Raw genomic sequence first — 57,014 nt, 5'->3', positions numbered from 1 at the left:
CATCCGTGAGTGATGGTTTGCTAAGATTAAAATAATTTAATGCATTGATTTAATGAAATAAATTGATGCCAAAGCATGTTTAAGAGAGAACTTCAATGCAAGACGTGTTACTGCAAGTGCAGAGTGTCAGTAAGAGTTACCATGATGGCGCCGTGACCACGCAAGTGTTGTCTAATGTCGATTTGCAGGTGTTCAAGGGCGAGCAGTTGGCGATTGTCGGCAGTTCAGGCTCAGGTAAGAGTACGCTGCTGCATATTATGGGGACTTTGGATGAGCCAACCGCGGGCAAAGTTTTGTTGCTAGGCGAAGATTTATACCAAGTGTCTAGTGCGCGTCAAGCGCAGATCCGCAATCAAGATCTCGGCTTTATCTATCAATTCCATCATTTATTGCCTGAATTCACTGCGCTAGAAAACGTCGCTATGCCGGCATTTATTCAAGGTAAAGATCGTAAACAAGCGCTCGCCGATGCCAAAACCTTATTGGAGCGGGTAGGGCTAGGCCATCGCATGACCCACATTCCCGCCGAACTATCGGGCGGCGAGCGTCAGCGTGTCGCTATCGCAAGGGCGTTGATTAATAAACCTAAGTTAGTGCTGGCCGATGAACCTACGGGTAATTTAGATGCTAACAGTGGCGATGCGGTTTATGAGTTGATCCGCGAGCTGGCCGATCAGTTAGGTACGGCGTTTGTGGTGGTGACCCATGATCATAAATTGGCTGCCCGTATGGACCGCCAACTGATGATGAAAAACGGTTACTTGCAATTAGCGGCGGAAACCCAAGTATGAAAGGACCGTTAGCCCTATCCATTGGTTGGCGTTTTTATCGCGCCCGCCAATCCAACAGTTTTATTAGTTTTATTTCCTTTGCATCGACTGCCGGTATCGCTTTAGGTGTGGCGGTATTGATCATAGTTCTGTCTGCAATGAATGGTTTTGAGCGCGAGCTAGAGCAAAGATTACTGGGTGTAGTGCCGCAGGCGGACATCGTCGGGGTGGACGAACCTATCGTCAATTGGCAGAGTGTTGCGCAAGGTGCACTACAAATTGAAGGTATTCGTGGTGCTGCCCCCTTTATTCGCATGCAAGGTTTAGTGCAGAAGCCTGGTGGTTTTCAAGGCTTAGCCGTGGTGGGTATTGATCCGAAAGAAGAAACGAAGGTTTCAACTTTGTCACAGTTTATGAGTGATGCAAGCTGGCAGAGTCTGAGCCAAGATGAGAATCATATCGTCCTTGGCGAGAGTTTATTGACTAAGTTGGGGCTTGAGGTGGGTGATACGCTGGCCTTATATGTGCAGGATATCGATCCCGACGCGGCAGGCAGTTTACGTGCGGCGAAGAGCCATCGTTTTGTGGTGTCAGGCACCTATCATCTGGGCGGCGAGCTTGAACTGACAACCGCTTATATTCCATTGCAATACGCGGCGCAGATCTTGAACATGAATAACGGTGTAACGGGTGTGCGTATTAGCGTCGATAAAGTGTTTGATGCACCAGTAAAAGTGCGCGAACTCGGTTATGCGCAAAAGCAGTCTGTGTATATCAGTGACTGGACCCGTACTCAAGGGCATTTATATCAAGATATTCAGTTAGTTCGCACTGTGATGTATTTGGTTCTAGTACTCGTGATTGGTGTTGCCTGCTTTAACATTGTCTCCACCTTAGTGATGGCGGTGCGGGATAAAGCGTCCGAAATTGCGATTTTGATGACCATGGGCCTGAGTCGTTTGGCTGTGATGGGGATTTTCATGGTGCAGGGTGCGTTAAACGGTCTGCTTGGCTGTGGTCTTGGCGGCATTATCGGCATTAGTGTGGCGCTGAATTTAAGTGCGATTGCGAGCTCAGTTGAGCAGTTACTCGGTATTCAACTGCTCTCGGCCGATGTTTACTTTGTCGATTTTTTACCGTCTGAATTGCATGTTTCGGATGCGGTACTGGTGATTGTGATGGCGTTTGTGATGAGTTTAATCGCGACTTTGTATCCCGCTTGGAAGGCGAGCCAAATTGCACCAGCACAAGCGTTAGCGGGTAGATAACTGGATAAGCGGCTGTTCGTCATGTTAGCCGATTTGGGCTGAAATCAGTGTAGATGTTTTCAGGACACTCCTTTCTTACCAATGACTATTGCTTAATTACTATACTATTTCTAAATACGATATTGTGGCGACTGAGGACTTGATGACTCGAGTACTTAAGGCTTTAGAATGAAACCACATAAACAAAAAGGCCAGTGGGCGCTCTTAAAGAGATTACCACTGGCCTTTTTTGTATCTGTTTTATGCGTTTATTTAAAGCTAAGCGTTAATCTCGATTAACGTTTTAAGCCTTCGTTCAATAATGGACGCATGATCTTCACTAATTCTGTGGTCACCTTAGGTGAGCCAGCAACGATGTTACCCGAAACCAAATAGTTATGGTTGCCAGTAAAATCAGTCACAGTACCGCCCGCTTCGCGGCAAATCAGATCGCCAGCAGCGATATCCCATGGCTTTAAGCCGATTTCAAAGAAACCGTCCAAACGACCCGCGGCAACATAGGCTAAATCTAATGCGGCAGAACCTGCGCGACGTAAGTCAGCACATTGGCCGAAGACTTCGCCGAAAATAGCCATGTAAGTTTCAGTGTGTTGACGCGCCTTGAATGGGAAGCCAGTACCAATCATAGTAGGTGCTAATTCATTCACGTTGGTAACACGCAGACGGAAATCATTGAGTTTGGCGCCTTTACCACGTACTGCGGTAAAGAGTTCTTCACGGACAGGATCGTAAACAACGGCAACTTCAGTCTTGCCTTTGTATTGCAGAGCGATAGAAACCGCGAAGTGGGGAATGCCTCTAACAAAGTTGTTAGTGCCATCCAGAGGGTCGACTATCCAAACATAGTCTTTATTCTCACCGCGGTTTTCGCCTTTCTCTTCACCCACGATAGTGTGATCAGGGTAAGATTTACGAATTTGGTAAGTAATTGTCGCTTCTGCTTCCTTGTCTACACTGGTAACAAAATCGTTGATACCTTTTGAACTGACTTCGATACGGTCAAGTTCAGTATAGGCGCGCATAATAGTTTGGCCGGCCGCGCGGGCAGCGCGTACAGCAATCGTCAGCATCGGATGCATTGCAATCCCCTGGATGTTAAAGAACGTTAAAATAGCGGGCGGTATTATACTCGATTTGATAGTTATATCAAATACCGATTTTCATATAAGCATTCGGCAATGGCTGTGATAATATTCGTCCCCAACGTTTTATGAATTAAATTAAGTTGTTTCATGCTAAGTAATATTCGAGTGGTTTTAGTGGGGACTTCGCACCCCGGCAATATTGGTTCTACTGCCAGAGCGATGAAGACTATGGGTCTGTCTACTCTGTATCTTGCAGAACCCCGGGTTGAGCCCGATGGTCATTCCATAGCATTAGCCGCGGGGGCATCGGATATTCTGAAACATCTTGTGAAAGTGGATTCACTTGCTGAAGCAATTGCCGATTGCAGTCTAGTGATTGCAACCAGCGCGCGCAGTCGCACCTTAGATTGGCCCATGTTAGAGCCAAGACAAGCTGGGGTGAAATTAGCGACCGAGGCACTTAAAGGCCCTGTTGCGATTGTGTTTGGCCGTGAAAACCATGGTTTAAGCAATGAAGAGCTGCAACAGTGCACTTATCATGTGGCTATCCCTGCAAATCCAGAGTACAGCTCGCTTAATCTGGCACAAGCCGTACAAATCATTTGTTATGAAACCCGCGTTGCCCATCTCGCGCAAAAAGACGTTGCCGAAGAAGAGCTGACTGAGTATCCCTTGGCTGCCGATCAGGAACGTTTTTTCGCACACCTTGAAACAACACTGTTATCCACTGGATTTATCATCAAGAACCATCCTGGACAAGTGATGATGAAACTTCGCCGCTTGTTTAGTCGTGCACGGATTGAGAGTCAGGAAATGAATATCCTCAGGGGTATTTTGACGTCAATTGAGAAAGTGGCGGGTTCTAAAGAAAAATAGCCAAACCTTAATAATTAACACTAATCGCGAAGGATAAACAATGGGCGTGATAGCTAGGCTAAAAGAAGATATTGAATCTATATATCACCGTGATCCTGCGGCGCGTAGCGCGTTTGAGATCTTGGTTAACTATCCAGGCATGCATGCCATTTGGTTGCATCGGATAAGCCATAAGCTATGGAAGCGCGATTGGCGCTTAACGGCACGTTGTTTATCGACGTTTTCCCGTTGGTTGACAGGGGTTGAAATCCATCCTGGGGCAACCATAGGTCATCGATTTTTTATCGACCACGGTATGGGCGTTGTGATTGGTGAAACGGCTGAGATTGGTGACGACTGCACTCTTTATCACGGTGTCACGCTTGGTGGAACCACCTGGCAGGCGGGGAAACGTCACCCGACGTTAGCCAATAACGTGGTGGTGGGCGCAGGGGCAAAAATCCTCGGTCCTATTACCATGCACGATGGTGCGCGTGTGGGTTCTAATTCTGTTGTGGTGAAAGATGTGCCCAAAGATACCACGGTTGTGGGGATTCCTGGGCGCGTGGTGGCAACACCGTCACCGCAATCGAAAGAGAAAACTGAACGTCGCAGCGCGATGGCAAAAAAATACGGCTTCGATGCGTACGCGGTATCACCGGATAATCCCGATCCGGTGGCCAATGCAATAGGGCAGATGCTCGATCACATGCATTTGATGGACTCGAAAGTTCAAGAGTTGTGTCAAGCCATTCAAGGGCTGGGTGGCAATGTCTGCACTGAAAAACTGCCAGAGCTTGATATGGGCGAGTTTAATGATGCAGAAAAAGCGGCGGCGGAAAAACGCCATAGTGCATTAGATGAGTTTGATCCGAGTATCTAAGTTTCAAGAAATGGTTCAACTTAGCGGTCTAACTTGCTTAAGGGCTGACCCTTACAAGGGTCTCATTTAGCGTTTTACTTTAGCTTATCCTGTTGTAAAGGCGCATATTGCGATCAAACCTGAGTTTGATCGCGCCATAGTACCAAGATCACTTTTATCCTGCGTTTATATCGTGCTAGATGTCGATTAATTGGCGCTTTAGCATTGAATCTTAGGCTAGAAAAAGGTTAAATACCCCACCAAGATGAAAGGGTATTGGTTATGTGCACACTCATATACTTGAGTGTTTTAGTAGGTTTAATACTTGACTGAATTACTCGGGTATGTTGAAATAATGCATACCTGTTCGGGAGCTATGGTAGTTATGAAACTTACATCAAAAGGTCGTTATGCAGTAACCGCTATGCTAGATGTGGCAATCCACTCAGCATCGGGACCAGTTCCCTTAGCGGATATCTCTGAAAGACAAGGGATTTCGCTTTCCTATCTGGAACAACTCTTCGCTAAGCTAAGAAAACACGGTTTAGTTGCCAGTGTACGTGGACCGGGCGGTGGTTATCGCTTAGGCCTAGAAGCCAATGATATTTCAGTCGGCATGGTTGTCCATGCTGTAGACGAGTCTGTCGATGCGACTCGTTGCCAAGGACTTGGCAATTGTCAGAGTGGAACTCGCTGCTTAACCCATTCACTTTGGGGCGATTTAAGCAAACAAATTTCCGATTTTTTAGATGGTATCAGTCTTGCCGGCTTGATGCAGAAGCGAGATGTGCAATTTATCTCACTTAAGCAAGACACTATGCAAAAGGAACAAAGAGTCAGTTTATAGCGGCACTTTGTTATATATAAAAATAATTTTTGTACGTTGTATGTAGCCTCCACCAGAGACTGCTCAGTACGGAGTGTGTTATGAAGCTTCCTATCTATTTAGATTATGCCGCCACCACGCCTGTTGATCCTAGAGTCGCGGAAAAGATGTTCCAATGCATGACAATGGACGGCATCTTTGGTAATCCGGCCTCACGTTCACACCGCTACGGCTGGCAAGCCGAAGAAGCGGTGGATATTGCTCGCAACCAAGTTGCCGAGTTAATTAACGCCGATCACCGCGAAATTGTGTTTACCTCTGGCGCGACGGAATCGAACAACTTAGCGATAAAAGGTGTTGCTCATTTCTATCACAAGAAAGGCAAGCACATCATCACCAGTAAGACTGAACATAAAGCGGTTCTCGATACTTGTCGCCAATTAGAGCGTGAAGGTTTCGAAGTGACTTATTTAGAGCCTGCGGCAAACGGCATCATTCCGATGGAACGTTTAGAAGCCGCGATGCGTGACGACACTATCCTTGTTAGCATTATGCACGTGAACAACGAAATCGGTGTTATCCACGATATCGATGCAATCGGTGAACTATGCCGTTCAAAGGGCATTATTTTCCACATGGATGCGGCACAAAGTGCAGGCAAAGTACCTATCGATGTGCAAGCCACTAAAGTGGATTTGATCTCGATTTCTGGTCACAAAATGTATGGTCCTAAAGGTATCGGCGCCTTATATGTTCGCCGTAAGCCTCGCATTCGCTTAGAAGCGCAAATGCACGGTGGTGGTCATGAGCGTGGTATGCGCAGCGGTACGTTACCAACGCATCAAATCGTAGGTTTAGGTGAAGCTGCTGCAATCGCAAAAGCGGAAATGGCCTCTGATGATGCTCGTATCGGTGCATTACGTGACAAATTATGGAATGGCATCAAGCATATTGAAGAAACCTATATCAATGGTGATGCGATTGACCGTGTTAGCGGTAGCCTCAACGTCAGCTTCAACTATGTTGAAGGCGAGTCGTTAATGATGGCACTGAAAGATTTAGCGGTTTCATCGGGTTCGGCTTGTACCTCAGCCAGCCTAGAGCCTAGCTACGTATTACGTGCGCTTGGCTTAAACGATGAAATGGCACATAGCTCGATTCGTTTCTCAATCGGCCGTTTCACAACCGAAGAAGAAATCGATCACGCTATCGAAGTTATTACTCAATCTATTGATAAATTAAGAGAAATGTCTCCTTTGTGGGAAATGTTTAAAGATGGGATCGACCTGAACCAAGTTCAGTGGGCACATCATTAATTCTGACCTTTACAATAGATAATTTTGGAGCAGTACCATGGCTTACAGTGAAAAAGTGATAGATCATTATGAGAATCCACGTAACGTTGGTTCTTTTGATAAAAACGATCCTTCGGTCGTGACCGGTATGGTAGGCGCGCCTGCTTGCGGTGACGTGATGAAACTTCAGTTGAAAATTGGTGCTGATGGCATCATTCAAGACGCTAAGTTCAAAACCTACGGTTGTGGTAGCGCGATTGCGTCTAGCTCACTGGTAACTGAGTGGGTTAAAGGCAAGACTATCGAACAAGCTGCGGCGATCAAAAACACGGATATCGCTGAAGAATTGGCATTGCCACCAGTGAAGATCCACTGTTCAATTTTGGCTGAAGATGCCATTAAAGCTGCTATCGACGAGTACAAATCGAAACAAGCTAAGTAACATCTGGAGTTAAGATGGCGATTACAATGACCCCAGCGGCAGCCGATCGTGTCAGATCTTTCTTAGTCAACCGAGGCAAAGGTGTAGGCCTGCGTCTCGGCTTAAGAACATCAGGCTGTTCTGGTATGGCTTATGTACTTGAGTTCGTTGATTCTTTAAATGATGACGATGAAGTGTTTGATATCGAAGATGTGAAAATCATCATAGATGCCAAGAGCCTTATCTATCTTCAAGGGATCGAGCTGGATTTTGTTAAAGAAGGGCTGAACGAAGGCTTCCAATTTAATAATCCTAACGCAAAAGGTGAGTGTGGTTGTGGTGAGAGTTTCACTGTTTAACCGCTAAAGTTGACGCATGAATTATTTCGAGCTGTTTAAATTTTCCCCTGCCTTCGATATTGATACCGCCTTACTTGCAGAACGCTATCGCGAACTGCAACGGGCGGTTCATCCCGATAAATTTGCCAATGATACTGAGCAGCAAAAATTGCTGTCGGTGCAGCGCACGGCGCAAGTCAATGATGGTTTTCAAACCTTAAAAGATCCCATTCGCCGCGCTGAGCATATGTTGTCGCTGCGTGGAATTGAATTAAGCCATGAAACCACGACAGTGAAAGATACTGGCTTCTTGATGCAGCAAATGGAATGGCGTGAGGCGTTAGAAGATATACGCGATAGTGCCGATCCTCAAGCGAGTATTGACGAGCTATATCAATCTTTTGCGCAGTACCGCGCGCAACTCACTCAGCAATTGACTCAACTGTTAACCAGTGAGCAGGCTGAAGACGCATTGTTAGCGGCGGATCAAGTTCGCAAACTCAAATTTATGGCAAAATTACACGACGAGTTGACCAGAGTCGAAGACGCTCTGTTAGATTGATTTTCCGTGTTTATGTTACTTTGCTGACTCAAGTACGCTTGAGTTGGCATTACTAAGTTGGATATATATGGCCCTTTTGCAGATAGCTGAGCCCGGTCAAAGTGCCGCGCCGCACCAACATAGACTTGCCGTTGGCATCGATTTAGGTACGACCAATTCTTTGGTGGCGGCCGTTCGAAGTGGAGAGACGGCAACCCTGCCGGACGAACTTGGACAGCATTCATTACCTTCTATCGTGCGTTATACCCAAGATTCAGTCGAAGTCGGCGCACTTGCGGCGTTGAGTTCGGCGCAGGATCCGCAAAACACGATCGTTTCGGTAAAGCGTTTTATGGGCCGCAGCCTAGCGGATATTAAAGCTGGCGAGCAATCATTGCCCTACGAGTTTGCCGAAAGCGAAAACGGTTTACCTTTATTTGTGACTCCCCAAGGCCAAGTGAATCCCGTGCAAGTGTCTGCGGAGATTTTACGTCCGCTGATCGCCCGCGCTGAAAAAACCTTAGGTGGCGAACTGCAAGGTGTGGTGATCACTGTGCCTGCGTATTTCGACGATGCTCAGCGCCAAGGCACAAAAGATGCCGCAGCTTTGCTGGGTGTTAAAGTGCTACGTTTGTTGAATGAACCGACGGCTGCTGCGATTGCCTATGGCTTAGATTCTAAGCAAGAGGGCGTGATTGCCATCTATGATTTAGGCGGCGGTACTTTCGATATTTCTATTTTGCGCTTGAATCGCGGTGTATTCGAAGTGTTAGCCACCGGTGGTGACTCAGCGCTTGGTGGCGATGATTTCGATCATTTACTCCAAGCACATATGCAACAAGTGTGGCAGCTTAGCGACATCGACTCACAATTAAGCCGTCAACTGTTGATTGAATCGCGTCGAGTCAAAGAAGCCTTAACGGATGCTGCAGAAACTGAAGCAAAAGTGATCCTTGCCGATGGGACTGAACTGACGCAAATCGTTACTAAAGCTGAATTTGATGCCATGATTACGGCATTGGTGAAAAAGACGATTGCCAGCTGTCGCCGTACCCTGCGTGATGCGGGCGTGACGACGGATGAAGTGCTTGAAACTGTGATGGTTGGCGGTTCAACGCGCGTGCCATTAGTGCGTGAACAGGTCGAAGCTTTCTTCGGTAAACCACCCCTGACGTCTATCGATCCCGATCGTGTTGTCGCCATTGGTGCGGCCATTCAAGCCGACATTTTAGTGGGTAACAAACCCGAATCGGATTTGTTATTGCTCGATGTGATCCCTTTGTCATTAGGCATAGAGACCATGGGCGGCTTAGTGGAAAAAGTGGTTTCGCGTAATACCACGATTCCGGTTGCACGGGCGCAGGAATTTACCACGTTTAAAGATGGTCAAACGGCCATGGCATTCCATGTGGTGCAAGGTGAGCGTGAGCTCGTTGCCGATTGCCGCTCACTGGCGCGTTTTACCTTAAAAGGTATTCCGCCGTTAGCCGCTGGCGCTGCGCATATTCGTGTGACTTTCCAAGTGGATGCCGATGGTTTACTTAGCGTGACGGCGATGGAGAAGTCCACCGGCGTGCAGTCTAGTATTCAAGTTAAGCCGTCTTTTGGTTTATCGGATACTGAAATTGCCACTATGCTGAAAGATTCGATGAAGTATGCCAAAGACGATATCGGTCGTCGTATGCTGGCCGAGCAGCAAGTGGAGGCGGCGAGGGTACTCGAGTCTTTACATGCCGCGTTAGCGAAGGATGGCGATTTGCTGAATGCCGATGAGCGTGCTCAGATCGATGCTACTATGGCCAATGTGGCGCAAGTTGCCGCGGGCGATGATGCCGATGCGATTAAGCTCGCGATTGAAAAACTGGATGAGCAAACCCAAGATTTTGCTGCCAGACGTATGGACAATTCTATTCGAGTGGCATTCAAAGGCCAGTCGATCGACAACATATAGGTGATGTAATGCCCCAATTAGTCTTTCTTCCCCATGCCGAGTTGTGCCCTGATGGCGCTGTGCTTGAGGCGAATGTTGGTGAGACCATTCTCGATGTTGCGCTGCGTAATGGCATCAATATCGAGCATGCCTGTGAAAAGTCCTGTGCTTGCACGACGTGCCACTGTATCGTGCGTGAAGGCTTTAATGATCTTGAGCCAAGTGATGAGCTAGAAGATGACATGTTAGACAAAGCATGGGGACTCGAGCCCGAAAGCCGTCTATCTTGTCAGGCTAAAGTGGTCGACACTGACATGGTGATTGAGATCCCTAAATACACGGTTAACATGGTTAGCGAAGGCAATTAATATTGCTTCGATAATGATTAAAACCAGTCCACGTGACTGGTTTTTTGCTTTTGGCGTTGAGCATTTGTGCAACTAATCTTGTCTATGCCTCTAGTTGTTTGATTTATCCTTGCGCAGGCGTATTATGCGCTCAAAATTAATGGTTGCCGGAGACCAAATGAGAATAGCGATTTTATCGCAAGGGCCAGAGTTATATTCAACGAAGCGACTCGTTGAAGCGGCTCAATTACGTGGTCATGAAGTACACGTAATCAATCCCCTTGAATGTTATATGAATATCAACATGCGGCAATCGAGTATCCACATTGGCGGGCGAGAGTTACCTGCATTTGATGCCGTGATCCCCCGTATTGGGGCGTCGATTACCTTTTATGGTTCGGCGGTGTTGCGCCAATTTGAGATGATGGGCGTCTATGCCTTAAATGATTCAGTTGGAATTTCCCGCTCACGGGACAAATTGCGTTCTATGCAGCTGATGTCACGCCGCGGTATTGGTTTGCCTATTACCGGTTTTGCCAATAAACCGAGTGATATTCCAGACTTAATTGATATGGTGGGTGGCGCGCCTCTGGTGATTAAATTACTCGAAGGCACTCAAGGCATTGGCGTGGTATTAGCCGAGACCCGCAAAGCGGCTGAGAGCGTGATTGAAGCCTTTATGGGCCTTAAAGCCAACATCATGGTGCAGGAATATATCAAAGAAGCCAACGGCGCAGACATTCGCTGTTTCGTGCTCGGTGATAAAGTGATTGCCGCCATGAAACGTCAAGCTATGCCCGGTGAGTTTCGCTCTAATTTGCACCGTGGTGGCACGGCGAGTTTAGTCAAACTGACTCCTGAAGAGCGCTCTGTAGCTATTCGTGCGGCGAAGACGATGGGATTGAATGTGGCAGGGGTTGATTTGTTACGCTCAAACCACGGTCCAGTGATCATGGAAGTGAACTCCTCACCAGGGCTTGAGGGGATTGAAGGCGCCACCACGAAAGATGTGGCGGGTGCTATTATTGATTTTGTTGAAAAAAATGCGATTAAAGTAAAAAAGGTGACGCAAGCACAGGGTTAGCACCCTTGGTGTCGAGTATTGACTACGGAATATCAACACTTGATTCACCTCCTTATGGGTAACGGCGTTAAGCACTAGCTTACCCATTCAAGCGAACCGAATAGGGGAAAACGATGACATTAACTTGGATAGATTCGTTAGATATTGCGTTGGAATTACTCGAAGCACACCCAGAGGTGAATCCCACTCAGCTGCATTTCACCCAACTGTATGAGTGGGTGTTAGCTTTGAATGATTTTGCAGATGATCCTAAGCATTGCAATGAAAAAATACTGGAAGCAATTCAGCAGTGTTGGATTGATGAAAAGTAGTGAGCACAGTTGTGGTACGGCTTTTTATGTGAGGCATCTTGTCCTTCAGAAGATTAACTAAGGTGATTTACCTCACGTATTTGCAGTGGCGCAGAGAATATTTGGCGAGAGTTTGATCACAGTCAAGTTCATTTCCAGTGGATATCGTAATTTGTTGTATATTGGTTAAGGCATTTATATGGCTTAACTTTATTATCGCAACTGCAAGGATGTTCACATGAAACTTTTGCTTGTATTGTTATGTATGCTTGTCCCTTCAATGGCTTGGGCTCATCCAGGTCATGGCGGTGTCGGTTTATTCCATCACTTGTTAGATCTTGCACCCGCAGTCATTTTAGTCGCTTTGATTGCATGGGCAGGTATTTGGGCAAAAAACAAAAAATAATCCCATTTTTTAATGAGTTAATGAACCCTGCTAAGGATTTATCCTCCTAGCGGGGTATTTTGTGTGATCAAACTGATTACGAATAAAGCGAATGTGCGCAATATCTCAGACTAATTTGCTATAAAGATAGGATTTAGCTTTTAAATTTCGTATAATCCGCGCGAATTTTTTAAACTTGCTGACAAAGGAAGCTAGTTATGGCGATCGAACGCACATTTTCTATTATCAAGCCAGATGCTGTTGCAAAAAACCACATCGGTGCTATCTACAATCGTTTTGAAACTGCTGGTCTTAAGATCGTTGCATCAAAAATGTTACACCTGACCAAAGAACAAGCTGAAGGTTTCTATGCTGAGCATAGCGAGCGCGGCTTCTTCGGTGCTCTGGTTGCATTCATGACTTCTGGTCCTATCATGGTCCAAGTATTAGAAGGCGAAAACGCTGTTTTAGCTCACCGTGAAATTTTAGGTGCAACTAACCCAGCTCAAGCAGCTCCTGGTACTATCCGTGCTGATTTCGCAGAAAGCATTGACGAAAACGCGGCTCACGGTTCAGATGCTGTTGAATCTGCTGCTCGTGAAATTGCTTACTTCTTCAGCGCTGAAGAATTGTGTCCACGCACTCGTTAATTCGATGCTAAGACTGAAAAGGAGCCTAGGCTCCTTTTTTATTGGCTGCAATTTAGCGAATATAGATTTCCGTGTTGCAATAACGCTAATACGTCTATACAAATCACACGTCAATTCAAAGTATTAAAATTAATAAGAGTTTGTTTTTGTTGGTCTTTTTAAATTTTGCACATTTTTTTAATTTTCTTGCTTGAAATTTTCTCTCCCGTCCTTATATCTATTTCAGGATCGCTCGATGAGGATCCTAGTGTGAATTCTGTGCCGTAAGGACAGAAGATTTAACTCGGCAGACTCTACAAGCGTTTTCATCATGAAAACCGTCCGCCAATTCTCCATATTGCTTAAGACAAGGATATGAATATGCGTAATTATGATCTAGCTCCCCTGTACCGTAGTGCCATTGGTTTTGACCGTTTAGCTCAGCTGGCAGAACATGCCGCCGCTAATAATGGCAATACTGGCTATCCCCCATATAACATTGAATTATTAGGCGAAAATCGCTATCGCATTACTATGGCCGTGGCCGGATTCTCAATGAATGAACTTGAGATCAGCAGTGAAGGTGAGAAATTACTGGTGAAAGGCAATAAAGCTGAAAGCCAAACCGAGCGTAAATACTTGTACCAAGGCATAGCGGAACGCGGTTTTGAGCGCACTTTCCAACTGGCAGACTATGTCACTGTGCTCGGCGCAAGTTTAGAAAATGGCTTACTCAATATTGATTTAGTGCGTGAAATCCCTGAAGCATTGAAACCACGCAAAATTGAGATCACTTCATCGCGCTTGCTAGACAGCCAGTCATAATTGACACTGTGGTAACCAGCTAAAAACAAGGGGAGCATAATGCTCCCCTTGATGTTTTTGTGTTCACGCAAAAATGTCCGCGAGATTTCCGTGAGAAAGCTACGCTTTCATGGCCTTTTCTCCGCGAGCCAAACCCACCACACCGGAGCGAGAGACTTCGACCAATTTAGTTACTTCACCTAGCGCATGGATAAACGCATCGAGTTTCTCTGATGTGCCGACCATTTGGATGGTATATAAATTGGCGGTGACATCGACAATTTGGCCGCGGAAAATGTCCGCCATCCGTTTAACTTCTTCCCTAAACTCGCCCTGGGCGCGGACCTTGATAAGGGCTAATTCCCGTTCAATATAAGCAGACTCGGTAATATTCGAAACTTTTAACACATCGATGAGTTTATGTAGCTGCTTCTCTATTTGTTCTAACACCATTTCGTCGGCAACGACCGTGATGTTAAGCCGCGACAGTGTGATATCGTCCGTTGGCGCCACCGTTAAACTTTCAATGTTATAACCGCGCTGTGAAAACAAACCGACCACACGAGACAAGGCGCCGGATTGGTTTTCTAATAATACAGATATAATTCGACGCATTAGCATTTCTCCGTCTTGGTCAGCCACATTTCATTCATCGCACCACCACGGATCAACATGGGGTACACGTGCTCAGTTTCATCCACCATAATGTCGATAAAGACCAGTCTGTCTTTCATCGCCAGCGCTTCTGCCATTTTTGACTCAAGTTCGGCGGGATCGCTGATCGTCATACCTACATGGCCATAGGCCTCGGCAATTTTGGCAAAATTGGGTACTGAATCCATATAGGAATGTGAGTGACGGCCAGAGTAAATCATGTCCTGCCATTGTTTAACCATACCAAGGAAACGATTGTTTAAGTTGATAATTTTAACCGGCGTATCATATTGCAGCGCGGTCGAAAGCTCTTGAATGTTCATCTGGATTGAACCATCTCCCGTGACACAGACAACCGTGGCATCAGGCATCGCCATTTTAACCCCCATCGCGGCGGGTAGGCCAAACCCCATGGTGCCTAGACCCCCTGAGTTGATCCAGCGGCGCGGCTTATCGAACGGATAGTACAAGGCGGCAAACATCTGGTGCTGGCCAACATCAGAGGCTACATATGCATCGCCATTGGTCAGCTTATACAAGGTTTCAATCACTTGCTGTGGTTTGATGCGACCACTGTTTTTGTCATAGGCCAGACAATCGCGGCCGCGCCATTGCTCAATATCATTCCACCAAGTGGCGATGGCATCGTTGTCATTGTGCTCGTTCGATTCATCTAACAGTGTCAACATGCTGTCTAAAATACTGTCGGCCGACCCTACGATGGGAATGTCGACGTGGATAGTTTTTGAAATAGACGAGGGATCGATATCTATGTGCAAAATGGTCGCGTTCGGGCAATATTTTTCCACATTATTCGTGGTTCTATCGTCGAAGCGCACACCAATACCGAAGATCAAATCGCAGTTATGCATAGTCATGTTGGCTTCGTAGCGACCGTGCATCCCTAGCATGCCTAGGCTGTTTTTGTGGGTACTTGGAAAAGCCCCGAGTCCCATGAGTGTGCTGACGACGGGAATATTCAGTCTCTCAGCTAATTGTAAAATTTGCTTATCACAACCTGAGATAATGGCGCCGCCACCGACATAGAGCACAGGCTTTTTAGCCGCTAATAGTGCCTGTAGTCCACGACGGATCTGTCCTTTATGCCCCGAGGTTGTCGGGTTGTATGAGCGCATTTTCACGCTTTCGGGATAAATATATTCGTGCAGCAGCGCTGGGTTTAAGCAATCTTTTGGCAGGTCGACGACCACAGGCCCAGGACGGCCGGTAGAGGCAATATAAAAGGCTTTTTTTATCGTTTCAGGGATTTGAGTGGGATCTTTAACTAAAAAGCTATGTTTGACCACTGGACGAGAGATACCGATCATATCGCATTCTTGGAAGGCGTCATTACCGATAAGGTTGCTCGGTACTTGACCAGATAATACGACGAGGGGAATAGAGTCCATGTAGGCGGTGGCAATACCGGTAATCGCGTTGGTGGCACCGGGTCCTGAAGTGACTAATACCACACCCACTTTACCCGTGGCACGGGCGTAGCCATCGGCCATGTGTACGGCGGCTTGTTCGTGGCGAACGAGTATGTGTTCAATACCTGGGATAACGTGCAGGGCATCGTAGATATCTAAAACTGAACCGCCAGGATAGCCGAAAATATGCTTTACGCCTTCATCAATCAAAGAACGCACTATCATGCTGGCGCCGGATAACATCTCCATGTGGAACTCCTATTGCATAGTACCGTTACGGTAAACAGTATTTTGTTACAGCGACGGTAATCGCTCTAAAAATTAAGCCTGAAGGGTAATTCAGACTCCGAAATGCTGAACTGACTTCGTAGAAGACAAGTGATTCATCCTTAGGATGCAGCAACTGTTGCAATGAACAGAATTTCATCATATTCAAAAAAAACAACATTTCAAGCCTTTTATGTAAAAAATAACCAACTTGAAACAATTTCACGTTTGAATGGCTGGATAGCTTGCTGGAATCGCCAAGTAATCTAGGCTGATTTATGGGCTTATCTTATATTTTTCAGATTGTTAGATTCTTAAAAAGCAAAAACGGCACTAAAAGTGCCGTTTTGGTGTGGGACGTTAGATAAGCAGATACTTAACTGTTGCGATTAAATATTACTTATTTTCTACATTAGTGAAAGCCAATGCGCTGTTTTCACGCGATCAAACATGTGTTGCCGATGTGGCATTGGTATCCATGGAACCTTAAAAATAGATCCTTAAACCGTCGGCTGTATTTGATGCTTTGGACGATTAAATTGGCAAATACCGACTAACACAATAGAGCCTAACATGAGGGCAGAGAAGGGCACTGCTGTGCCATCATAGAACACCGCTAATAACGGCCCCGCTAATGCGCCACAGCCAAATCTTAAGGTGCCAATAACCGCCGTTGCCGTTCCGGTTTCTTGTTTGAACTTCATCAGCACTATCGCATCGGCGTTGACCGACATCACCCCTAGGCTGCCCATTAAAGGAATAAGCATGATCACGGTAAAATGATAGCTCATATCCAGTAGGTTGACGGTTAATAAACCTGCTCCCGCAATAGCGCCAAAAAAGGTCGATACGTGCAACATACGCAGCGAACCATAGCGGCCGACAATGCGAGTATTAATGATATTGGCCAACATCAAGGCGCCAACGTTGGTGCTAAACAAGATGGCAAAATAGGATTTATCTAGCGCAAAGACTTCCATATAAACGAAGGGTGATGCGGTGAGATAACAGAAAAACGCAAAAGACGTTAACACGCCGCTGGCAATGTTTAACTTAACGCCAGGTCGGGAAAATACGGTCGCATAGGCACCAAGAAACGATTTTTGGCTGCGGGTATCCATATCTTTATCGCTGGGCATTTTTAGCGTAAACAGCACGAGTAATAACAGGGTTGCGGCATAGGCAGATTGAATGAAGAAGATTAAATGCCAATCACCGAGTTCTAAGATAACGCTGCCAATACTAGGGGCCAGTAATGGCGCTAACATCATGATTAAACTCACGTAAGACATACCTTTGGCGGTATTGTCGCCATAGACTTCTTTGATGTATCCCGGCACCACCACAGTCGCTGCTGCGCCGATAAAGGCCTGCAAAAAGCGTAGCCCAAGAAAGACTTCGACTTGACCAGCAAAACCAATCAGTAAACTGGTTAGCATAAAGCCACTCAGCCCCATTATCACCATAGGGCGACGGCCAATGCGGTCAGCTAAGGGGCCAAAACACAACATGCCCAGTGCATAACCTGCTAAGTAGATACTCAGGGACTGTTGCACTGTTGTGATATCGGTATGAAAACTAAGGGCCAATGTCGACATCGCAGGTAAGTACATGTCGATGGCTAATGGTGTGATCGCGACAATCGCCGCTAGCATGGGAATAAGCAGTGCTAAATTCGGTATACGTCTACCGTTATGGGCAGAAGGTTGTGATTGTGGGTCCACTGTTACCTCGGGTGGCGAAAGAATAGAAAGCGTATTTCTCAGGGTTATGCGGCGTGGTTTAAATTGTACTAGGACAATTCACTCTAATCCGTCCATTTTTAGCCAGCATCTTGCGCTAATTGGCAGTGTTTGGGGAAAAGTGAATTGTGCTTCGATCAATTTTCACGGTAAGGCATTAAGCAATAGCATAGTAAAGCGCTAGGACAAATAAACCAATCTTTGCGATGATTTCTTTACCGTATTTTACCGATTAAATTGTAACTAAGTAGCAAGTCTCGATAATCGAGGCATAACCTTGGCGGCTCGAGCCGTTATCCTCCAATATGCTTCATTCAAAAGTGTTAGTTGTCATCTGAGTGTCACTGCTTTGTCATCTAGGTGTCTTTTATGCTGACTAATTTAGTGGGCTTTAGCTTCACCTTACTAAAAATAAAATATTCAGGAATGACACGATGAAAACACAACGACTCCCGCTTGCAGCCGCCATTATGGCGAGCTTATTACTCGGTGCTTGCAGCGGTGATGATGGCGCTGCAGGTGATAAAGGCCACAACGGCTTAAATTCACTGGTTAAAGTGACCGCATTAACTATCGGTGATGCAAATTGTCCCGCCGGTGGTCAGCGAATCGATACCGGATTAGATGCCAACCATAATGGACAATTGGATGACAATGAAATTGCGGTCGCGCAAACCCAATATGTTTGCCAGCCACAAACTGCAAGCTTAAAAGCTGAGTTAATTGGTCGTCATCAGACTGGCGTTTATGGCTTAAGTGCCGCCGAAATCGTTGAATATCATAGTGCTTCAAACCGTATTTTTGTGGTCAATGCGATTAGCGGCAAAGTCGATATTATCGATGGCAGCTTATTAGCGACTGCATCAAACGCCACAGATCCTTTAGCATTGAATAATCTCGAAAAATTAGCAGAACTCGATGTTGCTAAGGATGTGGGTCAAACCTTTATGGGTAGCGTGAACAGCGTGAGTATTTCAGGCAACTTGTTAGCGGCTGCCATTGAGCGTGGTGACGCTGCAGGCAATGAAACCCAAGCCAATGGTTTTGTGGCTTTTTATCAGCTTAATGGCACAGATGCTCCGCAGTTTATCAGCGCCGTCGAAGTCGGTGCTTTACCCGATAATGTAGTGTTCACCCACGATGGTAAAACCTTACTCGTGGCCAATGAAGGCGAACCTAATCCTGCTTATACCTTAGATCCTGAAGGCAGTGTTGCGTTGATTGCTATTACTGACGATAAGCCCGCAGCTACTGCGACCATCATAAATTTTAGTGCGTTTAATCAGGGCGGTGCGCGTGCAACTGAAATCACCGCTGACATTAAAATTAATGGCCCAATGGCGAGTGTGGCGCAGGATTTAGAACCTGAATATATCGCCATTAGCCAAGATAACCGCCGTGCATTTGTCAGTTTACAAGAGAACAATGCTATTGCCGTGATTGATATCGCCAATGCGAAAGTCTCGAAGATTTTACCGCTAGGCCTCAAAGATTACGGGCTTGATGTGAATAAAATTGATGCGAGTGACAAAGATAATCTTGTTAACCAGCAAAGCTACACAGGGGTGTACGGCATGTATCAACCCGATACCCTTGCTAGCTACCGTTGGAATAATACTGACTTTATTGTGACTGCGAATGAAGGTGACTCCCGTGACTATGCGGCTTTTTCGGAAGAAGCCCGCGCAGGGGATTTAGTGCTCGACCCGAATCACCCACAATTTGCCGCCGCAAAAGATAAAACCCAATTAGCGCGTCTTAAGGTAACGACGAGTATGGGGGATGATGATAAGGATGGCGACTACGACAAAGTCGTGAGCTTTGGTGCTCGTTCATTCTCGATTTGGAATACTGATGGTCAGCAAGTGTTTGACAGTGGCAGTGATTTTGAGCGTATTACCGCCGCACTACTGGGGGATAAGTTCAACAATAACAACGAAGAAAATAAAGGTGATAGTCGCAGCGATGACAAGGGGCCAGAGCCAGAAGCTTTAGCCCTAGGCCAAATTGGTCAACGACTATATGCCTTTGTTGGTTTAGAACGTACCTCTGGCTTTATGATCTATGACGTGACTAATCCTTTCGATGTGCATTTTGTCGACTATGTTGTGAATCGTGATTTTGAAGCTGACTTCGTTGTCGATACCGCTACAGGTGCTGTCAAAGGTGATGCAACATTGGCGGGTGATTTGGGACCAGAAGGGATGAAATTTGTCAGTGCCGATAAAAGCCCTAATGGTAATCCTTTATTAATCATAGGCAATGAAGTTAGTGGCACCACGAGTGTTTACCAACTTAAGATTAAATAGTGGTGCACTAGTAAGTTATAGCTAATGGCTCACCGATAGTTCATCAAGCTTGTCAGTAACATCCGCGCCAGTAGCATGCATGCTACTGGCGCTTTTTTTATTCACTCTTCTACAAAATTCGCCATTTTGTGTGAATTAATTTCATCTGAAATGGCGCATAAAAATTGGCTGAGCTTAATGGTCTTTAAGCGCCTTTACACTACACCACGGAATAGGCATTTTGTACGAGGGAGTGAATCGTTGCCTCGATACACTCAATTGCATGCTGAAATTGAGTCTCGTTTTCGGCGCCACCAAGGCTCAAGCGGATAAAATTATCATGGCAATTAAAGTCATCACCATTACGGACTAATATGCCTTTTGCGGCCAGTGCGGTAACGAGATGATGGGCTTTGATATCTTCTGGCAGTTGTATCCAACCGTTTAACCCTCGCCAAGTTTGGGTTAATCCCAGCCGTTCGCCCATGGCGATACAGTGACGTTGGCGTTGACGTACGAGCGTATCTCGTTCTGCAGTGATATGACCTTTCTTTATCAACTGACAGGCTATTTCAATATTCAGCGGCGACACCATCCAGCATTGGCTATGGATAGCAAGTCGCACTTGGGCGATAAGGGGGTCAGGAACCAGAATAAAACCTTGCCTTAAGCCGCCAGAAAACAATTTTGACAGGCTGGAAATATAAATCACCCGTGGTATCGCCAGCTGTTTTGCTAATTGCCACAGGGGTGAATGCCATTCTTCAGGTAAACAATAATTCACGTCATCTTCAATGATATAGAATTGATATTGCTCTGATAATTCAAGGATTTTTTGCCGCTGTGATTCACTGTACTGAATGCAAGTGGGGTTTTGATTATTCAGTGTGAGATAGACTAATTTAGGGTTGTGGATCTGTAATAGGGCTTCAAAGCGCGGCAGATCTAATCCTTCGTGGATAAGGGGCACTCCAACGCTAGTGACACCAAGCTGTTTAGCACAAATTCTCACGCCTGGATAACTGTATTGCTCGTGTAACAGTACATCGCCTGTTGATAAAAATGCGCTCAAACAGGCAAAAATGGCTTGCTGGCCGCCATGGGTAAAGACCAGTTGCTCGGGCGTTTGCTGTATGCCGCGTTGGTTTAACCATTGGTGGAACACTTGTTGGTGTTGATCTAATGGACTGGCGCGATAACCGAGTAACTGACTCAATTTAGTGGGGTCTTTCGCTAATTGGCTGAGGCAATCGCTTAGGGTGCTGATTTGATCTGTGAGTGGCTGCTGACAGGTCGCCATATTCAATTGTACGTTACCCATTTCAGGTACAGGGGAGGCATTGACATAGGTGCCATCTCCCACACGCGCTTCGACGTAACCCCTTTGTTCCGCCAATGCATAGGCGCGGGTCACGGTGCCAATAGTGATGCCTAAGGCATCGGCTAAACGGCGCTGTGGTGGCAGTTTACTACCTTGGGTTAACACCTTCTGCAAAATGCCTTGTTCTATGGCACTGACTAAGCGCTGATATTTCGGGCCTGAAAAAGTCGTTAGGTCTGGTGTCCAGATTGTACCCATGACAATTAATCCATTGATCTCTAATATTCTCCGTATATTATTTATTGCATCTTTTTATGTCAACAAATGTATGCATGCAATTTAAGGCGAATATGAATACTGCACTGCTTTATGATCCACAATTATGGACTTTAATGGCCTCGACCGCGCTGTTTTGCGCGACTATGACAATGACTCCCGGACCGAACAATATTCTCTTAGCTAGCTCTGGAGCACATTTTGGTGTGCTGCGTACCGTGCCACATATTGCAGGGATCCGCTTGGGTTCGACCTCTTTACATCTTGCGGTATTATTCGGCCTCGGTACCTTGTTTGAAGCATTACCGGTCTTGCACCAAGTATTGAAATATTTCGCTTTAGCATATTTGCTGTATCTCGCGTACAAATTAGTGACGTCGCCAGTGCAGAGCACGCATTTGGATGATGGACGAAAACCTATGACGCTCATTGAAGCTGCATTATTTCAATGGATTAACCCTAAATCTTGGATGTCGACGATTACCCTGTGTAGCGCTTTTACATTAAGTGGCGATGGCTTTTGGTTGAGTGCGTTTCTTGGCGTATTAATGTTCAACATAGTGGGATTTCCTGCATCATTTACTTGGGTATTTGTCGGTGCAGCGATCAGTAAGAAACTCAATACCGATAGACGTAAGCGCCATTTTAATTGGTTTATGGGCAGCTTGCTCTTAGTGTCATTACCTATGATATTACGCTAGCTTGGCTTGAATTAAGTGCCTAACCCTATAAATATTCTGAGGAAGACACTCGCGTAATGATTGGCTTTATGCCATAACCAACATACTATTGATGGCTTTTTAGGTAATGACCTTTTAGCTGAACATTTTCAGTCTCAGTTATACTTGTTGCTTATCTTGATAGTGTGTATATGGAGGTTGCCGAGTGAAGTTCCCTAGTTTGATTTCGTTTATGCCGGGATTGGCGCAATTATTACAATATGAAAAGCAATGGCTTAGGGATGATGTGCGCGCAGGCTTATCCGTTGCCGCTGTGGCATTACCCGTAGCGATTGCTTATGCCCAGCTCACAGGTGTGAATGCTGCCGTTGGTTTGTATTCCTGCGTATTGCCTATGTTGGTATATGCTCTATTTGGCACCTCAAAACAATTAATCGTGGGTCCAGATGCGGCGACTTGTGCTGTTATCGCCGCGGTTGTCACGCCCCTAGCTGCAGGGGATAGCATGAAGCACTGGCAGTTAGTGATGACCATGACGGCCATGACAGGCTTTTGGTGCTTGATTGCGAGTCGTTTTAGGCTGGGGGTGCTCGCCGATTTTCTATCAAAACCGATTTTGATGGGGCTGCTTAATGGCGTTGCAATTACCATTATCGTGGGACAGTTTTCAAAAATCTTCGGTTTTACCTTCGATGAGCGTTATCTAATCGAACGCCTCAGCGGTGCGCCTTCTTACTTATCCAAAACCCATTGGCCGACATTGACTATGGGGATTGTGACGCTAGCGACTTATGCCTTAGTGAAACGGTTTCGTCCTCAATGGCCTGCTTCTATGTGCGCAATGGCGATGGCGGCTTTCCTTGTTTGGGTGTTTAACCTGACGAGCTTTGATATTAGCGTCGTCGGAGAAGTGACCTCAGGATTACCTTCATTCCAAGCGCCTGTATTTGATTTAGGTATCGCCCGTGAGCTTGTGGTACCAGCGCTTAACTTAGCCATGGTGAGCTTTGTGAGCATGATGTTGACGGCTCGAAGCTTTGCGGCAAAAAACGGTTACGATATAGATGCCGATAAAGAGTTCAGGGCGTTAGGTATAGCCAATATAGCGTCAGCCATATCTCAAGGTTTTGCGGTGAGCGGCGCGGATTCCCGCACTGCGGTTAATGATGCCAATGGTGGTAAGAGCCAGTTAGTGTCTATCATTGCGGCGGTATTGATTGGTGTTGTGGCGCTATTTTTCACTGCGCCTTTGAAGTTCATCCCCAGTGCCGCCTTAGGTGTGGTGCTGGTGATTGCCTCAATCTCGCTTATCGATTTAAAGTCACTGTGGAATCTACGAGTGCGGGATAGGTCTGCTTTTTTACTTGCCTGTATCACCTTGTTCTCTGTGTTGTTTATTGGGGTTATCCCTGGGATAACCTTGGCTGTATTACTGGGTTTATTCCAGTTCCTCGCTACTGTGATGCGGCCTACGGATCAAGTGCTTGGTTTAGATCATAAGGGCGTTATCCGTAGTGTCGATGAATCGGGTAAAGCTAAATCGGTTCCAGGAGTATTTATATATCGCTTTAATTCGCCGTTAACTTACTTTAATGCGACGTATTTTAAGCGCCGTTTGCTGGAAAAGTTTATTCGGGAATCTGAGCCTGTCGATTGCATCATTATTGATGCAGTGCCTTGTTTTACCCATTTGGATTTAAGTGTGATGGCCATGTTGGCTGATTTACATCAACTGCTTAAAAAACGTGGCGTTCGTTTAGTGCTTGCGGGACGTAAACGGCAGATGCTGAGTTGGTTTGAGCAAGCGGGCATGCAGACAGGGGAAGGTGGTATTTTGATCCGGCCAGATTTGTATCTCGCCCTTAAAATGAATCAAAGCTATAAACAAGCCTTGGCTGAAGGGCAAGCGCCTGTGATCCAAAAAGTTCCTGATGACTCGGTATTGTTGCACAGTCATTTGTAGTTAACTGTAATGCCTTGATTGATTAAACTGGGTCGTAAAAATAGCGCAGCTTAAGGTTGCGCTATTTTTTGTCTTAATTTGATAAGTAAATCAATGGTATGACTAGTTTTTTGAAGGTATTCAGTTTTACCGTTTAGTCTTTGAGAATTCTATCTAGGGGAATAAAACCGTGAAAGCCATAATAACCCATAGGGCCGAGTATCAGACTCAGTAGGCACCATAAGCACTTTTTGTTGGTGCTGAGATCCACTGTACTTTTGAAGGCCCGAAGGGCAAATAGACAATGCAATAGCACCAGGCCCCCAAGCATAATAACGATATTAATATCCATATTTTCCAACTGTCTTATCCTTGTATTCTATCATTCACGTCCTTGAGTCTTTAGGCGTGGTTACTTTTCTTGAGAAGATTGTCTAGCTACGATTAGCTAAATTAGTTACCTAGTGGCAAATACCTTACTCGAATATTTTACCGATGGCTATAACATAAAATAAAAATAATCTTTAAATCTTATTGGCTTACACGTCTCCTAACAAGCAAATTGGAGAATGGCTAGCGTCCCAGATCACATATTTTTCCATCGCACGAATAAATATGTCACTCGAAATAAGTCGATTTAGCCAAGCGGCGACTCGCGGAAAATCATCACTAAGTGCACGTTTAAGATCCACTGCGGCAAACTGGCGTACAAAAGGTACGATTGCGTAGTCGGCAAGGCGAGGTGTATCGGCGACTAAAAAGGGGTGTTGCCCTAAGCATGTTTCAAGTTGTAGGAGGAAATGACTCGCCTGCTGATAATAATAAGCTTGCGTTTGCTCAGGGTAACGGTCGGCATATTTATAGCGGTCAAGCCATGGTTTAAATTGCTGATCATTTTTCGCGATAAGCTGTGCCATTTTATCTTCAATTACAGGGCTTTGCTGACATAGCAGATCTAAGGGATCGGCTTGCGTGAGTGCCCAGCGCATGATCTCAAGACTTTCGGCAATCACCTCGCCGTTTGCTAGCACTAATACCGGCACAGTACCCTTAGGTGAGGCAGTTAGCATTTGTGGTGGTTTGGCTTTAAGGGCGATTTCACGGACTTCAACATTGCATTGGGCTAACAAGAGTCCTAAACGTGCTCGCATTGCATAGGGGCAACGGCGGAAGGTGTATAAGACGGCAAGAGTCATTCGGATTTCCTCTACTGTGCGGCGCCATGCGTGGAAGTTGATGCGACTAAAGCTGATGTCAGCGTGTCATGCTTATTGACGACGCGAGTATGCCAATGCAAATGTTGTGTGCCAATCATGCAATGTTTAAAGGGCGCAGATGGTAACGCTTTCATACTGGGATTTCTGCTTAAATTGCCATCATAGAATGATTTTTCTCACCACTGTGCGTAAAGAATTAAAGACCCTGTATTTTATCTGTGTTTATCTTGCTGTGACTCAGGTAGAATTCCGCGCTATTTTTGGGATCTGCAGCAAGGCTGCAGATGATTGATTTGTTTATGCACTGGAAATTAAGTTCCAGCTAGCAAAGAGGGTGTTATGGCTAAAGTTGTCGTATGTGCGTTATATAAATTCGTGTCGTTACCGCATTTTGAATCTATCCGAGCGCCATTGCTCGCTATGATGGAACAGGCTGAGATTAAAGGCACTCTGCTCCTCGCAAGTGAAGGGATCAATGGCACAGTTGCTGGCACTCAAGAAGCGATTGAAGCGTTATTAGTGTGGCTTAATAGCCAAAATGGCCTAGATAATATCGTTCACAAGTTATCATTTGACGATGAAATGCCGTTCTACCGCACTAAAGTCAAACTGAAAAACGAAATCGTGACTATGGGCGTTGAAGGTATTGACCCACTTAAAGTGGTTGGCACCTATGTGAAGCCTCAAGATTGGAATGCGCTGATTTCTGATCCGGACGTGATTTTAGTCGACACCCGTAACGACTATGAAGTGCAAATCGGCACTTTCAAAAATGCCGTTAATCCTGTGACTGAAACCTTCAGAGAATTCCCTGAATATGTGAAGCAGAATCTTGATCCTGCTAAACATAAGAAGGTCGCCATGTTCTGTACTGGCGGTATTCGCTGTGAGAAATCAACTGCTTATTTAAAAGAGCAAGGCTTTGACGAGGTGTATCATCTTGAAGGCGGTATTCTTAAATATCTCGAAGAAGTCAAAGCGGAAGAAAGTTTGTGGGAAGGCGAGTGCTTCGTATTCGATAACCGCGTTGCAGTGAACCATGACTTGAAGAAAGGCCAATACGATCAATGTAATGCTTGCCGTATGCCAATCACCGAAGCTGAAAAACAGAGCCCTGCCTATGTGCAAGGTGTCAGTTGCCCACATTGTATCGATAAAATTTCTGACGAGCAGCGTAAACGTTTCGTTGAGCGTGAACGTCAAGTGAATCTGGCTAAAGCCCGTAATGAAGCGCATATCGGTAGCGATGTAAATCAAGTGATTGAAGCGCGCCGTGAGAAAAAAGAAGCGCAGCGTCGACTCGCCGCCGAGAAAAATAACGCGAAAAAATCGCAAGCGCTTTAACTTTATATGTCATTAGATGAGTAGTGAGTTAGTCATGAGTTTGCACTGAGCTTGTTTCTCACTCAGGCAGTTTTCACATGGCTCTCACAGTGAATATGGCTTGCACTCTGGCCCGACTCGTTCGGGTCATTTTTTTATGCCGATTTTAGTTTTAGTGTGAATGTGCTTTAACTCATTTTTAAACCATTATTTATCATAGCGCTATGCCGAAAACCTTAAATTTATGATAACTTTCAGTCGCTAGTATTAAAAACGTTAGTATTAACAACGCTAGCATTTCAAAAAAGTCGAGTGCTATATACGAAGGGAGCGATTCAGTGCAAGTTAGGCAAAGCGCATGAGCATTTGGAAAGAGCTATACGATATTTTCGATAAGGAACGCAGTCGCTGGCAGCAATCGAGCGCCAGTAAGCAGGCGATTGCCTTTGAATTAAAAGCCAATTTGGGTTTTCTGGCCGATGCGTTAAGCAGCGGTTTATCGCAAAGCGCGATCGCCAGCGGTTTAGAATGCAGTATTTTTGAGGCAAAACTGAAAGAGGGCGCAGCACTCACTGCGTTAAATCGCCGTAAAGTGACACTGAAATTTATTGGTGAATTTGCCGAGTTTAATAAATATGTCGGTAAAGAGAACGACGCTTTAGTCGAGAATGCTTACGCTAGAATCAAATCGCTGCAGAAGTTAGTTGCGGCTGAGCCCAATAAAAATCATGATCTTAAGATTAAATCCCTGTTTCGCTTTTTAGTCTTTTTAGTGGCGCACCTTGAGGAGCAGCCATTGAGTCGCACATCAGCGAAAAAAGCCTAAGGCTGATGAGTGGCATTGACTAGCTTGTTATTTGAGAGACAAAAAAGGCGCCTGTGGCGCCTTTTCTATGTTTGCGAGCGTCATTGCTCAGTGTTTATAGCAAAGTCTTTAAAAGGCGTGTTCAAGAGCCATCTTTAGACTCACTTTTTAAAAGCCGCCATTGAGTTTAGCCCCTAGGTGGCTCAGTTTTACTTTGATCTGCTTTATTGGGTTCTGAGTCCGCAGAACCTGGCTTATTTGAAGCCGCATCGGCATCATTGTCTGCTGCCGAAGGCTTCGCAGTACTTGACTTTATCTGCTTATCTTTACCATGTTGACCGAACTGCGGCAGTTTGAACTTAGCACTGTACTTCAACGCAGCAAGATTGCTGGCGATGACACCGACGATCAAAATAATAATGATCCAGACTTCTAAGGTCGACATACTCAGCTCCTGTTTCGAATTGACTCGCGCACACCTAACGGGCGATTAATCAACCGCTAAACGTTGCTCACATTTACGAATGTCTTCTGGCGTATCAACTTCAATAGAATCAAAGGCGCTAATGGCGATTTTGATCTTATGGCCGTACTCTAATGCACGTAATTGCTCGAGTTTTTCCAGATCTTCTAGACGACCTAATGGTAGGGCGGCGAAGGCCTGTACGAATTTGCGTGTATAAGCATACACACCTAAGTGTTTATAAACGGGGTAATCTTGAGTATCGCGGCCAAAAGGAATACGCGAACGAGAGAAATATAAGGCGTAGTTGTTGTTATCGAACACCATCTTCACATGCATAGGATCGTCAAGCTCGGCTTTATTGACGATTTCAAAGCCTAAGGTGGCCATTTCAAACTCACCAGGGTGACGCTCGAAGAGGCTGATGACTTGCTCGATAGAGGTTGGGTCAATAAGAGGTTGATCGCCCTGTAGGTTGATCACTAAGTCGTCATCTTTTAGTCCCAGTTGGTTTATTGCATCATTGATACGATCTGTACCCGAGGCTGCATCTGGGCTGGTCATGACTACTTTGCCGCCAAAACCTTCAACGGCCGCTTTAATGCGATCATCATCGGTAGCGACGTAAATATTGGTGAGGCCTTTGGCTAACGACGCGCGTTCATACACGTGTTGGATCATTGGCTTGCCGTTAATCGGGGCTAAGGGTTTGCCCGGGAAGCGGCTTGAACCGTAACGAGCCGGGATTAACAGAGTCACATTCATCAAATTATCCTACTTTTATCAAAAATATACAGTGTAGATATACAATGCATATAGACAAAAGGGCTCACAATTGAGCCCTTTTAACATGTGTTAGAGCTTAGATACGACGGAACAGGGCAGTCAACATTTCATCTGTGACTTTCTCTTCCCAACCCGCGCCGTAAACGTTAGCCCATAGTGGACCCATGCTCTTAGTCACGGCAACCATTTTCGCTATCGTTTCGTCTGGCAGATCTTTACAGATGTTCTTCGGCAGCGTGATGTTATGTTTCTTCATCATCAGACGGAACTCTTCAACACCTTCTGGATAGAATTCTTCTAACACGTCAAAGGCGATACAGTTGCCGATACCATGGTGGTAACCCAGGATGTAAGACAGACCGTAAGATACCGCATGACAGGCACCCACTTGGCTATACGCTATGCTCATACCGCCCATGAAAGACGCCATCATTAGCTTGTCGTCTTTTTCTACGTGGCCGTCTAAGTACACTTGGCGACATAAATCCATGGCTTTTTCAGCGTAGGATTTAGAGAACTCGTTTAAGAAGGTACCTTGTAAAGATTCAACACAGTGGATATAGCAATCCATACCTGTGTAGAACCATTGGTCCGTTTCTACGCCTTCGATTAACTCAGAATCCATGATGATTTGATCGAATACTGTGTAATCTGAGTTCAGGCCTAGCTTACGTACTGGACCACATAATACTGCGGTGCGTGACGCTTCTGCACCAGTACCAGAAATCGTTGGGATACCAATGTGGTGTACCGCTGGGTTCTTGATTAAGTCCCAACCTTGATACATAGCAGAGCCACCTGGGTTGGTCAGCATCAGCGATACCGCTTTAGCTACGTCCATGGTTGAACCGCCACCTAAACCGACGACGCTCACTGGCAGTTTGCTATTGAAAGCTTGAACTTGTTCAGTCAGGGCATCGATTTGAATTGTGCTTGGCTCTTCATCAACGTTAACCCAAATTACCATGTCTTGTGCTTTAGCTGGAATGCGGCCCTCAAGGGCTTTGCCTTGATGCACGTCATCGACTAAAAACACCACGAAATCGTCGGCGGTTTTACGTTCAGCAGCTAACACTTCATCCAATTGGACGAATGAGCCACGGCCGAAGATCATTTTTTCAACTACTTTAAAATTCTTAAAACTCATTGCAACAAACTCCCGTAGAATTATTGGGCAAATGCTTTCTTGATGTTTTCGATACGCTCGGCGATCTGAGCATCGGTCCAAGACAACTTGATGAGCATAGAAATCGTGCGGCTCATAATGGCATCGGATTTAGGCACAGAAACTTGAGTATAGTCAGGTCTGTCGGCGATTAATGTGATTGGCAACGCAGCAGATGCCTTAAGCTCCTGAATGTGTTTCCAGTTTTTCAAATAATGCCAGTTGTTTACATACCAGTAGAAGCAACCATCAACGCCGTTTTCAGCCAGTTTTTTGCTGATTTCTTGCGTGCGCGCTTCGGTTGGCAACATAAAGGTTAAGAAGCCAGCCGAGTCGCCTTCGGGATCTGGGATCTGGCGGAAGGTGACTTCTGGAATAGCGGCCATTGCATCTTTAATGGTCTTTTTGTTTTTACGTTGAATATCGATAATGGTATCGAGTTTACGTAACTGCGCTAACCCTAAGGCGGCATTCATTTCCGAAATACGGAAGTTCAAGCCAATGATAGGGTGTGACTCTGCGCCGCGGTCTTTACCAATATGGTCATGGCCGTGATCTGAGAACATGTGCGCGTTGTTGTAGATTTCTGTGTTGTTAGTGATCACAGCGCCACCTTCACCACAGGTGATGGTTTTGACTGAATCGAATGAGTAACAACCCACATCACCGATAGTACCTAGGGCTTGGCCCTTGTAGCTACCACCGATGGCTTGGCAAGCATCTTCTAAAATCAGTAAGTTATGTTTTTTACAGACGGCTTTGATCTCGTCCATCTTCGCCATAGAACCGCACATGTGCACTAAGTTGATGGCTTTAGTGCGTGGGGTAATCGCGGCTTCGATACCTTCTGGAGATAAACACAATGTCTCATCGATTTCGGCAAAAATCGGAATAGCGCCTGCCATAAAAATCGCTTCAACTGAGGCTACAAAGGTAAAAGGTGGCACGATAACTTCATCGCCAGCACCAATGCCTGCAGCCATCATGGCCGTTTGCAGCGCAGCAGTACCGCTTGATAAAAGGTGAGCATGCTTCACGTTCATCTTCTCGCAAAGCAGTTGCTCCATATCGCGCGTCTTCCAGCGATCATTACGCATATGGTCGAAGTTGTAACGGAAGGTAAAACCGTTTTCCATAACGTCAGCGACTTCCTGCTTCTCTTCAGGACCAAATAATTCAAAACCGGGCATGGAAGGTATCTCCTTAGAATTTGTGGCGCATAGGTCGCCTGCAATTAACTGGCGGATTATAACTGGCGTAATAGACCCTTGCGATGTTTTATTGCTGAAAATTGTCATGGAAAAAGAAAAACCTGCACAGCGGCAGGTTTTATCTGAGCATTGATGACACTCAGCGGGGTGTTGAAAGCCGACATTCAGGCTGTTAGCGTGGATTAGCTAAACCATGTTCACGGTCAACCGTGACATCTAAATCTGTCAGTAAACCGTTATCAATGCCGTAAATCCAGCCGTGTACCGCCACTTCTTGGCCGCGATCCCAAGCTTCTTGCACTATGGTTGAACTGGTCACATTAGCAACCTGCTCAATCACGTTTAGCTCGCACAGGCGATCAAAACGTTTGGCTTCGTCCATCTGTTGTAATTCTTCCTGATAAATACGATAGATATCACGTAAATGCCCGAGCCAGTTATCGATGAGTCCTAAGCGTTGCTGACCCATGGCCGCGCGCACACCACCACAGCCGTAGTGACCCACCACCATAATATGCTTCACCTTGAGCACATCGACGGCGTATTGCAGTACAGATAAGCAGTTAAGATCGGTATGGATCACCATGTTGGCGATATTACGGTGAACAAAGACTTCACCGGGCATAAGATCAATGATTTGGTTTGAGGGTACGCGACTATCTGAGCAGCCAATCCACAGGTATTCAGGATGTTGCTGTTTCGCTAATTGTTCAAAAAAATCAGGATTTTCTTGGCGTATACGTCCGGCCCAGCGGCGGTTATTGTCGAATAAAGGTTTGAGTAGTTTCATTTTAACCTATTGTTTTATTGACATATAAAATGTCTTCTCATGCTCTAATTCATGCAAGCAGCACATTTTTAGCAAGAGTATACCAGCAAATTTGGCTCTGCTGGTCTATCCAATTAAGGTTTGAATCAGGATATTGAAAAATCGAGATTATTTTTTCTTAATAGTACTGCAAATGGATAAGCCCTCTCTGAGGGTTCAAGAACCATTTGATAATGTGCTTGTTGTTTATATCGCGCTAATGCTGAGTGGAAACCTTGTCCGCCACAGGTTAAGGCGGACAAGGATGATGCAGTATGGGTTAGAACTTACTGATCACTTTCACGCTGTCGTTTACTTCGCTGACGTCAACAAATCCGATCATATTGGGATTGGCGGCAATCAATGCGAGCATTTCAGCGCTGGAGTCGACGACTTTGGGCGGTTGACCTTGGCCTGAAAAGACCAGTTTTGACCAATAGGCTTTTAACTGACTCTCGGTTTTATTAAGGATCTGTTTAACAAAGGCATCACGTGCGGGCGTACCTTCAGGTTGATCGAGTGCGACGACAGTACCACCACTGGGGAAAGACTTGAGTTTGCCTAAATAGATCCGTGAAATATCCGCAGCGCTAATTTCTGACGTATTAGAAGGATGCACCACGACGGCAATTTCGGCTTGAACACAGGCACTGCCAAATAGAAGCGCACTGGCGACTAAGGTTTTTATCATCAACCGAGAACTTATTAATAGTTTCATGCTTAACTCCTTAAAAAACTAAGTCTATTGCCATACTCAGCAACTGTTCATCGGAGGACGGTTTGTCGTTACTGTAGTTGGTGTACTCTAGTTTCAGTGCGGCAGAAGGATGGAAATCCCAGCGGGTGCCTATGATGTAGTAGGCGCTGTCTTCCTGCTGTGCTTCAAGCGCCGCTTGTGTTCCAAAAACAAGCGGTGCGAGTGCAGCTTGGTTTGCCGGTGGCAGACCATTGTAAACAGGTAACATAGCGTCATAGGCATCGTATTGGGGCTCACCTTTATCAATACCGTAGGTTAAGTGGAAGGTGAAATCGTGATAGCGGATCCCGCCGGAAACAAAGGCTGAATCTTGAATATTAAAGCTACTGGGATCGACATCAATTCGTGTGTATTCGGCCAAAATAAACCATTTTTCAGCATCATATTTAACATTCGCGCCAATGAGTAACGCGCTGTCATTAATCGGTAAAAGATCATCAACTACTTGCTGAGTAAAGAGTCCGGTTTGAGAAATTGCATTGCCTAAGCCAAGCAGTGCGGGTAATTCGTAGGAGAAATCGGTGACTATGCCAATATTTAAACCGTACTCAAACCCTGAGGTTACAAAGTTAAAGTTCATTATGTGGCCCTCGGCGGAGAAGGGCGCAGGAGGCGTTGATGAACCGGTAGGTGAGTAGTCAGAAACTGAAGTGGTAATGTATTTATAGGTCAAACCTACTTCGGTATCTCCCCATAAATCGGCATAAACTAAGCCTACACCTTCACCTGAATTAAATGGCAGTGAATAAACTCCGCGGGGCGGAGTGATCCAATGATAGGCATAGCCTACATCAATATAATCGGAGTATTTATAGAGATTAAAACGTTGGCGACCTGCCATAAGCATAAGTTTGTCGCTGATGTCATAGGAGATATAAGCCCATTCGAATTCAGCGCTATAATCGTTACTGCCTCTGGATAGCACTTGTGCAGTAGCTCTTAAGCCACTACCAAGATCGGCGGTAAATTGTAAGGCAACTTTGGAATCATTATTAAAATCGAGTTCTTTATCGTAACCATAATAGCTTTTATCGTCACTTAGACTCGAGCCCGCGACAATAGAGGCAAATCCATTTATTTGAACATCGGCATAAAGAGACGGCATATAAAGTGTGCTGAATACGCAGAGGGCAACTGTACTTTTTCTCATGGCAGAATACCTTGTTGAGGGAATACAGTATAAAGGTAGTTGATAATTAGTAGATTTCACCTTTGTGCAACATTTTTTAAGCCGATTGGAACAAAAACAAGGTCTTTACTTGTAATAGAGGTTTAACAGGTGAGTTTAATGAAACGAGGCGTGCTCAATAACAGACTTTAATAAAGTAAAGCCTAATGTATTTATCCATAAAATAGGAATTAAGTATGGGTGAGCAATATTGATATAAGCACATTTTGGTAACATGTACTAAGTAGAAATACTCATCTTCAAGATGCGAGTTTTCGCACCTTGAAGTGTAGATTTAGCAATTGATTAATAATGTTTAGCCAGAAAATCGGCTAAATGTTGGTTAATAAATTCCGCTTGTTCGAGAGTTGATATGTGTCCTGCCGCAGGAATATGCACAAGTTGGCTGCCGTCAATGGCATCACTCATCAGGTAACTTTCCAATACGCTGCGGGCCTTATCTTCCACGCCAGCCATGATGAGGCAGGGTAGCGTCAATTGCTCGGCGTATTCCATGGTATCGCGACGACCAAAAATCATTCGTCCAAGTTTAACTATCGTGGGGATTTGCTCCGCTGTGATACTAGCAAGTGACTGTTCAAAGCCCGTAACCAGTTCGGGAGTGTTATTTGCGGCATCATTGGCGAAGAATAAAGGTGAAATTGCACTGATCAGCGGCGCAGGGATCGCCTTAGCGGCGGTAATCATATCCAGCATGCCATCATATTTCGCACGGGTGACTTCGGGTTCGAAGCCGATAAAACTGTTGAGCATAACGAGGGTTTTAACTCTTGTTGGTGCTTTCAGTACCAATTCTGCGCCCCACATAGCACCGACAGATTGTCCGACAACACTAAAGTGACTTATCTCAAGAGCATCTATTAGCTCAAGCATTTGATCGGCAATATCGAGTAGCGTTTTGCAGTTATTGGGCAGTAAATCTGACTGACCATGGCCCCAAAGTTCAGGCACTATGCAGCGATACTGGGCGCTTAAGGTGGCAATTTGAGGCGCCCACATAGCGCTATCCCATAAATAACTGTGCCCAAACAACAATACAGGGCCTGAGCCGACATCAAGGTAACTTAATTTTCGATCGGCAATAACAAGCTGCTGACGGTGTGAAGAAAAATCCATAAAACCTACTTTATCAAATATATCATTGTGTTAAACCGCATTTTGGCGCCCATTTTGACGATATAACGCTAGGCTTAACCTGTGTTGACTGATCTTTGCGAGTATTTCGTGATTAGGGCTGAGCGATACGCAGCACGTATTCATCTATTAGATTGTCTAATCGGGCGAGTACTGCATCTTTTAGCAACATATCACTGTTTTCTAACAGGATTGCCAGTTCGGCACGATCGAATTGTGGCAACAATAACTGTGCTACAGGGAAATAGCTGATATGCCAAGGCTCAGGACTTACCGCACTTTGTCCCTGCTGAAACGGGAAGTAAAAGCCAAAATCATGGGCATTTTCTACCAGCCAAGCATGCAATTTAGCGCAGGGACCATCCTGAACATATTCAGCTTCAACAAGGCGCAGGGTTTTAACATCAATTTGAGCCGCATCGAACACATCGAGATCGGTACCCCAATGGTGGCGTGAAGCGCCGGGCAACGCCGACCAGAGCAAAATCAAGTCAACTATGGCATCGTCACTTAAGCCCTGTATATTGACCGGTAACTCATTGGTATCCAATACCGCGCGTTTACCGCTAGCCTTGGCATTCCAAATTGCCAGTTGCCGTTCAAAGGGACGATGAGCCGAGCAAATAGCGAGTTTTATGCCCGCATCTTCGGCTTTTGCAGCCATAGACTTAAAGGCGATAGCTGTGTTCTCCTCTAACCCAAAGCTATGATAACCAAGGTGATATGGGCTTAAATAATCCACCAATTCAGGGGAGCTTAAGCCGTAAAGCTTTGCGGTTTCGGGACGGATCTTCAGATGTGCTAACACAGTAATTGTTCCAAAATGACTTCATAACACAGGGCTAACTGCTCAAGGTCGTCCACTTTAACGCATTCATTCACTTTATGAATGGTGGCGTTGACAGGGCCAAGCTCTAACACTTTGGCACCCGTTGGCGCGATAAAGCGACCGTCTGATGTGCCGCCTGTGGTTTGCGGATCGGTTTCATAACCTGTGACTTGACGGATCGCGATACGGGTTGCATCTAATAACGGGCCATCACCGGTTAAAAATGGTAGGCCATTGAAAATCCAGCTGATATCGTAATCTAGCTCATAGGCTTTCAATAGAGTTTCAACTCGCTCAATCAAGATTTCGGCGGTCACTTCGGTGGAGTAACGGAAGTTAAACATCACTTCCAGTGCACCAGGGATCACATTCGATGCGCCCGTGCCGCCATTAATATTGGCGATTTGGAAGCTGGTGGGGGGGAAAAACTCATTGCCATTATCCCAGTGCATCTGACTTAGCTCAGCTAAGAAAGGTGCGGCTTTGTGGATTGGATTATCGGCAAGGTGTGGATAGGCCACGTGGCCTTGAATGCCTTTCACGGTTAAGTTGCCGGTTAAACTGCCGCGGCGACCATTTTTGACCACATCACCCAGCTTTAGGGTTGATGAGGGTTCGCCGACTAATGCCCAGGTGATCTTCTCGTTGCGCGCTTCTAAGGTATCAATGACTCGCGTCGTGCCGTTGATGAATGGACCTTCTTCATCGCTGGTGATCAAAAAGGCAATCGAGCCATGATGATCGGGATGTTTAGCCACAAAGCGTTCGGTGGCAATGATCATAGCCGCCAGTGAGCCTTTCATGTCCGCTGCGCCGCGGCCATATAAGTAGCCATCAATGATGGTGGGCACAAAAGGCGGCGTGTGCCAGCGGCTCACATCGCCCGTTGGCACAACGTCTGTGTGGCCCGCAAAACAAAAAACGGGGCCTTCATTACCACGGCGAGCCCACATATTGGTGGTGTCTTCAAATACCATAGGTTCGATATTAAAACTGATGGCGCTGAGTCTTTCAGCCATTAAGGTTTGGCAGCCTTCATCAAGCGGTGTCACCGAAGGGCGGGCGATCAGCGCTTTTGTCAGTTCTGTAACGGGATAATTGTCGGCAAGCATCATACTGAGAATACTCTTTTATAGGCGGCTTCATCAAAACCAATCAGCACTTGTTCACCGACGACTAAGACGGGGCGTTTGATCAGTGTCGGTTGCGTCAGCATAAGTTGAATGGCTTTGGTTTGATCGATATCGGTTTTATCTGCGTCACTGAGCGCACGAAAGCTCGTGCTGCGCTTATTGAATACGGTTTCCCAGCCTGAGGTGTTACACCAGAATTCGAGGTCTTCTTGACGTAGGCCGTCATCTCTAAAATCATGGAAATGAACTGGAAGTTGATGATTTTCAATCCATTTACGTGCTTTACGCACTGTATCGCAATTCTTAATACCGTAGAGGGTCAAAATGATGCTCCAGTGTGGATGGACGCTTGGCTTGCAAGCATTGATTTTGCTGGCATTGTGGCATTGTGCGTCGCATGTCACAAGTGGGATGTGTTGCCGATATCTGGTGATTAATAAAACGTTAATTTTCTAGAGATAATAATCGCTGGTGACTTGCTTTGGTTTGACTTTTTAACACTTGTCTAACTTAAGTGCCTTGTATATATTGTTTTTTCATTAAAATCAGTTTGATTTAAGCATTGAAGTCAATGCGCTTTTAAAGGATTAAGATGCACAGCGATGTTTCATTGCAGCGATTTAAGCAATTTCCGCGCTTGATGTGGATATTTTTGTTTGGGTCTTTTATCACCCGTGGCAGTTATTACATGGTGTGGCCATTCTTAGCCGTTATTTTATATGAAAAATTTGCGCTAAGTGCCACTGAGGTCGGCATGGTCTTGTCCAGCGCCGCGATTATTTCGGTATTTACGAGCTTTGTTGGTAGCTCATTGTCCGACAGAATCGGTCGTCATAAGCTGATGTACCTGACGGGCATTCTCTATATCATCTCGTTTTCGTTATTGGCTGAAGCCAATTCTGTCGAGGGGTATGTGGTCGTGATGACCCTGTGCTCTATGGCCACTTCACTGTGGCGACCGCTGACATCCGCCGCTATGGGCGACATTATTGCCGATCCTAAGACACGCGAATTGGCGATGCAGTCGCTGTATTTTATCGTCAACTTTGGCTGCGCCGTTGGCCCTATGCTGGGGGTATGGCTTGGTCTTACGGGCAAGCAATCCAGTTTCTACCTTACTGCAGTGGCCTTTGCCGTGTTGTTGGCCTTGTTATATTGGGGATTTAACCATCAAACCCGTCAGGAACTTGCTATGGCGGCTGGCGCCTCATCGAGTGACAATTTAAGTGGCGATACGAGTAGCAGTGAAAGTGACTTTGTAAATGACATGACAAGTGATGGTGTTAATCGTGGTGTGAATGGCTTATCGACTGATGCAGAGGCGAGCACGAAAAAAGCGGCAGTCGTGAGCCGTAAGCAAATTATCGCCATTCTATTGCAAGATAAACTGCTGCAATGTTTAATTTTTGCCAATATTTTGTGTATGTTCATTTATGCCCAAATGGACAGTTCGTTGATCCAATATCTTACTCGCGCAGGTGCGCCTGATTTGCTGACGTTAATTTCTGGCATGATTTTCACCAATGCAATGGTGATTATCTCCACCCAATTTTTGCTATTGAAACTCATGGCCCGTTTTCCGCTCGTCAAACGGATTCAAATCGGATTGCTATTACTGATCAGCTCACAAATCTGGCTGGCGTTTAATCCACTGGATCTATTTTGGGGCTGGATTGGTGCGATTGTGGTGATGAGTGTCGCCGAGACTATTTTGTTCCCCACTATGAATGTGCATATCGACCGCTTAGCCCCTGATCATCTTCGCGGCGCCTACTTTGGGGCTGCTTCATTCTATGACTTAGGATTTGCGCTCGCGCCCCTTGGAGGTGGCATCATATTGGATCATTTTGGCGGTCAGTGGCTGTTTTTGACAGGCGCTTTACTCTCGGTATTGGTGATTTATCTGTACAGTATTTTAGATAAATTGCCGCGCCCCGATTTTGCCATGTTCAAAGTAGATTAGTTTACTAGAGTCATGTAGCCGTTATTCGCAGGGAACGTGATGCTTAGCGTGAGGACGGCCAAAATAGATTCTCTCAAGCCTGTGTATCGGTGCAGCTTGGCGAATTCAAATACCGTGTATAGGCTTGGTTTTCAAAACTTAAAAGGCTGGCTCATGATGGTGAGTCAGCCTTTTATTATTCAGAAAACAACCGATAAACGATTTATTCGAAATGGTTAAATTAGAGCTGTACCGTAAAGATCACGTCTTTGCCTGCGGTGACACTGCCTTGGGCTTTGTCGAGGTATTTGACATCTTCCATGTTCGCCAAAACGACAGGAGTGAGTAGGCTGTCGACTTGGTCTTTTAGATAATCAATATCGAATGACAGGATAGGATCGCCGACTTTCACTTCTTGACCTTCCTGGGCTAAACGTTTAAACCCTTTGCCTCTCAGCTCGACTGTACCTACACCAAAGTGAACAAATAGCTCTAAACCTTGGGGAGACTCAATACTGAATGCATGATTTGTCTCAAAAATTTTACCTATGGTGCCGTCGATAGGCGCCAGAATTAATTCGCCTTTGGGGGCGATAGCGATGCCATCACCGACAATCTTTTCAGCAAAAACCACGTCGGGGACTTTTTCAATGGCGACAATATCCCCGGAAACGGGGGCATATACCATGATACCGCCAGCTAATTGAGTCTGGCCCGATACCAAGCGCCTTATTCGGCTTAAAAATCCCATAATCTAGAGCCTCTTTTGCTTGTTTTTGTCATTGTTTTTGTTCTGTAATGCAGCATAACGAATAAATGTCTCTATTTATAGCTTGTTATACACTGCTGTAAGTTTGCAATTCTATCTTGTTGTAATGCTGTGTGAGCTAATGCCGAAAATTGTGTGATGCTGCCTTGGCAAATAGCTGCTTTCACTTCTAAGAGTGAGCTTAAGTTAACACTGAGTTCGTCCAACCCCATGCCGATTAACAGTGGCGCAATTTGCGGTGAACTGGCGAGTTCACCGCACAGAGAAACTTTAACATTAGCGGCCTTAGCTTGGGTTATTGTCATGTTAATTAAGGCTAAAATGGCAGGCGAAAGGGACGGATAGTCACGGGTAAGCTGCGGGTTTGTCCTATCGGCGGCCATTGCATATTGGGTCAAATCGTTGGTACCAATGCTGACAAAATCGAGTCTTGGCAGCATAGCGTTGAGGTTGAATACCGCAGCAGGTGTTTCGACAACGATACCGTAGCTAAGTTCGCCATAGCCTTTCTCTTCTTCTTCCAAGGCATCTTGGCACTGGGCAATGAGTGCAAACACCTCGTCCAATTCTTCGACTTGATTGACCATAGGGAACATCAAACGGATCGGGCCATGGTTAGCGGCACGCAGAATGGCCCTCAATTGGGTTTTAAATAATTCTGGGTGCGCCAAGGTGTAGCGAATGCCGCGAAGACCCAAGGCGGGATTATCTTCAATTTCTTGGCATAAACAGGGTAGTTCTTTGTCTGCACCTATATCTAAGGTGCGGATGGTAAAGGTTTTACCGCCTAGGGCGTGCAATGCATCGCAATATAAGCTGTATTGGGCTTTTTCATCGGGCAGGGTGGCGACGTTCATCAACATAAATTCGGTGCGAAACAAACCTATTCCATCGGCGCCGACATCGCTGACATGGGTGATGTCATTGAGATTACCCACGTTTGCCATGAGTCCCACAGTATGACCGTCTTGGGTTTGCGCTGGGACATCCTTGTAAGTTTGAAGTGCTGCGCGCCTTGCTTGTTCATGGTGAAAGGTGACTGTGAGTCTTGCCTGTTGGTCTGGATTGGGATTGACACAAAGTTCACCCGCGAGTGCATCGAGCACTAAGGGCGTGCCGTTGGGAATAGAGTCTGCGTCGAACTGACAACTTAACATGGCTGGAATGCCGGCTGCTCTGGCTAAAATGGCCGTATGGCTCGTTAAACCGCCCGTTTTCAGTACAATACCGCAAAGGTTTTCCCGCGGCAGTAAGGCAAATTCGGCGGGGGTCAAATCCTGCGCTAATAAGATAGTGGGTCTATCGAGTTTTTCGAGTCCTTGAGCTAAATGGCCGTTTATTGCCGCGACGACTCTTTGGCCTAAACAGCGCACATCTAGGGCTCTATTGGCTAAATAGGGATCATCTAAGGATTGTAATTCATTGGCCTGATGGGCAAAAATACGTTCAACCGCCACACTTGCCGACAATTGTAAGGTGCGAATGGCATCGTTCACTTGCTCGATTAATTCATCGTCTTCTAATAACAATAAATCGGCTTCGATTAACTGATAATTTTCGGAGTCGCTGTCGAGTGCAGCTTGACTGTGGGTCAGTTGTGCCTGTAGTTCTTGCAAGGCTTTGGCAAATTTACCCTGTTGTTGAGGGATTTTAGACAGGGGAATAGGGCGATAATCGAGGTGATGTTCGGTGTGGAGCAGGTGAAGTGCCTGTCCAAAAGCAATTCCCGATGACACTATAATCCCCGTTATTGACATATCCCTTCCTAAATTAACCACTGAACTGAGTGTCCGTTAGCGATAGCGAGTCTAGTTGAGTGACGCTAAGCTTGTAAAGCGTTTGTATGTAAAGCATTAGCATGTCAAGACGGTCGAGACGAGTTTTTTGCGTGTCGGTTAAACCTGCCGATAAATGCACTTTAGCGCAAGAAAAGGCCTAGCTTAGGGTAATGAGCAGCTCAGAGACTTTCTCAACCGCGGCCTGTGCCTGTTCACCTTCGGCAAACACTCTTACCGTGACGCCAGAATATAAGCCTAAGGTTTGTAGCTTAAACAGACTCTTAGCACTGGCTTGCTTACCATTACACTCGACCATGACATCACAGTCAAAGGTTTTGGCTTCTTTAACCAGTAAGGCTGCTGGACGGGTGTGAATGCCATGTTTGGCGGTAATGGTGACTGTTTTTTCGTACATAGTAGATGAACTCATATTTAAAGGGGTATTACATTTCGTCTTTCGATTCTATGATGTGATAGTCCTGTTTTTTCAAGGCGGCGATGGCACTTTTGAGGCGATTATTTTTTACTAAAATGTAATCGGTATCAAAGGTCGAAATCGCAAAAATACTGATTTGTTCGTCCGCTAAGGTGCCAGACACTTTAGATAAAATGCCTGTCATCGAAAATCCCAGTGGCCCGAGTACTTCAAAGCAACACCAGCCCGGTTCTTGCTCTAGGCTGTCGAGTTCCATTTCACTGGAAACGACTAAAGATAAACCTTCTTGGGTCTTACCAATGAAATACATGTCCTGTGCAAAAACCTCACTGGGCAATACGGCATTCGGGCTAAAGCTATGAATTGTGTACTGTTCAGGGTGAACGGCTAAGGTCATTCGCATGGCAGTGTCTCGGTTGGATTTTTAAGGCTAAAGCATACCGCATATCAAACGTTAGCGTGACAGAGAATTTGTGGTTAATGGGATTTTGTCGTTGAAATTCATTGTTGGTGAGATAGCGGTTAACAAGCGTTACCAGAAGGTTTACCCAAAGAAAAGGGCGCCCTATGGCGCCCCAATCGACAAGTCATGCCGTTCTCATACACTTTAGTTAGATTTTAAACTGACCTAAGGTGCGGGACATGTCTTGGCTAATGTCTTGCAGTGACTGAGCTGCATGGCTATTACTTTCGTTAGCTTTTACTGAGACTTCGGTTAATTCCGAAATATTACAAATATTTCGATTAATTTCTTCGGTCACCAGTGATTGCTCTTCAGTGGCGCTGGCTAATTGTGTGTTCATGTCACTGATATGGGCAATCAATTGCAGAATCGCCGCCATGGCTTTACCCGCTTCGTGGGCTTGAGCCTGCAGCTCATCGGATTGCAGTTGAGTTTGATTGTTGCTCTTCATCACTGAGCCTACACCGGATTGGATCTCGCTAATGATTTTTTGGATCTCATTGGTCGAGTCTTGGGTGCGAGTAGCAAGGGCGCGGACTTCATCGGCAACCACGGCAAAACCACGGCCGTGGGTCCCTGCTCGAGCAGCTTCAATGGCGGCATTGAGGGCGAGCAAGTTGGTCTGCTCGGCAATGCTGCGGATCACATCGAGAATGCTACCGATTTGCTGTGAGGCGACGCCCAGCTTTTGGGTGATGACTTCAGAGGCTTTTAATTCTGCCACCAGTTTTTCTGTGTTGCTGACTGTGTTGTCGATTACGACTTGGCTTTGCTGCGCTTGTTCTTTTACGCTGTTCGCCGCATCGGCCGCTTGCTGGGTGTTGCTCGCCATTTCATGGGTGGTCGACAGCATTTGATTGACGGCTGTGGCGACGCTGCCTGTTTCTCTGTGGATATGTTCAGCACTCTGATTGGACTCTTCAACTGCAATCAAAAGCTGTTTTGCATCTTTATCTAATGCTTGGCCTAAAGGTTGTAAATGGCCGACCATGTCGCCAATTTTTTGGGCGAACATGTTGAAGGCGCGGGCGAGATGGGCAATCTCATCTTTACCTTGAGCATTAATGCGCTGACTTAAGTCGCCTTCGCCTTGGGCAATATCTTCAAGGGCATCAATAGCATCATTTAATGGTGAGGTGATGGAATGGTTAAGCACAAGGAAGAAGGCAAAAATCGGCACTGAAATCAAAAACATGATAATCAGATAGTCGATAATGACTGACTTTAAGCTAGCTTTGACATCGCTAAGATAGGCGCCTGTGATGACTGTCCAGCCCCATTGCGGGTAGTAACGGGCTTCAGCAAGTTTGTCTTCTATCGCACGGGTCATAGGATCGGCGATAGGGTATTCGAGGGTTGTTTTCGATTTAGCACGCGCTAATGGCAGCATAGTGGCTAAGGGATTTGTGCCATTAGGTAACTTGAAGGTTAATGCTGAGGTGCCAATAAGATTTGCGCTATCCCCGTGGGCGAGGATTTGATTATTATCATCAATAACAATGAAGTAGCCGGAACCTGAATAGCGAGTTTGATTGATTAAATCCGCGGCGATTTGTTTAGCTTCTGCTTCGCTAAACTTACCTTTGAGCGCATCCTGACGGTGCACATCTATCACGCTTAACATGCTGGCGAGCTGACCGTCTATCTGCAACCATTTCTGCTCAATTAAATTACTGTACTGCTCTTTAATTGAAAAACTGGCAAAACACACAGTCCCTATCGCGGCCATAAGGAGCATCATCATTAAGCGTTGCAAAATGGTAAACCGGCGCAAAAACGTGATCATTTGGATTCCTTAAGGACTTATTATTGTGCATCAATATACCTGCGAATCAATCTCAATTGAATCGTCTGTGACATAAATTAAGCAAAAGCCGTTATAAAATATGAGTTTCTTTGATCTAAAGCAGGGAATAGTGATAGGGAACTTTAATCTGTTGCATTATGGGGCATGTTCTTATTAAGTTATGCCGTTTTATAAGTCGCTTTATGTTGAAGGTTTTATCTGATCTATTAAATATCAATAAGTTAGCATTATGTTAATTTTGCCATCTTGCTATATTAGGCTAATCAATTGTTTTAATTTTGATTTTTTACGCTTTTACGCGCAAGATTAATTCATTATTCAGTTTGAGAATCGATTATGACCACAAATACTATCGTAACGTCGGATGATATTTTACTGAAGTTATGCCACTCAGTCGCCCACGTCCTTTCTAGCACCAGTGGCAGCAATGTTACCCATGCGGGTATGGTACAAAGTATTGCGCGTACTCGTCTTAAACCTGATCTCGGTTGTTTCTCGATTTTCGACGGTGGTTTTTCAGGGCTGGTTGTGATCAACTTTTCAGCCTCTGCAGCGATTGAAATCTACCGTCGCTACATGCTGAACATGGGCATGCCTGAGTCTGAGCTCGCGTTTTCGCATACGTCAGATGAAGTGAGTAATGTGATGGGCGAACTGATGAACCAAATTCTAGGGGATTTTATTAATAAAATTTCTAAAGAATTGCAAACATCCATCAGCCAAAGCCAACCAAAAATGTTAACGATTAATAAAGAGTTAACTATATCAATCGACGCTAACTTAGACGATGCGGTTGCCCGTAGAGTGTCGTTTAGGACAGAGAATAACCATATTTTCTACCTCGAGTTTGCCATGGACAAAACCGAATTCATTCGCTTAGATGAATTTGTCTACGATGAAGAATTCGATCCCGATAGTCTGTTAGAGCAGCACAGTTCGATTGGGGGAAATAACGACTCAAATTCGAATGTTTCGCCTTGGGTTAAGATGGCCGATAAACCCGCCATTGCGACTCGTGCCATTGATAATGAAGCCGATGATTTGCTCGATCAGCTCGGCATTTAAGCAGAGTCTCTAATGTAAGACGGATGTTAACGCATTCGTCTATACAAGTGGGTGGAACTGTTTTAGTATCGACGCAAAATAATAACTAAGGTTAAATCCTCTTTATGGCATCGAAAGCGACCTCGATTGATATTGCTTATCGTGCTGGCGTATCCCAGTCAACGGTTTCCCGTGCCCTTAGAAACAGCCCGCTAGTCAATTTAGAAACTCGCCAACGTATTCAAACCATTGCCAAAGAGCTGAATTATAAGGTCGATAAAAATGCCAGCAATCTTCGCACCCAAAATAGCCATACCTTAGCGCTGTTATTGTGTGAAGACCCCACCAACGATGACTCGTTAATCAATCCTTTTTTCCTGTCTATGCTTGGCTCCATTACCCGAGCAACGGCGCAGCAAGGTTATGATTTATTGGTTTCTTTTCAGCAATTGTCCAGCGATTGGCACGCCGATTATGAAGACAGTAATAAAGCTGACGGCATTATTTTGCTCGGTTACGGCGACTACATGGACTACGAGCAAAAGTTGGAGCGATTGCTCGCGCAGAATACTCATTTTGTGATCTGGGGTGCTGAGCATAACAATAAGTCAGTACTATCGATTGGTTGTGATAATCATCAAGGCGGCTTGATTGCAACAGAGCACTTGATTTCCCTTGGTCGTAAAACTTTTGCCTTTTTAGGCGATGCCTCGAGCCACAGCCCTGAGTTTAGGGACAGATATTTAGGCCATGTGAAAGCGCTGCAAATGGCGAATATTGCAGTCGATCACACTAAGCAAGTGTCGGCAATTAGCACTGAAAGTGCTGGTTACGATGCGGCTATGGCATTGATGGCCAAAGGCGCACAGTTTGATGCTATTTTTGCTGCTAGCGATCTGATTGCCATTGGTGCTATTCGTGCGCTGAAAGAGAAGGGCATTTCAGTCCCAGAACAAGTTGCAGTGGTGGGATATGATGATATTCCGGTGGCGAGTTTTGCCAATCCGCCATTAACGACCATTAAGCAGAACACCCAATTAGCCGGTGAAATCTTAGTCGACAGTGTACTCAAACTTATCCGCGGACAAGAGGTGAGTGCGCAGCTTATTCCGACGACCTTAGTGGTTCGCAGTTCCTGCGGCATTGATAGCGCGCCGCTTAAGCCGTTATAGATGGGTCATTATTGCTAGGAGCTTGCTGTTTTTTGCTGGCAAGTCGTTGAGCACTTAATTTGCTTATTGAAACATCGCCGATAATCCTTGGATTTATCGGCTTTTTGCTTTTTGGGATCACTTAACCGCATATTGACGTAAAAACTTCGGCACATCTGCTTTGGTTTTCTTGGCGATTTTTTGTAGTAACTCGAAGGTGGGAGCATTGAGACCGAACTCTTGCTGAAGGTCTGCCAGCATTGCCAGCCACAAATGGCCAGTCATTTCGGCATCGGCTAAGGCGCGGTGAAAGGTGCCATCGCTTGGTAACTGTTTATAGCGCACTAAAGTACCTAACTGATGATTGGGTGCCGCTTGATATAAACGTCTTGCCACTAGCAAGGAGCAACCAAATTGTCCTCGATAGCGATGGCGAATTTGGGCAAATTCCGCGTCTAAAAAGCGCTGATCAAATGCCGCATTGTGGGCGACTAAGTTATGATCGGCGATAAAGTCGGCAAAACGCGCCATCACTTCATTGCAGGGCGCTGCATCCCTGAGCATTTGATTGCTGATCCCTGTGTAGTCCTCAATAAAACGACTTATTCTAAATCCTGGGTTCATCAACTCTGAAAATCTTTGGGTGATCACGCCGTTTTCAATCAGCACAGCTCCGATTTCAATCGCGCGGTCCCCTTGATTGGGCGATAGCCCTGTGGTTTCAAAGTCGAGCACGACCAAAGTGTTAGCTGCAGATGTAGGCATAGATCTTATGTGGACTCTATAAATGATGTGTCAGCATTGCCGTCTTTGACAGCGCAACGCTTTTAGATAAGCCGATTGTAATTCAATACGTTAGTAAATTCACTATCACATTAACGCTGATAAAAGACTTAATGCTTTGTTGATCCGGTCGAGCTTTCTTGGTTTCGCTTCCTGTTAGCATTTACCTCTATGAATAACAGTTTGGTTTGTGAGCAACCCATGCAACTCGATATTAATGGCTTAACGCCCGCGCAATTTTTAGCAGAATATTGGCAGAAAAAACCTTTGGTTATCCGCCAAGGATTCAAACATTTTCAAGATTTAATCTCGCCCGAAGAGTTAGCCGGCTTAGCCATGGATGAGCTGGTGGAATCTCGGCGAGTGTACCAACAGGCAGGGCAATGGCAGGCTGAATTTGGCCCTTTTGATTCCTACGATCATCTCGGTGAACGGGATTGGACTTTGATCGTGCAAGCCTTGAACAACTGGGTGCCCGATGCAGAAGCCCTGATCCAATGTTTTGATTTTATTCCGCGCTGGCGTTTAGATGATGTGATGGTGAGTTTTGCCACTCCTGGCGGTGGCGTGGGGCCGCATATCGATCTGTATGATGTGTTTATTTGCCAAGGTTCGGGACGTCGCCGCTGGCGCGTAGGCGATCTGGGGCCGCACAAAGAGTTTGCCGCCCATCCCGCTTTGCTGCACACAGAAGCTTTTGAACCGATTATCGATACTGAGTTATTGCCCGGCGACATCCTTTATATTCCCCCAGGATTCCCCCATGACGGTATAACCTTAGAACAGTCTTTAAGTTTTTCAGTAGGTTATCGCACAGCTTCCGCCAAAGATATGGTAAGTGCTTTGGCCGATCATCTGTCTGAGCAAGATTTAGGCGCACAGCAGATTGAAGATCCAGACCGCGAGCTGACAACGCGCAGTGGTTGTGTCGATAATCGCGATTTAGCGCGGTTACGCACGCAACTGACTAATATGTTAACCGATGAACTGGTGAGCGAGTTTTCGGGCCGCTATTTAACTCAATCTAAATGCGCCCTCGATTTACCCGATGAGCCGTTGGACATCACGCAAGACGAAGTGCTCGCTTGGCTCGATGAGCAACCGCTTATTCGCCTCGGCGGACTGCGTTGTTTGTATTTTGATATCAATGTGGGACAAGGCGTTGTGTATATTAATGGTGATAAGTATCTGCTTTCAGCCGAATTGGCCGAGGTGATCCCACTACTATGTGATAGCAATCAGTTAGATAAAACCGCCTTAGCCCCCTGGTTAGCCGATGCCGATTTGCTTACGCAGCTGACTGAGTGGGTGAACCTCGGTTACTGGTACTTTGAAGACCTGAGTGATGAAGAGTGTTAAGGCTGAGATAATAGGCAAAGCATGATGGATGTTGATACTATTTTAGCGCTAACGCCGATGGATTTTAGTGTTAAGTCGGTTTTGCAATCGTTGGATTATAGTGTTGGATGCATTCTAGTGTTAGTTGAGATTTAAAGCAGAATAATGTTGAAAGCCGCATCTACGTTCAGGGCAAGCTCATGCTTGCCCTTGCTTATCTTTTTAAGATTGCGAAGACTTGCAAGTCTGCTTTATTGCCTTAGTTGTCTCTCTACTGCGTTCATTGCCTTGTCATTTTTAATGTTAAACATTGTTTTTTTTTAAATTATTTTACCAAGCGAGATGAGTTTTGCTGGCACAGTCTTAGTGAGATGGATTTAGGCCGATAAGCCTATTCTGATTAATATCGTCAGGAGTGGAGTGAGCTTCACTGAATAACCAATGCTTAGAGTATTAATGCGATTCGCAGATGGTCATTTAGCCACTGGATTTGCTGATTATTTCACTATGGGCAGTTGTGCCCATTGGGTGGTGTAACGAGGGGAGAGCAGTTCACGTTTTATCCCCCAAGTTGGGTCAATACCTTGTCCTGCAAACCAAATTTTTCCGCGGCCGCTGTGGTTCACTTTATCGAGTAACTGCATCAGCTCCTTGCTTTTAGGCCTAGGCGTGACGTCATCGAATAATCCGAGCTGAAACACGCCTGCACCAAAAAAATCCCCTAACATGACACCAGCTTTTACATAAGCATGACCTTCACGCCAAATGCGTTGCAATAGGCTTTGGCCAAGGGTGACAAAATCCCGCGTATCATTGCTGGGCCGAACTAAACTGCCCGACAGCGATTTGCTGTACTGGGGAGTCATATCGCTAAAAGGACTAGTACGCACAAATACCGACATCGCTTTAGCGTATTGGCGCTCGGAGCGCAGTTTTTCACAGGCCCTAAAAGTGTATTCATTGATTGCCTGTTGCATCGTTTCCAAGTTATCAATACGACTACCAAAGGAGCGGGAGCTGATAATTTGTTGCTTAGTGGCGGCGACCTCTTGTATGTCATCACAGGCAATGCCGTTAAGTTCGCGTACTGTGCGCTCAACGGTGACCGAAAAGGTATCGCGGATAAGTTTGGGATGCGCATCCGCCAATTGCAGCGCGGTATTTATGCCCATGATGTTCAAGCGTTTCGTAAGCCTACGGCCTATTCCCCAGACTTCTTCGACAGGGATAAGCGCCATGAGTCGTCGTTGGCGTTCACGGTCGCGCAGATCAACCACGCCCCGGGTTGCTGGATAACGCTTAGCAGCATAGTTTGCCAGTTTGGCGAGGGTCTTTGTCGGCCCAATGCCAACGCAAACACTGATCCCTGTCCATTGCGGTATTCGCTGATAAATATTTAATGCAAGCTGATGAATATCGGTGCATTTATCGATGCGTGATAGATCTAAAAACGCTTCATCAATACTATACACTTCTACTTTCGGCACCATTTGCTCTAAGGTGGTCATCACTCTGTTTGACATGTCGGCATAGAGTGCATAGTTGGAGGAGAATACCGCAACCTGATGCTGGCGGAGTTGGTTTGCGATTTGATATACAGGCACCGCCATTTTGATGCCAAGTTGTTTTGCCTCTACGGAGCGGGCGACGACGCAGCCATCGTTATTGGATAACACCACAATCGGCTTACCAACCAAATCAGGCCTAAACATCCGCTCACAGGAGGCATAAAAATTATTACAATCGACGAGGGCGAATAGTGAGGGCGTCATTTGAGCGTTTTCACCACGTTGGTCACTACCCCAAAGATGTTTAACTCAGACTCATCATTGATGGCGATCGGGGAGAATAAGGCATTACGTGGTAGCAATTGCACCACAGGGCGTAGCTGTAATTGCTTTACGGTAAACTCACCGTTCACCGCTGCGACAACGGTATCACCGTGGGCTGGCTGTAGTGAGCGATCCACCACCAAAATATCACCGGAGAAAATCCCCGCTTCGATCATCGAATCCCCTTGGACTTTGACAAAAAACGTGGCGGCAGGATGTTTGATGCATAACTCATTGAGATCTAATGTTTGTTCTACATAGTCTTGGGCCGGTGACGGAAATCCTGCGGCAATCAAGGAGCTAAATAACGAGAGCTGATATTGGGTATGTTTGGCGAAGCGGCCTAGAAGCATCATAATAAATCACAATATACTGTACATATAAACAGTATAGTCTAACTATGAAGCTTATCGAAAGAATTTATGTGGGGAGAGTTATGTTATCGACCCAAGCGCTGTCGAGTGCTGAGCAATTGATGATGGCTGTTCTAAAGCACCCTTGACGGCTTGAATATCGCTAAGGGTGAGCGTTTCGTCCATTTAATTCAGTTAACGCACTTTAGTTAACCCGCTTTAGTTAACGCAATTTAGTTAATCCAACCGAGCCATAGCCACCACAGATAATCCAGTGGAATAAGTGCAACTAGAGTTATTGCCGCTAGAGGTAAGGTGATGCGAAGTAGTTTAGTTAATGGCTCTTGGGATAATTGCATCGCCAAAATCAAAGGAGCCACCTGATAAGGAAAAATCACGGTTGAGAAACCGATCACCTGCGTCATTAATACCGCTGGGGTGGAGAAGCCAGTTGCATTGGCAAAGTCTGCCGCCATGGGGGATAACACAGTCGGCACGCCTGGAACCGTTGCCACTAACCCCGTTAGCGTCGCGATTAACGATAACGACATAAAATTCATGAACGATGCCCCTTGCTGCAAGGGTAACCATTCACTGAACAGTTGACCTAGCGCAGTGCCGAGCCCGGAGTGATTGACCAATGCTCCCAGACCTAAGGCCGCCGCGACAAAAATGACGGTCGACAAATCCACTGAACTATTAAAACTCTTAGGCTCAAGCACTCCCCATTTTGGGAGCAATAACAAGATAGCCGTTGTTAATCCTACCCAAGCGGGATTGATGCCGTGCAGCGAGTCAGTCACCCAAAAGAGCAAAGTAATAGCCAGTAACAGTGCAACTTTCTTTTGCATACCAAGGTTATAAGCTTCTTTTTCAATAACGCGTTCAGGCTGGTTGTTATCAATTTTTGCAGGAAATAGGAAAACGACTAGCGCCACAATCAATATTGATTTGAGTAAGCCAAGGATTGGAAAATGCAATAAGAGATACTCAGTATAACCAAAGTGGATATTGAATAGATTCTCACTGGAACCCGCTAATATCATGTTGGGAATATTCGCGGGCAACACGGCAAAACTGGGCATGTTACACGCCAGTGCCAGGGCGGTCGCAATGCCTATCCGCCCATGGCTACCACGAGCAAAACCGACTTGCTCGGCTAACGCCATACCAATAGGCACCAGTACCACTGCACGGCCAACGGATGAGGGCATCACAAAGCCAAGCAGCACGGCACTAAAGACCAAACCCGCAATTAAGCGTGGATAACTTGAGGTCAGTATGGGGGCAATCAAACTGGCCATTCTGCGACTTAAACCTGACTGAGTGATTGCACTGCCGATCACAAACCCCGAAATGATTAACCACACCGCAGTTGAGCCGAATCCGGAGAAAAGTATACTCGGCTCAATGAGTTTAAAAATGGTGGCAAGGGCAAAAAAGATTAACCCCGCCATAAAGGGCGGGAAGAAACCTGTGCTCCAAAACATCAAGGTCACTAACACTACGCCTGCGCTGTAGGAAAACACCGCGGGATGCTGACTTAGCGGAAAAAGCGCAAGTAAAGTAGCGATCAACAGTGCACTGAAAAACGCTAGCTGTTTAACGCCAATAAAACGTTTCATGTTTACCGACCTATTGGGTTGAATACGTAAAAGATGCCTACTAAGATAACTGACTTGGTTTGGCGTTTTAAGAAGGTAATATGTCAAAGTATGTTCCTAAGGCGACATTGTTAACACCCAGTGATGCGGCGTTTATCATAGATGCCAATCGGCCCGTGCTGACCCATACTCGCAATATGGCGGCGGAAGCGGGCATCGAACCTCACTCGCACCCGCGGGGTCAGCTACTTTGGGCCGCCAAAGGTTTGTTACGTGTTCGCAGTGAAAATGCCGTCTGGGTGGTACCCTCAACCCATGCCGTTTGGATCCCTTGCAATTTGCCCCATCAAGTGAACAGTGAAACCCACGCCCATACTCGCAATATTTATATTGACCCTAGCTATGGCGTTAGGCCACAGGATACGCAAGTGGTGATGGTGACTATGACAGCGCTGATGCGCGAATTAGTGCTTAAACTTTGTGAAAGTTCACATCTTATGGACAGTGGACAACTGCATCGGCTGGGTTTGGTTGCCATCGATGAGCTTCAAACTCTGGACAGTCTGGATGCCCATTTACCCGCTGGCTCAGATCCAAGACTCAGCCGATTAATCCAAACGCTGATCCGACGTCCAAAAGTGAGTTACTCACTGACCGAGTTAGCCGAAATGGGCGGCGCGAGTGTGAGAACGATTGAGCGACTATTCAAAGCTGAAACTGGGCTCACTTATCGACAATGGCGGCAAAGGTTTCGTTTGTTAAATTCGCTTGAGAGCTTAAGCCAAGGGGAGAGCACAACTATGGTGGCCCATAGTTTAGGTTATTTGAGTGTCAGCAGTTTCAGTGCCGCCTTTAAAATGCAATTTGGTTGCACGCCGCAAGATTACCCGCAGCATAAGCCTATGAGAAACGGGAGCTAAATCAGGCATCATAAAACCGTCTATAAAAAAGCTAGAACAATATCTAGGATGCTGTTCTAGCCTGCAATTTATCAAAGTGTCTTAAGCTAATGCACTATTTTAATTGATTATTTCAACTTGTCATTTTAATGCCGCAGGGACGATAGGGTAATAATCCCAGACTTGGCCATCGGTCATTGAGCGCACCAGTTTGATGTATTCGGCATGGGTCCAAGCAAGCGGTGTGGCAGAGTTGGTGCCTTGTCCGAGTTGGTAATGATAGCGGGTGGCATCGCCGACACCGTCCCACGCTTGCTCGGGTAACATCATGCCCGCATTCGCAAAGGTTTCCATGCCTTGCACATAGGTGTTGATCAACTGCTGCTTGGTTTGCTGCGCGTTATTGCCAGTTAGCTCACCTTTTGCTTGGGCGAGTGCTAGCTCAAAATGACCGCGCTCGCCGGTGAAGAAGGGCCAGATTCGACCGCGTTGATCGGCGCTGTTGCTGCCGGATTCTGCGTAGTTATTGCCAGAAACCGTATCCTCACCGTAGCCGTCGTTGCCATAACGTCTAAAGCCTGGGATAGTGCTGCCATCTTTGGCGGTAAACTCATATTTAAGGCGTAGGTTTGGTTCAAGTTCAGTGTTATCAATCAATTGAAGGCTTTGATTGATCAGCTTGTCGGTTGCACCGCGCACGCCATAACGTACTAGTTCTAAAAATCCGCCATCGAGGATCTGACGCTGATCTAAACCTTGCTTACCGTTATTTGCCGCCAGTTTATCGCTGGTGTTTGGCTTGCCATTCGGGCTTAAACGTAAATAGTAGGGCGCGCTGACGCCTGCGCTGTTCTTCAATAGTCCTTGAGTGGTGACTAAGTGCTTTTCTAAGCTATCACTTAAACCTTTTGCGGCGGCAAGATAACGGCTGCTGGAGTCGGGATCTTTGGCTTCTTTGGCGATGTCACTCGCGGCAACAAGACCTGCGATCACTGCGGCCGTTGTCGAGGGGGAGTAACCCGCTTGTTCTTCCCAACGTTCTTGCTGAGTTTTAGGCGGGGTGATTTGGGTGTGATTCCAATCCAGATTGACCTCACCGCCGCTGATCAAAAAGTCCGCTGCACCTTTGAGCATCTCTTGATACCAGTGACTGATCTCATCAGGGGTGAGTACGCCCGCTTGCCAGAGTTTCCAGCCGAGCATGATAGGCATGGCGGTTTGATCGAGCTGTACGCCAACCCACTCAATTTGGCCATCCACATGGGTCTTTTGCAGGAACCAACCGTGCGTACCCGTAAAGCCGGGCGTCTTTTCGGTCACTTGCACTTTTTTCAGGTATTCGAAGGCCACTTTAGGCGTTTGCGTGTCACCCATGGCGAGGAATGCCATGGCGCATTGGTAAAAGTCACGCGGCCATACTGCTTTATAGCCAGTGCTCGGCACGGCTGCCGAAACCGTATCGCCCCAAGGGTTAGAAAGTGAAGCGATCAGTGCGCCGGCATAGGTTTTATCTTCCTGCGCTTTCAAGACCATAGCGCTGGTATACAGCAGCTTGCCGTTATCTGTGGTGTTGTTGGCCATGTTAGCGATGGCGGGCAGTGAGCTTAGGTAACCCTGCCAGCCTGCATTGTAATGGCTGAGCACAGCATCATAACCTGCGGCTAAGCTGGCATCGGCATTGGCTAAACTCTGGATTTCGTCTTTACCAAAACCGATGGCGAGATTAAAGGTGACGGGTTTGGCTTTGATGAGCGTTGGGTAGCTTGCGGTAAAGGCGATATTGCCGACGGTCGATTTATCTTGCGCACTGGTCGTTTGATAGGGCGTATCGAGTTTGCCGTTATCGGCCAAATCGGCTAGGCCATCGGAGACGCCGACAAAGCCAGTGGTTGCCTGCACAAAATTCAGATCGGATTTTACCGTCATTACGCTACTGTCTTTGGCGGCGGTATAGGCCACCAGCGCCTGATTCTTTGTATGAGTGTCGATGCGGCCGATATCATTGGCGCCTGCGTTATCGATATGCGGATTGACATACAAATGTGGTGTAATGCCGTCTTCAAAGGCGGTAAAGGTGACGCGCATCATCAAAGTGTCGCGGTCGGGATCGGTAAAGATATGCTTTTCAATCTGATACTTACCTTCAACATCTTTATTGATAATTTTATAGGCAAGGGATTGCGGGCGACCATTAGCATCTGTATCTAAATATTCTATGCTGCTGATGGTGTTCTCTTTTTCGGTATCGACAAAGCCATTACCTGTGACCACAAATTGCAGTTCTTTGAGCTGCGCATTATGGATAAGACCATACATGGTTTCGGTTAAAATACCTTGGGCGAGGGAGAACCAAACACGGCTAATGGGATTTTGCTTAGCATCTTGGTATTGACCTTGGGTATAAGGCTCGTAAGACGTCCCAATACCAGTTTTACCCGAAAATGCCCAAGTCGGCGCTTTACCTGGTGCGCCGGGCGCAACCTGCTGCACACTTGGCGCGGCATTCACACTTGTGGCAGTTGTTGCTGAATTCGATGTGGGTGAACAGGCCGCTAACCCTATTATCCCTAATAGGCTTGCGGCGACGGCAAGCGCTAGGCGGCTGCGTCTTGTTAACGCTTGTGTGTGACGGTTTTGGCTGGTATGCAGATCCTGCTGCGGCGTAGGACTCGATTCCATCTCGTTCTCCCCAAATAATGGTTTTACTTTTATAGTGATTGAATTGATAAAGATATTTTATGCTGCTGTGATTAGCCAAATGACCGAATTCACCGCGCTTAACATGCATTGCTGCATGTCGGCTATTGTGTATCGCTGTTATAAAGAGCTAACTTTTATTCGTTAATTTGCTTGTGGCTTTCGTGATTGAGTGGGTCTTGCGGTTCATCGCTGCACTTTGATTATTTGAGTTATTTTGTTCGACAATGTCTTGGTCGACAAATAATACGGCAATGCCTGCACACATCATCAAGACGCCACCTGTGATCAGTGCATAAATAGGTTGACCATCGAACAGACCATTGAGCACTAAACCCAGCACACTGGCGGCAAGAAGCTGCGGGATCACGATGAAGAAGTTAAAAATCCCCATGTAAACGCCCATTTTTTGCGGGGGTAACATGCCCGACAACATGGCGTAGGGCACAGATAAAATTGACGCCCACGCGATACCGACACCTATCATAGGCAGCCATAACAGGCTTGGGTCTGCAATAAAAAAGAAACTAATCAAACCTATACCACCACAGAACATATTGACTGTATGGGTCAGCTTGATGCCAATACGCTTAGCCAGCATAGGAATAAAAATCGCGGCAATGGCGGCAAAACCATTGTAGGAGGCGAACAGTACGCCAACCCAATCTGCGCCGTCGTTATAAGCCTGTGACAACACATCGCTGCTGCCAAAATGGTAAGACGTCACGGCGGCAGTGGTGTAAATCCACATGGCAAACAGTGCGAACCAAGAGAAAAACTGCACGATCGCCAGTTGATGCATGGCTTTGGGCATATGGAACAAGTCATCGACCACGCTAAATACCATGCCGAGCTTATTGCGTTCAGCGGGTTGTGAATTGCCCAAACGCAGCGCGCAATACAGTTGTAATGGGCCAAAGGCGAAAATCCCTAAGCTCAAAATATACAGCTGCTTGTCTAAATGCTGC

56 protein-coding genes (1 of these 56 running past the window's edge) are annotated in these 57,014 nt (G+C 46.0%); 27 read left to right on the top strand and 29 right to left on the bottom strand.

Features of this window, described 5'->3' with window-relative positions; all coding sequences use genetic code 11:
- Positions 1–95 precede the first annotated feature (95 nt).
- Entirely contained in the window at positions 96–791 is a 696-nt protein-coding gene (gene lolD / locus CKQ84_RS20890) for a lipoprotein-releasing ABC transporter ATP-binding protein LolD (protein WP_105252621.1), read from the top strand.
- Positions 788–2,038 carry a lipoprotein-releasing ABC transporter permease subunit LolE gene (lolE, locus tag CKQ84_RS20885; RefSeq protein WP_105252620.1) on the top strand — a complete coding sequence of 417 codons (1,251 nt, stop codon included), beginning with the start codon at positions 788–790 and terminating at the stop codon, positions 2,036–2,038. The genes lolD and lolE overlap by 4 nt, the downstream gene beginning before the upstream one ends.
- Positions 2,039–2,313: 275 nt before the next feature.
- Here the strand turns inward: lolE and suhB are convergent, their stop codons facing one another.
- The gene (gene suhB / locus CKQ84_RS20880; protein ID WP_028759815.1) at positions 2,314–3,117 is read right to left on the bottom strand and encodes an inositol-1-monophosphatase; all 804 of its coding nucleotides are present in this window, start codon (positions 3,115–3,117) and stop codon (positions 2,314–2,316) included.
- A 153-nt stretch (positions 3,118–3,270) separates the two neighbouring features.
- Here suhB and trmJ point away from each other — a divergent pair, with 153 nt between their 5' ends.
- The 14 genes from trmJ to CKQ84_RS20810 all read left to right on the top strand — a co-directional run bounded on the left by trmJ (position 3,271) and on the right by CKQ84_RS20810 (position 13,751).
- Positions 3,271–3,999: a tRNA (cytosine(32)/uridine(32)-2'-O)-methyltransferase TrmJ gene (trmJ, locus tag CKQ84_RS20875; RefSeq protein ID WP_028759816.1), complete on the top strand. Its 729-nt coding sequence runs from the start codon at positions 3,271–3,273 to the stop codon at positions 3,997–3,999.
- A gap of 40 nt (positions 4,000–4,039) precedes the next feature.
- Complete coding sequence (gene cysE, locus CKQ84_RS20870; protein WP_028759817.1) at positions 4,040–4,861, top strand: serine O-acetyltransferase; 822 nt, start codon at positions 4,040–4,042, stop codon at positions 4,859–4,861.
- A 364-nt stretch (positions 4,862–5,225) separates the two neighbouring features.
- On the top strand, positions 5,226–5,687 hold the full coding sequence (iscR, locus tag CKQ84_RS20865; protein ID WP_006081858.1) for a Fe-S cluster assembly transcriptional regulator IscR: 462 nt from the start codon (positions 5,226–5,228) through the stop codon (positions 5,685–5,687).
- Positions 5,688–5,767: 80 nt separating this feature from the next.
- Complete coding sequence (locus CKQ84_RS20860) at positions 5,768–6,982, top strand: IscS subfamily cysteine desulfurase (protein WP_028759818.1); 1,215 nt, start codon at positions 5,768–5,770, stop codon at positions 6,980–6,982.
- A gap of 37 nt (positions 6,983–7,019) precedes the next feature.
- Complete coding sequence (iscU, locus tag CKQ84_RS20855; RefSeq protein ID WP_006081856.1) at positions 7,020–7,403, top strand: Fe-S cluster assembly scaffold IscU; 384 nt, start codon at positions 7,020–7,022, stop codon at positions 7,401–7,403.
- Between the two features lie 14 nt (positions 7,404–7,417).
- Entirely contained in the window at positions 7,418–7,741 is a 324-nt protein-coding gene (iscA, locus tag CKQ84_RS20850) for an iron-sulfur cluster assembly protein IscA (protein ID WP_006081855.1), read from the top strand.
- A 16-nt stretch (positions 7,742–7,757) separates the two neighbouring features.
- Positions 7,758–8,282: a co-chaperone HscB gene (hscB, locus tag CKQ84_RS20845; RefSeq protein WP_012089341.1), complete on the top strand. Its 525-nt coding sequence runs from the start codon at positions 7,758–7,760 to the stop codon at positions 8,280–8,282.
- Between the two features lie 67 nt (positions 8,283–8,349).
- A complete protein-coding gene (hscA, locus tag CKQ84_RS20840) occupies positions 8,350–10,212 on the top strand; it encodes a Fe-S protein assembly chaperone HscA (RefSeq protein WP_105252619.1) in 1,863 nt (620 codons plus the stop codon).
- An 8-nt stretch (positions 10,213–10,220) separates the two neighbouring features.
- Complete coding sequence (gene fdx / locus CKQ84_RS20835; RefSeq protein WP_006081852.1) at positions 10,221–10,559, top strand: ISC system 2Fe-2S type ferredoxin; 339 nt, start codon at positions 10,221–10,223, stop codon at positions 10,557–10,559.
- A 157-nt stretch (positions 10,560–10,716) separates the two neighbouring features.
- Positions 10,717–11,622, top strand: coding sequence for a 30S ribosomal protein S6--L-glutamate ligase (gene rimK / locus CKQ84_RS20830; RefSeq protein ID WP_006081851.1), 906 nt, complete (start codon positions 10,717–10,719; stop codon positions 11,620–11,622).
- Between the two features lie 113 nt (positions 11,623–11,735).
- The gene (iscX, locus tag CKQ84_RS20825) at positions 11,736–11,933 is read left to right on the top strand and encodes a Fe-S cluster assembly protein IscX (protein ID WP_028759821.1); all 198 of its coding nucleotides are present in this window, start codon (positions 11,736–11,738) and stop codon (positions 11,931–11,933) included.
- Positions 11,934–12,150: 217 nt separating this feature from the next.
- Positions 12,151–12,318, top strand: coding sequence for a hypothetical protein (locus tag CKQ84_RS20820; RefSeq protein WP_081729028.1), 168 nt, complete (start codon positions 12,151–12,153; stop codon positions 12,316–12,318).
- A gap of 197 nt (positions 12,319–12,515) precedes the next feature.
- Positions 12,516–12,947: a nucleoside-diphosphate kinase gene (gene ndk, locus CKQ84_RS20815; protein ID WP_006081848.1), complete on the top strand. Its 432-nt coding sequence runs from the start codon at positions 12,516–12,518 to the stop codon at positions 12,945–12,947.
- A 360-nt stretch (positions 12,948–13,307) separates the two neighbouring features.
- Entirely contained in the window at positions 13,308–13,751 is a 444-nt protein-coding gene (locus CKQ84_RS20810; RefSeq protein ID WP_028759822.1) for an Hsp20 family protein, read from the top strand.
- 99 nt (positions 13,752–13,850) lie between these two features.
- Here the strand turns inward: CKQ84_RS20810 and ilvN are convergent, their stop codons facing one another.
- The 3 genes from ilvN to CKQ84_RS20790 form a co-directional block, all read right to left on the bottom strand.
- Positions 13,851–14,345, bottom strand: a complete 495-nt coding sequence (gene ilvN, locus CKQ84_RS20805) for an acetolactate synthase small subunit (protein ID WP_028759823.1) — start codon at positions 14,343–14,345, stop codon at positions 13,851–13,853.
- Positions 14,345–16,063: an acetolactate synthase 3 large subunit gene (locus CKQ84_RS20800; RefSeq protein ID WP_105252618.1), complete on the bottom strand. Its 1,719-nt coding sequence runs from the start codon at positions 16,061–16,063 to the stop codon at positions 14,345–14,347. Before CKQ84_RS20800 ends, ilvN begins: the two co-directional genes overlap by 1 nt.
- A gap of 518 nt (positions 16,064–16,581) precedes the next feature.
- Positions 16,582–17,805, bottom strand: coding sequence for a multidrug effflux MFS transporter (locus CKQ84_RS20790; RefSeq protein WP_105252616.1), 1,224 nt, complete (start codon positions 17,803–17,805; stop codon positions 16,582–16,584).
- A gap of 452 nt (positions 17,806–18,257) precedes the next feature.
- Here CKQ84_RS20790 and CKQ84_RS20785 point away from each other — a divergent pair, with 452 nt between their 5' ends.
- Positions 18,258–20,132: a choice-of-anchor I family protein gene (locus CKQ84_RS20785; RefSeq protein WP_105252615.1), complete on the top strand. Its 1,875-nt coding sequence runs from the start codon at positions 18,258–18,260 to the stop codon at positions 20,130–20,132.
- A gap of 199 nt (positions 20,133–20,331) precedes the next feature.
- On the opposite strand, the gene CKQ84_RS20780 is transcribed toward CKQ84_RS20785, so the two are convergent.
- Positions 20,332–21,690 (bottom strand): PLP-dependent aminotransferase family protein, encoded by a 1,359-nt coding sequence (locus CKQ84_RS20780; protein ID WP_105252614.1) that lies wholly within the window; start codon positions 21,688–21,690, stop codon positions 20,332–20,334.
- Between the two features lie 92 nt (positions 21,691–21,782).
- On the opposite strand from CKQ84_RS20780, the gene CKQ84_RS20775 reads away from it, so the two are divergent.
- Together CKQ84_RS20775 and CKQ84_RS20770 are read left to right on the top strand one after the other, a co-directional pair.
- Positions 21,783–22,409, top strand: coding sequence for a LysE family translocator (locus CKQ84_RS20775; protein ID WP_028760074.1), 627 nt, complete (start codon positions 21,783–21,785; stop codon positions 22,407–22,409).
- A gap of 184 nt (positions 22,410–22,593) precedes the next feature.
- Positions 22,594–24,351: a SulP family inorganic anion transporter gene (locus tag CKQ84_RS20770; protein WP_105252613.1), complete on the top strand. Its 1,758-nt coding sequence runs from the start codon at positions 22,594–22,596 to the stop codon at positions 24,349–24,351.
- A gap of 133 nt (positions 24,352–24,484) precedes the next feature.
- On the opposite strand, the gene CKQ84_RS24105 is transcribed toward CKQ84_RS20770, so the two are convergent.
- Both CKQ84_RS24105 and CKQ84_RS20760 read right to left on the bottom strand, forming a co-directional pair.
- Positions 24,485–24,682, bottom strand: coding sequence for a hypothetical protein (locus CKQ84_RS24105; RefSeq protein WP_105252612.1), 198 nt, complete (start codon positions 24,680–24,682; stop codon positions 24,485–24,487).
- A 187-nt stretch (positions 24,683–24,869) separates the two neighbouring features.
- Complete coding sequence (locus CKQ84_RS20760; protein WP_105252611.1) at positions 24,870–25,526, bottom strand: glutathione S-transferase; 657 nt, start codon at positions 25,524–25,526, stop codon at positions 24,870–24,872.
- Between the two features lie 139 nt (positions 25,527–25,665).
- On the opposite strand from CKQ84_RS20760, the gene CKQ84_RS23810 reads away from it, so the two are divergent.
- From CKQ84_RS23810 to CKQ84_RS20750, 3 genes are all read left to right on the top strand, one after another.
- Positions 25,666–25,839, top strand: coding sequence for a hypothetical protein (locus CKQ84_RS23810; RefSeq protein ID WP_158683081.1), 174 nt, complete (start codon positions 25,666–25,668; stop codon positions 25,837–25,839).
- 47 nt (positions 25,840–25,886) lie between these two features.
- A complete protein-coding gene (locus CKQ84_RS20755; RefSeq protein ID WP_105252610.1) occupies positions 25,887–26,891 on the top strand; it encodes a rhodanese-related sulfurtransferase in 1,005 nt (334 codons plus the stop codon).
- 337 nt (positions 26,892–27,228) lie between these two features.
- Positions 27,229–27,696 (top strand): hypothetical protein, encoded by a 468-nt coding sequence (locus CKQ84_RS20750; RefSeq protein ID WP_105252609.1) that lies wholly within the window; start codon positions 27,229–27,231, stop codon positions 27,694–27,696.
- A 166-nt stretch (positions 27,697–27,862) separates the two neighbouring features.
- Here the strand turns inward: CKQ84_RS20750 and CKQ84_RS20745 are convergent, their stop codons facing one another.
- The 11 genes from CKQ84_RS20745 to CKQ84_RS20695 form a co-directional block, all read right to left on the bottom strand.
- Positions 27,863–28,120, bottom strand: coding sequence for a DUF2897 family protein (locus tag CKQ84_RS20745; protein ID WP_105252608.1), 258 nt, complete (start codon positions 28,118–28,120; stop codon positions 27,863–27,865).
- A 45-nt stretch (positions 28,121–28,165) separates the two neighbouring features.
- The gene (gene kdsB / locus CKQ84_RS20740; protein ID WP_012197229.1) at positions 28,166–28,903 is read right to left on the bottom strand and encodes an 8-amino-3,8-dideoxy-manno-octulosonate cytidylyltransferase KdsB; all 738 of its coding nucleotides are present in this window, start codon (positions 28,901–28,903) and stop codon (positions 28,166–28,168) included.
- 97 nt (positions 28,904–29,000) lie between these two features.
- Positions 29,001–30,071: a 3-deoxy-alpha-D-manno-octulosonate 8-oxidase KdnB gene (kdnB, locus tag CKQ84_RS20735; RefSeq protein ID WP_105252607.1), complete on the bottom strand. Its 1,071-nt coding sequence runs from the start codon at positions 30,069–30,071 to the stop codon at positions 29,001–29,003.
- Positions 30,072–30,091: 20 nt separating this feature from the next.
- Positions 30,092–31,279 (bottom strand): 8-amino-3,8-dideoxy-alpha-D-manno-octulosonate transaminase KdnA, encoded by a 1,188-nt coding sequence (gene kdnA / locus CKQ84_RS20730; protein WP_028760065.1) that lies wholly within the window; start codon positions 31,277–31,279, stop codon positions 30,092–30,094.
- A 193-nt stretch (positions 31,280–31,472) separates the two neighbouring features.
- The gene (gene can, locus CKQ84_RS20725; RefSeq protein ID WP_028760064.1) at positions 31,473–32,090 is read right to left on the bottom strand and encodes a carbonate dehydratase; all 618 of its coding nucleotides are present in this window, start codon (positions 32,088–32,090) and stop codon (positions 31,473–31,475) included.
- 298 nt (positions 32,091–32,388) lie between these two features.
- Entirely contained in the window at positions 32,389–32,826 is a 438-nt protein-coding gene (locus CKQ84_RS20720; protein WP_105252606.1) for a phosphate ABC transporter substrate-binding protein, read from the bottom strand.
- A 10-nt stretch (positions 32,827–32,836) separates the two neighbouring features.
- Positions 32,837–34,015 (bottom strand): porin, encoded by a 1,179-nt coding sequence (locus tag CKQ84_RS20715; protein ID WP_105252605.1) that lies wholly within the window; start codon positions 34,013–34,015, stop codon positions 32,837–32,839.
- Between the two features lie 324 nt (positions 34,016–34,339).
- A complete protein-coding gene (locus tag CKQ84_RS20710) occupies positions 34,340–35,170 on the bottom strand; it encodes an alpha/beta fold hydrolase (protein WP_105252604.1) in 831 nt (276 codons plus the stop codon).
- A 112-nt stretch (positions 35,171–35,282) separates the two neighbouring features.
- Complete coding sequence (locus CKQ84_RS20705) at positions 35,283–35,996, bottom strand: M15 family metallopeptidase (RefSeq protein WP_105252603.1); 714 nt, start codon at positions 35,994–35,996, stop codon at positions 35,283–35,285.
- Positions 35,990–37,129 (bottom strand): succinyl-diaminopimelate desuccinylase, encoded by a 1,140-nt coding sequence (dapE, locus tag CKQ84_RS20700; protein ID WP_173913231.1) that lies wholly within the window; start codon positions 37,127–37,129, stop codon positions 35,990–35,992. The genes CKQ84_RS20705 and dapE overlap by 7 nt, the downstream gene beginning before the upstream one ends.
- On the bottom strand, positions 37,129–37,473 hold the full coding sequence (locus CKQ84_RS20695; RefSeq protein WP_105252601.1) for an ArsC family reductase: 345 nt from the start codon (positions 37,471–37,473) through the stop codon (positions 37,129–37,131). Before CKQ84_RS20695 ends, dapE begins: the two co-directional genes overlap by 1 nt.
- Positions 37,474–37,742: 269 nt before the next feature.
- On the opposite strand from CKQ84_RS20695, the gene CKQ84_RS20690 reads away from it, so the two are divergent.
- Positions 37,743–39,113, top strand: a complete 1,371-nt coding sequence (locus CKQ84_RS20690) for an MFS transporter (RefSeq protein ID WP_105252600.1) — start codon at positions 37,743–37,745, stop codon at positions 39,111–39,113.
- A gap of 220 nt (positions 39,114–39,333) precedes the next feature.
- Here the strand turns inward: CKQ84_RS20690 and crr are convergent, their stop codons facing one another.
- From crr to CKQ84_RS20660, 5 genes are all read right to left on the bottom strand, one after another.
- Entirely contained in the window at positions 39,334–39,843 is a 510-nt protein-coding gene (crr, locus tag CKQ84_RS20680) for a PTS glucose transporter subunit IIA (protein ID WP_006081821.1), read from the bottom strand.
- 71 nt (positions 39,844–39,914) lie between these two features.
- A complete protein-coding gene (gene ptsP, locus CKQ84_RS20675) occupies positions 39,915–41,618 on the bottom strand; it encodes a phosphoenolpyruvate--protein phosphotransferase (protein ID WP_105252598.1) in 1,704 nt (567 codons plus the stop codon).
- A gap of 178 nt (positions 41,619–41,796) precedes the next feature.
- Entirely contained in the window at positions 41,797–42,054 is a 258-nt protein-coding gene (locus CKQ84_RS20670; protein WP_028760055.1) for an HPr family phosphocarrier protein, read from the bottom strand.
- 28 nt (positions 42,055–42,082) lie between these two features.
- Complete coding sequence (locus CKQ84_RS20665; protein ID WP_105252597.1) at positions 42,083–42,478, bottom strand: ACT domain-containing protein; 396 nt, start codon at positions 42,476–42,478, stop codon at positions 42,083–42,085.
- 208 nt (positions 42,479–42,686) lie between these two features.
- On the bottom strand, positions 42,687–44,324 hold the full coding sequence (locus CKQ84_RS20660; RefSeq protein WP_028760053.1) for a methyl-accepting chemotaxis protein: 1,638 nt from the start codon (positions 44,322–44,324) through the stop codon (positions 42,687–42,689).
- A 357-nt stretch (positions 44,325–44,681) separates the two neighbouring features.
- Here CKQ84_RS20660 and CKQ84_RS20655 point away from each other — a divergent pair, with 357 nt between their 5' ends.
- Positions 44,682–45,410, top strand: coding sequence for a DUF3334 family protein (locus CKQ84_RS20655; protein ID WP_105252596.1), 729 nt, complete (start codon positions 44,682–44,684; stop codon positions 45,408–45,410).
- Between the two features lie 104 nt (positions 45,411–45,514).
- Positions 45,515–46,561, top strand: coding sequence for a LacI family DNA-binding transcriptional regulator (locus tag CKQ84_RS20650; RefSeq protein WP_028760051.1), 1,047 nt, complete (start codon positions 45,515–45,517; stop codon positions 46,559–46,561).
- Positions 46,562–46,678: 117 nt separating this feature from the next.
- Here CKQ84_RS20650 and CKQ84_RS20645 read toward each other — a convergent pair whose 3' ends face one another.
- A complete protein-coding gene (locus CKQ84_RS20645) occupies positions 46,679–47,305 on the bottom strand; it encodes a PolC-type DNA polymerase III (protein ID WP_105252595.1) in 627 nt (208 codons plus the stop codon).
- Between the two features lie 219 nt (positions 47,306–47,524).
- On the opposite strand from CKQ84_RS20645, the gene CKQ84_RS20640 reads away from it, so the two are divergent.
- Positions 47,525–48,682 (top strand): cupin domain-containing protein, encoded by a 1,158-nt coding sequence (locus tag CKQ84_RS20640; RefSeq protein ID WP_105252594.1) that lies wholly within the window; start codon positions 47,525–47,527, stop codon positions 48,680–48,682.
- 476 nt (positions 48,683–49,158) lie between these two features.
- Here the strand turns inward: CKQ84_RS20640 and umuC are convergent, their stop codons facing one another.
- The 3 genes from umuC to CKQ84_RS20625 all read right to left on the bottom strand — a co-directional run bounded on the left by umuC (position 49,159) and on the right by CKQ84_RS20625 (position 52,471).
- Complete coding sequence (gene umuC / locus CKQ84_RS20635; protein WP_105252593.1) at positions 49,159–50,433, bottom strand: translesion error-prone DNA polymerase V subunit UmuC; 1,275 nt, start codon at positions 50,431–50,433, stop codon at positions 49,159–49,161.
- On the bottom strand, positions 50,430–50,846 hold the full coding sequence (gene umuD, locus CKQ84_RS20630) for a translesion error-prone DNA polymerase V autoproteolytic subunit (protein ID WP_254053190.1): 417 nt from the start codon (positions 50,844–50,846) through the stop codon (positions 50,430–50,432). Before umuD ends, umuC begins: the two co-directional genes overlap by 4 nt.
- A gap of 233 nt (positions 50,847–51,079) precedes the next feature.
- Positions 51,080–52,471, bottom strand: a complete 1,392-nt coding sequence (locus CKQ84_RS20625) for an SLC13 family permease (protein WP_105252591.1) — start codon at positions 52,469–52,471, stop codon at positions 51,080–51,082.
- 80 nt (positions 52,472–52,551) lie between these two features.
- Here CKQ84_RS20625 and CKQ84_RS20620 point away from each other — a divergent pair, with 80 nt between their 5' ends.
- A complete protein-coding gene (locus CKQ84_RS20620; RefSeq protein ID WP_105252590.1) occupies positions 52,552–53,370 on the top strand; it encodes a helix-turn-helix transcriptional regulator in 819 nt (272 codons plus the stop codon).
- A gap of 120 nt (positions 53,371–53,490) precedes the next feature.
- Here CKQ84_RS20620 and CKQ84_RS20615 read toward each other — a convergent pair whose 3' ends face one another.
- Together CKQ84_RS20615 and CKQ84_RS20610 are read right to left on the bottom strand one after the other, a co-directional pair.
- Positions 53,491–56,028, bottom strand: coding sequence for a glycoside hydrolase family 15 protein (locus CKQ84_RS20615; RefSeq protein WP_105252589.1), 2,538 nt, complete (start codon positions 56,026–56,028; stop codon positions 53,491–53,493).
- 148 nt (positions 56,029–56,176) lie between these two features.
- On the bottom strand, positions 56,177–57,014 hold the 3' portion of the coding sequence (locus tag CKQ84_RS20610) for an MFS transporter (protein ID WP_105252588.1). It continues 824 nt past the right edge of the window; 838 of the gene's 1,662 nt are visible here — the last part of the coding sequence; its start codon lies off the right edge, out of view; it ends in the stop codon at positions 56,177–56,179.

Source organism: Shewanella sp. WE21, from assembly GCF_002966515.1.
GTDB lineage: Bacteria > Pseudomonadota > Gammaproteobacteria > Enterobacterales > Shewanellaceae > Shewanella > Shewanella oncorhynchi.
The sequence above is the reverse complement of the archived record's forward strand: the minus strand, read 5'-3'. Positions and strand labels throughout refer to the sequence as shown.

Bases quoted from the DNA above. Each gene is read 5' to 3' on its own strand.
- iscR (WP_006081858.1), top strand. From the start codon at position 5,226: ATGAAACTTACATCAAAAGGTCGTTATGCAGTAACCGCTATGCTAGAT.
- CKQ84_RS20690 (WP_105252600.1), top strand. From the start codon at position 37,743: ATGCACAGCGATGTTTCATTGCAGCGATTTAAGCAATTTCCGCGCTTG.
- umuC (WP_105252593.1), bottom strand. From the start codon at position 50,433: ATGACGCCCTCACTATTCGCCCTCGTCGATTGTAATAATTTTTATGCC.
- lolE (WP_105252620.1), top strand. From the start codon at position 788: ATGAAAGGACCGTTAGCCCTATCCATTGGTTGGCGTTTTTATCGCGCC.
- lolD (WP_105252621.1), top strand. From the start codon at position 96: ATGCAAGACGTGTTACTGCAAGTGCAGAGTGTCAGTAAGAGTTACCAT.
- CKQ84_RS20755 (WP_105252610.1), top strand. From the start codon at position 25,887: ATGGCTAAAGTTGTCGTATGTGCGTTATATAAATTCGTGTCGTTACCG.
- hscA (WP_105252619.1), top strand. From the start codon at position 8,350: ATGGCCCTTTTGCAGATAGCTGAGCCCGGTCAAAGTGCCGCGCCGCAC.
- CKQ84_RS20785 (WP_105252615.1), top strand. From the start codon at position 18,258: ATGAAAACACAACGACTCCCGCTTGCAGCCGCCATTATGGCGAGCTTA.
- iscU (WP_006081856.1), top strand. From the start codon at position 7,020: ATGGCTTACAGTGAAAAAGTGATAGATCATTATGAGAATCCACGTAAC.
- CKQ84_RS20660 (WP_028760053.1), bottom strand. From the start codon at position 44,324: ATGATCACGTTTTTGCGCCGGTTTACCATTTTGCAACGCTTAATGATG.
- CKQ84_RS20750 (WP_105252609.1), top strand. From the start codon at position 27,229: ATGAGCATTTGGAAAGAGCTATACGATATTTTCGATAAGGAACGCAGT.
- CKQ84_RS20720 (WP_105252606.1), bottom strand. From the start codon at position 32,826: ATGAAACTATTAATAAGTTCTCGGTTGATGATAAAAACCTTAGTCGCC.
- CKQ84_RS20760 (WP_105252611.1), bottom strand. From the start codon at position 25,526: ATGACTCTTGCCGTCTTATACACCTTCCGCCGTTGCCCCTATGCAATG.
- rimK (WP_006081851.1), top strand. From the start codon at position 10,717: ATGAGAATAGCGATTTTATCGCAAGGGCCAGAGTTATATTCAACGAAG.
- CKQ84_RS20810 (WP_028759822.1), top strand. From the start codon at position 13,308: ATGCGTAATTATGATCTAGCTCCCCTGTACCGTAGTGCCATTGGTTTT.
- CKQ84_RS20615 (WP_105252589.1), bottom strand. From the start codon at position 56,028: ATGGAATCGAGTCCTACGCCGCAGCAGGATCTGCATACCAGCCAAAAC.
- CKQ84_RS20775 (WP_028760074.1), top strand. From the start codon at position 21,783: ATGAATACTGCACTGCTTTATGATCCACAATTATGGACTTTAATGGCC.
- kdnB (WP_105252607.1), bottom strand. From the start codon at position 30,071: ATGAGTTTTAAGAATTTTAAAGTAGTTGAAAAAATGATCTTCGGCCGT.
- crr (WP_006081821.1), bottom strand. From the start codon at position 39,843: ATGGGATTTTTAAGCCGAATAAGGCGCTTGGTATCGGGCCAGACTCAA.
- trmJ (WP_028759816.1), top strand. From the start codon at position 3,271: ATGCTAAGTAATATTCGAGTGGTTTTAGTGGGGACTTCGCACCCCGGC.
- dapE (WP_173913231.1), bottom strand. From the start codon at position 37,129: ATGCTTGCCGACAATTATCCCGTTACAGAACTGACAAAAGCGCTGATC.
- CKQ84_RS20800 (WP_105252618.1), bottom strand. From the start codon at position 16,063: ATGGAGATGTTATCCGGCGCCAGCATGATAGTGCGTTCTTTGATTGAT.
- CKQ84_RS20820 (WP_081729028.1), top strand. From the start codon at position 12,151: ATGAAACTTTTGCTTGTATTGTTATGTATGCTTGTCCCTTCAATGGCT.
- can (WP_028760064.1), bottom strand. From the start codon at position 32,090: ATGAAACTACTCAAACCTTTATTCGACAATAACCGCCGCTGGGCCGGA.
- fdx (WP_006081852.1), top strand. From the start codon at position 10,221: ATGCCCCAATTAGTCTTTCTTCCCCATGCCGAGTTGTGCCCTGATGGC.
- ndk (WP_006081848.1), top strand. From the start codon at position 12,516: ATGGCGATCGAACGCACATTTTCTATTATCAAGCCAGATGCTGTTGCA.
- hscB (WP_012089341.1), top strand. From the start codon at position 7,758: ATGAATTATTTCGAGCTGTTTAAATTTTCCCCTGCCTTCGATATTGAT.
- CKQ84_RS23810 (WP_158683081.1), top strand. From the start codon at position 25,666: ATGGTAACGCTTTCATACTGGGATTTCTGCTTAAATTGCCATCATAGA.
- iscX (WP_028759821.1), top strand. From the start codon at position 11,736: ATGACATTAACTTGGATAGATTCGTTAGATATTGCGTTGGAATTACTC.
- suhB (WP_028759815.1), bottom strand. From the start codon at position 3,117: ATGCATCCGATGCTGACGATTGCTGTACGCGCTGCCCGCGCGGCCGGC.
- kdnA (WP_028760065.1), bottom strand. From the start codon at position 31,279: ATGCCCGGTTTTGAATTATTTGGTCCTGAAGAGAAGCAGGAAGTCGCT.
- CKQ84_RS20640 (WP_105252594.1), top strand. From the start codon at position 47,525: ATGCAACTCGATATTAATGGCTTAACGCCCGCGCAATTTTTAGCAGAA.
- CKQ84_RS20645 (WP_105252595.1), bottom strand. From the start codon at position 47,305: ATGCCTACATCTGCAGCTAACACTTTGGTCGTGCTCGACTTTGAAACC.
- CKQ84_RS20710 (WP_105252604.1), bottom strand. From the start codon at position 35,170: ATGGATTTTTCTTCACACCGTCAGCAGCTTGTTATTGCCGATCGAAAA.
- cysE (WP_028759817.1), top strand. From the start codon at position 4,040: ATGGGCGTGATAGCTAGGCTAAAAGAAGATATTGAATCTATATATCAC.
- umuD (WP_254053190.1), bottom strand. From the start codon at position 50,846: ATGCTTCTAGGCCGCTTCGCCAAACATACCCAATATCAGCTCTCGTTA.
- CKQ84_RS20780 (WP_105252614.1), bottom strand. From the start codon at position 21,690: ATGGGTACAATCTGGACACCAGACCTAACGACTTTTTCAGGCCCGAAA.
- CKQ84_RS20655 (WP_105252596.1), top strand. From the start codon at position 44,682: ATGACCACAAATACTATCGTAACGTCGGATGATATTTTACTGAAGTTA.
- CKQ84_RS20860 (WP_028759818.1), top strand. From the start codon at position 5,768: ATGAAGCTTCCTATCTATTTAGATTATGCCGCCACCACGCCTGTTGAT.
- CKQ84_RS20670 (WP_028760055.1), bottom strand. From the start codon at position 42,054: ATGTACGAAAAAACAGTCACCATTACCGCCAAACATGGCATTCACACC.
- iscA (WP_006081855.1), top strand. From the start codon at position 7,418: ATGGCGATTACAATGACCCCAGCGGCAGCCGATCGTGTCAGATCTTTC.
- CKQ84_RS20650 (WP_028760051.1), top strand. From the start codon at position 45,515: ATGGCATCGAAAGCGACCTCGATTGATATTGCTTATCGTGCTGGCGTA.
- kdsB (WP_012197229.1), bottom strand. From the start codon at position 28,903: ATGAATGTGACTCTGTTAATCCCGGCTCGTTACGGTTCAAGCCGCTTC.
- CKQ84_RS20715 (WP_105252605.1), bottom strand. From the start codon at position 34,015: ATGAGAAAAAGTACAGTTGCCCTCTGCGTATTCAGCACACTTTATATG.
- CKQ84_RS24105 (WP_105252612.1), bottom strand. From the start codon at position 24,682: ATGGATATTAATATCGTTATTATGCTTGGGGGCCTGGTGCTATTGCAT.
- CKQ84_RS20620 (WP_105252590.1), top strand. From the start codon at position 52,552: ATGTCAAAGTATGTTCCTAAGGCGACATTGTTAACACCCAGTGATGCG.
- CKQ84_RS20745 (WP_105252608.1), bottom strand. From the start codon at position 28,120: ATGTCGACCTTAGAAGTCTGGATCATTATTATTTTGATCGTCGGTGTC.
- CKQ84_RS20625 (WP_105252591.1), bottom strand. From the start codon at position 52,471: ATGAAACGTTTTATTGGCGTTAAACAGCTAGCGTTTTTCAGTGCACTG.
- CKQ84_RS20665 (WP_105252597.1), bottom strand. From the start codon at position 42,478: ATGCGAATGACCTTAGCCGTTCACCCTGAACAGTACACAATTCATAGC.
- ptsP (WP_105252598.1), bottom strand. From the start codon at position 41,618: ATGTCAATAACGGGGATTATAGTGTCATCGGGAATTGCTTTTGGACAG.
- ilvN (WP_028759823.1), bottom strand. From the start codon at position 14,345: ATGCGTCGAATTATATCTGTATTATTAGAAAACCAATCCGGCGCCTTG.